The 44,686-nt window shown below is 69.3% G+C and carries 44 protein-coding genes; 21 read left to right on the forward strand and 23 right to left on the reverse strand.

Annotation, left to right across the window (positions count from 1 at the left end; genetic code table 11):
- Positions 1–323: 323 nt before the first annotated feature.
- Positions 324–554 (reverse strand): hypothetical protein, encoded by a 231-nt coding sequence (locus tag ACWGID_RS25050; protein WP_452200383.1) that lies wholly within the window; start codon positions 552–554, stop codon positions 324–326.
- A gap of 281 nt (positions 555–835) precedes the next feature.
- A complete protein-coding gene (locus ACWGID_RS25055; protein WP_452200385.1) occupies positions 836–1,141 on the reverse strand; it encodes a hypothetical protein in 306 nt (101 codons plus the stop codon).
- Positions 1,142–1,489: 348 nt separating this feature from the next.
- Here ACWGID_RS25055 and ACWGID_RS25060 point away from each other — a divergent pair, with 348 nt between their 5' ends.
- Together ACWGID_RS25060 and ACWGID_RS25065 are read left to right on the forward strand one after the other, a co-directional pair.
- Entirely contained in the window at positions 1,490–1,732 is a 243-nt protein-coding gene (locus ACWGID_RS25060) for a hypothetical protein (RefSeq protein WP_452200387.1), read from the forward strand.
- 149 nt (positions 1,733–1,881) lie between these two features.
- Positions 1,882–3,114, forward strand: coding sequence for an NAD(P)/FAD-dependent oxidoreductase (locus ACWGID_RS25065; RefSeq protein ID WP_452200389.1), 1,233 nt, complete (start codon positions 1,882–1,884; stop codon positions 3,112–3,114).
- Here ACWGID_RS25065 and ACWGID_RS25070 read toward each other — a convergent pair.
- Entirely contained in the window at positions 3,108–4,454 is a 1,347-nt protein-coding gene (locus ACWGID_RS25070) for a TIGR01777 family oxidoreductase (protein ID WP_452200391.1), read from the reverse strand. The genes ACWGID_RS25065 and ACWGID_RS25070 overlap by 7 nt on opposite strands.
- A gap of 142 nt (positions 4,455–4,596) precedes the next feature.
- On the opposite strand from ACWGID_RS25070, the gene ACWGID_RS25075 reads away from it, so the two are divergent.
- From ACWGID_RS25075 to ACWGID_RS25090, 4 genes are read left to right on the forward strand one after another with little or no spacing between them, the layout of a single operon-like run.
- Complete coding sequence (locus ACWGID_RS25075) at positions 4,597–5,436, forward strand: DUF4397 domain-containing protein (protein ID WP_452200393.1); 840 nt, start codon at positions 4,597–4,599, stop codon at positions 5,434–5,436.
- Positions 5,433–6,110 (forward strand): class F sortase, encoded by a 678-nt coding sequence (locus ACWGID_RS25080; protein WP_452200395.1) that lies wholly within the window; start codon positions 5,433–5,435, stop codon positions 6,108–6,110. The genes ACWGID_RS25075 and ACWGID_RS25080 overlap by 4 nt, the downstream gene beginning before the upstream one ends.
- Before the next feature lie 53 nt (positions 6,111–6,163).
- Complete coding sequence (locus tag ACWGID_RS25085; protein WP_452200397.1) at positions 6,164–6,742, forward strand: RNA polymerase sigma factor; 579 nt, start codon at positions 6,164–6,166, stop codon at positions 6,740–6,742.
- Entirely contained in the window at positions 6,723–7,466 is a 744-nt protein-coding gene (locus ACWGID_RS25090) for an anti-sigma factor (protein ID WP_452200399.1), read from the forward strand. Before ACWGID_RS25085 ends, ACWGID_RS25090 begins: the two co-directional genes overlap by 20 nt.
- On the opposite strand, the gene ACWGID_RS25095 is transcribed toward ACWGID_RS25090, so the two are convergent.
- A complete protein-coding gene (locus ACWGID_RS25095) occupies positions 7,428–8,321 on the reverse strand; it encodes a MerR family transcriptional regulator (RefSeq protein ID WP_452200401.1) in 894 nt (297 codons plus the stop codon). The two genes, ACWGID_RS25090 and ACWGID_RS25095, sit on opposite strands and share 39 nt — an antisense overlap.
- 142 nt (positions 8,322–8,463) lie before the next feature.
- Between ACWGID_RS25095 and ligA the strand changes: the two genes are divergently transcribed.
- The 3 genes from ligA (at position 8,464) to ACWGID_RS25110 (ending at position 14,353) form a co-directional block, all read left to right on the forward strand.
- Positions 8,464–10,461 carry an NAD-dependent DNA ligase LigA gene (ligA, locus tag ACWGID_RS25100; protein ID WP_452200403.1) on the forward strand — a complete coding sequence of 666 codons (1,998 nt, stop codon included), beginning with the start codon at positions 8,464–8,466 and terminating at the stop codon, positions 10,459–10,461.
- 70 nt (positions 10,462–10,531) lie between these two features.
- A complete protein-coding gene (locus tag ACWGID_RS25105; RefSeq protein ID WP_452200404.1) occupies positions 10,532–12,139 on the forward strand; it encodes a DHA2 family efflux MFS transporter permease subunit in 1,608 nt (535 codons plus the stop codon).
- Between the two features lie 93 nt (positions 12,140–12,232).
- Positions 12,233–14,353: a hypothetical protein gene (locus ACWGID_RS25110; protein ID WP_452200406.1), complete on the forward strand. Its 2,121-nt coding sequence runs from the start codon at positions 12,233–12,235 to the stop codon at positions 14,351–14,353.
- A gap of 19 nt (positions 14,354–14,372) precedes the next feature.
- Here the strand turns inward: ACWGID_RS25110 and ACWGID_RS25115 are convergent, their stop codons facing one another.
- Entirely contained in the window at positions 14,373–16,478 is a 2,106-nt protein-coding gene (locus ACWGID_RS25115; RefSeq protein ID WP_452200408.1) for a transglycosylase domain-containing protein, read from the reverse strand.
- Positions 16,479–16,568: 90 nt separating this feature from the next.
- Between ACWGID_RS25115 and ACWGID_RS25120 the strand changes: the two genes are divergently transcribed.
- Together ACWGID_RS25120 and ACWGID_RS25125 are read left to right on the forward strand one after the other, a co-directional pair.
- Positions 16,569–17,210, forward strand: a complete 642-nt coding sequence (locus ACWGID_RS25120; RefSeq protein WP_452200410.1) for a GntR family transcriptional regulator — start codon at positions 16,569–16,571, stop codon at positions 17,208–17,210.
- Complete coding sequence (locus ACWGID_RS25125; RefSeq protein ID WP_452200412.1) at positions 17,207–18,436, forward strand: MFS transporter; 1,230 nt, start codon at positions 17,207–17,209, stop codon at positions 18,434–18,436. Before ACWGID_RS25120 ends, ACWGID_RS25125 begins: the two co-directional genes overlap by 4 nt.
- Here the strand turns inward: ACWGID_RS25125 and ACWGID_RS25130 are convergent.
- The 4 genes from ACWGID_RS25130 to ACWGID_RS25145 form a co-directional block, all read right to left on the reverse strand.
- The gene (locus ACWGID_RS25130) at positions 18,423–20,153 is read right to left on the reverse strand and encodes a redoxin domain-containing protein (RefSeq protein WP_452200414.1); all 1,731 of its coding nucleotides are present in this window, start codon (positions 20,151–20,153) and stop codon (positions 18,423–18,425) included. The two genes, ACWGID_RS25125 and ACWGID_RS25130, sit on opposite strands and share 14 nt — an antisense overlap.
- Before the next feature lie 82 nt (positions 20,154–20,235).
- A complete protein-coding gene (locus tag ACWGID_RS25135) occupies positions 20,236–22,026 on the reverse strand; it encodes a hypothetical protein (protein WP_452200416.1) in 1,791 nt (596 codons plus the stop codon).
- Positions 22,027–22,091: 65 nt separating this feature from the next.
- Positions 22,092–24,101 (reverse strand): MMPL family transporter, encoded by a 2,010-nt coding sequence (locus ACWGID_RS25140; protein ID WP_452200418.1) that lies wholly within the window; start codon positions 24,099–24,101, stop codon positions 22,092–22,094.
- A gap of 97 nt (positions 24,102–24,198) precedes the next feature.
- The gene (locus ACWGID_RS25145; RefSeq protein WP_452200420.1) at positions 24,199–24,672 is read right to left on the reverse strand and encodes a MarR family winged helix-turn-helix transcriptional regulator; all 474 of its coding nucleotides are present in this window, start codon (positions 24,670–24,672) and stop codon (positions 24,199–24,201) included.
- A 127-nt stretch (positions 24,673–24,799) separates the two neighbouring features.
- On the opposite strand from ACWGID_RS25145, the gene ACWGID_RS25150 reads away from it, so the two are divergent.
- Complete coding sequence (locus ACWGID_RS25150; protein WP_452200422.1) at positions 24,800–25,624, forward strand: SCO6745 family protein; 825 nt, start codon at positions 24,800–24,802, stop codon at positions 25,622–25,624.
- Here the strand turns inward: ACWGID_RS25150 and ACWGID_RS25155 are convergent.
- A complete protein-coding gene (locus ACWGID_RS25155) occupies positions 25,615–26,544 on the reverse strand; it encodes an alpha/beta hydrolase (protein WP_452200424.1) in 930 nt (309 codons plus the stop codon). The genes ACWGID_RS25150 and ACWGID_RS25155 overlap by 10 nt on opposite strands.
- A 100-nt stretch (positions 26,545–26,644) precedes the next feature.
- Between ACWGID_RS25155 and ACWGID_RS25160 the strand changes: the two genes are divergently transcribed.
- Both ACWGID_RS25160 and ACWGID_RS25165 read left to right on the forward strand, forming a co-directional pair.
- On the forward strand, positions 26,645–27,472 hold the full coding sequence (locus ACWGID_RS25160; protein ID WP_452200425.1) for a helix-turn-helix transcriptional regulator: 828 nt from the start codon (positions 26,645–26,647) through the stop codon (positions 27,470–27,472).
- Positions 27,469–28,446: a helix-turn-helix transcriptional regulator gene (locus ACWGID_RS25165; protein WP_452200427.1), complete on the forward strand. Its 978-nt coding sequence runs from the start codon at positions 27,469–27,471 to the stop codon at positions 28,444–28,446. Before ACWGID_RS25160 ends, ACWGID_RS25165 begins: the two co-directional genes overlap by 4 nt.
- A gap of 1 nt (position 28,447) precedes the next feature.
- Here the strand turns inward: ACWGID_RS25165 and ACWGID_RS25170 are convergent, their stop codons facing one another.
- The gene (locus tag ACWGID_RS25170) at positions 28,448–28,978 is read right to left on the reverse strand and encodes a helix-turn-helix domain-containing protein (RefSeq protein WP_452200429.1); all 531 of its coding nucleotides are present in this window, start codon (positions 28,976–28,978) and stop codon (positions 28,448–28,450) included.
- A 173-nt stretch (positions 28,979–29,151) separates the two neighbouring features.
- Between ACWGID_RS25170 and ACWGID_RS25175 the strand changes: the two genes are divergently transcribed.
- Positions 29,152–30,732 (forward strand): DUF4139 domain-containing protein, encoded by a 1,581-nt coding sequence (locus ACWGID_RS25175; RefSeq protein ID WP_452200430.1) that lies wholly within the window; start codon positions 29,152–29,154, stop codon positions 30,730–30,732.
- A 3-nt stretch (positions 30,733–30,735) separates the two neighbouring features.
- Here ACWGID_RS25175 and ACWGID_RS25180 read toward each other — a convergent pair whose 3' ends face one another.
- Positions 30,736–32,331: a multicopper oxidase family protein gene (locus tag ACWGID_RS25180; RefSeq protein WP_452200432.1), complete on the reverse strand. Its 1,596-nt coding sequence runs from the start codon at positions 32,329–32,331 to the stop codon at positions 30,736–30,738.
- Positions 32,332–32,335: 4 nt separating this feature from the next.
- The gene (locus tag ACWGID_RS25185; RefSeq protein ID WP_452200434.1) at positions 32,336–32,731 is read right to left on the reverse strand and encodes a hypothetical protein; all 396 of its coding nucleotides are present in this window, start codon (positions 32,729–32,731) and stop codon (positions 32,336–32,338) included.
- Positions 32,732–32,852: 121 nt separating this feature from the next.
- On the opposite strand from ACWGID_RS25185, the gene ACWGID_RS25190 reads away from it, so the two are divergent.
- A complete protein-coding gene (locus ACWGID_RS25190; protein WP_452200436.1) occupies positions 32,853–33,737 on the forward strand; it encodes a LysR family transcriptional regulator in 885 nt (294 codons plus the stop codon).
- Here the strand turns inward: ACWGID_RS25190 and ACWGID_RS25195 are convergent.
- Both ACWGID_RS25195 and ACWGID_RS25200 read right to left on the reverse strand, forming a co-directional pair.
- Positions 33,729–34,226, reverse strand: coding sequence for a DUF2505 domain-containing protein (locus ACWGID_RS25195; RefSeq protein WP_452200437.1), 498 nt, complete (start codon positions 34,224–34,226; stop codon positions 33,729–33,731). The two genes, ACWGID_RS25190 and ACWGID_RS25195, sit on opposite strands and share 9 nt — an antisense overlap.
- Positions 34,227–34,287: 61 nt before the next feature.
- Positions 34,288–34,737 (reverse strand): N-acetyltransferase family protein, encoded by a 450-nt coding sequence (locus tag ACWGID_RS25200; RefSeq protein WP_452200439.1) that lies wholly within the window; start codon positions 34,735–34,737, stop codon positions 34,288–34,290.
- 227 nt (positions 34,738–34,964) lie between these two features.
- Here ACWGID_RS25200 and ACWGID_RS25205 point away from each other — a divergent pair, with 227 nt between their 5' ends.
- The 3 genes from ACWGID_RS25205 to ACWGID_RS25215 all read left to right on the forward strand — a co-directional run bounded on the left by ACWGID_RS25205 (position 34,965) and on the right by ACWGID_RS25215 (position 36,470).
- Positions 34,965–35,543 carry an RNA polymerase sigma factor gene (locus tag ACWGID_RS25205; protein WP_452200441.1) on the forward strand — a complete coding sequence of 193 codons (579 nt, stop codon included), beginning with the start codon at positions 34,965–34,967 and terminating at the stop codon, positions 35,541–35,543.
- Between the two features lie 151 nt (positions 35,544–35,694).
- Positions 35,695–36,219, forward strand: coding sequence for a hypothetical protein (locus ACWGID_RS25210; RefSeq protein ID WP_452200443.1), 525 nt, complete (start codon positions 35,695–35,697; stop codon positions 36,217–36,219).
- Positions 36,220–36,233: 14 nt separating this feature from the next.
- Complete coding sequence (locus tag ACWGID_RS25215; RefSeq protein ID WP_452200444.1) at positions 36,234–36,470, forward strand: antitoxin; 237 nt, start codon at positions 36,234–36,236, stop codon at positions 36,468–36,470.
- A 71-nt stretch (positions 36,471–36,541) separates the two neighbouring features.
- On the opposite strand, the gene ACWGID_RS25220 is transcribed toward ACWGID_RS25215, so the two are convergent.
- The 6 genes from ACWGID_RS25220 to ACWGID_RS25245 all read right to left on the reverse strand — a co-directional run bounded on the left by ACWGID_RS25220 (position 36,542) and on the right by ACWGID_RS25245 (position 41,850).
- The gene (locus ACWGID_RS25220; protein WP_452200446.1) at positions 36,542–37,003 is read right to left on the reverse strand and encodes a hypothetical protein; all 462 of its coding nucleotides are present in this window, start codon (positions 37,001–37,003) and stop codon (positions 36,542–36,544) included.
- A 156-nt stretch (positions 37,004–37,159) separates the two neighbouring features.
- Entirely contained in the window at positions 37,160–38,380 is a 1,221-nt protein-coding gene (locus tag ACWGID_RS25225; RefSeq protein WP_452200448.1) for a sensor histidine kinase, read from the reverse strand.
- The gene (locus ACWGID_RS25230; RefSeq protein ID WP_452200450.1) at positions 38,377–39,036 is read right to left on the reverse strand and encodes a response regulator transcription factor; all 660 of its coding nucleotides are present in this window, start codon (positions 39,034–39,036) and stop codon (positions 38,377–38,379) included. Before ACWGID_RS25230 ends, ACWGID_RS25225 begins: the two co-directional genes overlap by 4 nt.
- A complete protein-coding gene (locus tag ACWGID_RS25235) occupies positions 39,033–39,776 on the reverse strand; it encodes an FAD:protein FMN transferase (protein ID WP_452200451.1) in 744 nt (247 codons plus the stop codon). Before ACWGID_RS25235 ends, ACWGID_RS25230 begins: the two co-directional genes overlap by 4 nt.
- Positions 39,773–40,843: a glycosyltransferase family 4 protein gene (locus tag ACWGID_RS25240; RefSeq protein ID WP_452200453.1), complete on the reverse strand. Its 1,071-nt coding sequence runs from the start codon at positions 40,841–40,843 to the stop codon at positions 39,773–39,775. The genes ACWGID_RS25235 and ACWGID_RS25240 overlap by 4 nt, the downstream gene beginning before the upstream one ends.
- Positions 40,840–41,850: a lysylphosphatidylglycerol synthase transmembrane domain-containing protein gene (locus ACWGID_RS25245; protein WP_452200455.1), complete on the reverse strand. Its 1,011-nt coding sequence runs from the start codon at positions 41,848–41,850 to the stop codon at positions 40,840–40,842. Before ACWGID_RS25245 ends, ACWGID_RS25240 begins: the two co-directional genes overlap by 4 nt.
- A gap of 81 nt (positions 41,851–41,931) precedes the next feature.
- Here ACWGID_RS25245 and ACWGID_RS25250 point away from each other — a divergent pair, with 81 nt between their 5' ends.
- Positions 41,932–42,744, forward strand: a complete 813-nt coding sequence (locus ACWGID_RS25250; RefSeq protein ID WP_452200457.1) for a PIG-L deacetylase family protein — start codon at positions 41,932–41,934, stop codon at positions 42,742–42,744.
- On the opposite strand, the gene ACWGID_RS25255 is transcribed toward ACWGID_RS25250, so the two are convergent.
- Entirely contained in the window at positions 42,731–42,961 is a 231-nt protein-coding gene (locus ACWGID_RS25255) for a hypothetical protein (protein WP_452200459.1), read from the reverse strand. The two genes, ACWGID_RS25250 and ACWGID_RS25255, sit on opposite strands and share 14 nt — an antisense overlap.
- A 102-nt stretch (positions 42,962–43,063) precedes the next feature.
- Positions 43,064–43,489: a MarR family winged helix-turn-helix transcriptional regulator gene (locus ACWGID_RS25260; RefSeq protein ID WP_452200461.1), complete on the reverse strand. Its 426-nt coding sequence runs from the start codon at positions 43,487–43,489 to the stop codon at positions 43,064–43,066.
- Between the two features lie 154 nt (positions 43,490–43,643).
- On the opposite strand from ACWGID_RS25260, the gene ACWGID_RS25265 reads away from it, so the two are divergent.
- The gene (locus ACWGID_RS25265) at positions 43,644–44,582 is read left to right on the forward strand and encodes a hypothetical protein (RefSeq protein WP_452200463.1); all 939 of its coding nucleotides are present in this window, start codon (positions 43,644–43,646) and stop codon (positions 44,580–44,582) included.
- The last annotated feature ends 104 nt before the right edge of the window (positions 44,583–44,686 follow it).

Genomic DNA, 44,686 nt, shown 5'->3' on the forward strand with positions numbered 1-44,686 from the left:
CTCTTTGTACACGATCCGCCCCCCGCCCCCCCCCCACGCGTCCCCCGCGCCCACCCGGGCCGAGCACTTCTGCCGCACCCCCCCGCCCGCCGGCACCCGCCCAGGGCCCCGGCTGACGTACTGGACGCCGCCGGCCGGGCCGCGCTGAACCGGTCGATCCAGGCGGCCGATCTGCGGGCCGATGGCGAGGTCATCCGAAGTCCCAGCCCTGCGGCTGACCCGTCGGAGGTACTTGGTTGCCTGGAGCATCACCACTCGACGCCGGCCATGTTCGCCCCCCATCGTGTTCGCGTTCCTGGTTCGATCGGACCGTCAGCCACGCCCTAGCTCGGAGCTCGCCGTCGGTGCTTTCCCCGCTGGTCCAGTTCGCGTTGCACGCGGAACCGGTAGACCTGCAACCTGATGTTGAGTACCCGCGCCCGGCCCTCGCGCTGCTGCCACCGTTTGTCGACGATCTCCTCGATCGTCGCCAGGGCACCGACCAGATCCTCGGTCGCCCAGTTGTCCAGGCGTTGCGCGCGCGCCAGCCGATCCAGATACTGCGTCCCCACCACTGGTTCATCCCCGGCAGTCATGACAATCGCCGCCCTCGGACCCTCTGGACACCAGAGTGAGAACGGCGAGACGATCATGCATAGATGGCACCTGACCCCCCAGGGCGTAGTAGCTTCGCCGCCGGGGTCCAGGGCAGCCTCAATGGACACCAAACGCTACCGCTCGACCCCGGGATGTCAAGTAGACCTGAACTCCCGGGCCGGACGGGGTGCAGCCGATTCGGTCCGCGGGACCCCCTGATACCGGCGGACCGAATCACCCCTCCGAGCCGGTCAAGAGGTCAATGGCTGTCGAGCGTCCCCAGGGCCGGGGCCACACCGGCGCGACGGTCGAGTTCGTACTGCAGCCGGCGCCGGTAGATGGCCAGCCTGATGTCGACCGTGCGCACCCCACTGCGCAACCGTGGCCGCTCGGCATCGAGTACGTCCATCACTGCCAGTGCGGCACGCAACTCGCTCGACGGCCAGGACGACAACCGCTCCGAATGGGCGAGCCGATCCAGCAGATCCGCACGTTTCCGTTGCGCCACAGCGCTCAACTCCTCGGGAGTTTTCTCCGCACCGAGGTCCAGGGCACGTGCCGTCAACACCTCGACGATAGCCCTGCCCGCGGCCTGGGACCAGAACGTCCGTAATACCCTCCGATAATCGTTGGCCGCGCCTACAGATCCGCGGAATGCGACAAACGATTGAACCTCGGTGGACCGCCCGGCAGCTGCGCCGACTGCCTGGTGGCCGGGCGGCGCCGGCAGTAATCTGGGAGCACTAATCCAGGCACGCCCCAGACCCCGGCGCCGACAGATCAGCGCCTTGGGGAGGGCACGGTGCACCGATCGTCTGATGCCGCGCGGTCGCCTGCCGCGGGGATCGCGGCACGCGGTCGATCACTGCGGCTGTTACCCGCACAATCGCCCGAATGGGTGATCGTGCAGGTGATGCGGGACGCCCAGGGTCCGGAGTGGACTCCGGCGTCGGCGGCCGACCGCCTGATCGATCGGGTACCGGACCCGCGGGTACTCCGGCATGCCCGCGCGCATCTACGGACCATCGCCGGCAAACGGGTGACGATCCACCGATTGCGCGCGGTCGCCACCCTCAACCTGGCGATCCACCGCCTCGAGGACGGTACCCCTCCGGTCGCCGCCCGTAGTGCTACAGCGGCATCAGACGGGGGTTGACGGGTCGTGGTCGAGCCGACCCAGCTCGCGCTCGGGCAAGCGCTCGCCGACGCGGCCTGTTCCACAGCGTTGCCGCACGCTGCGCGAGTGCTGTCGCCGAGCTGCATCGATTGTGCACCAGTTTACCGCGACCGAGCCGGAGGTAGGACATGGACGACGCGGACGTCATTGTCGTCGGGGCAGGACTGGCCGGACTAGCGGCCGCGATCACACTGCAGTCCGCCGGACTTCAGGTCGCGCTGCTCGAGCAGGCCGACGAGGTCGGCGGCCGGGTTCGCACCGATGAGGTCGACGGCTTCCTCCTCGACCGCGGCTTCCAGGTGCTGCTCCCGGCGTACCCCGAGCTCCGGCGACTGCTCGACCCGGCGGCTCTGGATCTGAGGCCCTTCAGCCGCGGAGTCCTTGTTCAGGGCCGCGACGAGCGCTGGGACCTCGGTACGGCGTACCGGGACCGGAGCACTGTCGCGTCGCTGGCGCGGTTCGCCGGCAAGCGACCGCTCGACGCGCTCGCGGTCGGTGCGTTCAGCGTGCGCGACGCGGTCGTCGACGCGGCCCGGCTGCGCGGCGCGACCCCGAGGGAGACCGGACACGAGCTTCGTCGGTGGCATGTCTCGTCGCGCACGACCGAGGAGATCTTCCAGCCGTTCCTCGCCGGGGTGTTCCTCGATCCGGACCTGACGACGAGCTCCAAGATGTTCCACCTGCTCTGGCGATGCTTCGTCCGAGGCGGCGCCGCGGTTCCGGCCGGTGGCATGCGCGCCCTGCCGGAAGCCCTCGCGGACCTGCTCGTCGACGACGCGCTCCGACTCTCCACCGGTGTCGAGTCGATCGAGTCAGGCCTCGTCCGAACGGCGGGTTCCACCACCCCGCTCAGTGCCCGGGCCGTTCTGGTCGCGACGGACGGCACGGACGCCTCCGGACTGCTCCCGAGCGTCAGCGCACCCGAGTGGCGCGGCGTCACGACCTGGTACTTCGCGGCGCCGGACGCACCGCTCCACCGGCCGACCCTCCTGCTCGACGGCGCCGAGGGCTCACTGATGAACACCGTCGTGATGAGCGAGGTCGCCGCGACGTACGCACCGCCGGGCCGCGCCTTGATCGCCGCCTCGGTTCCGAACACGGCCTTCAGCACCGACGGAGCGCTCGCCCTGCTGGGCCGTCTGTATCAGACCTCCACGGCGGACTGGGAGCTCATCAAGGAGTACCGCATCCCGCGAGCACTCCCCCGGATGACGTCGAACCATCTCCTCACCCACCCCGCCAAGGTCGGCCCCGGCCTCTACGTCTGCGGAGACCATCGCGACACCAGCTCGATCCAGGGCGCTCTGTTCTCAGGCCGGCGCGTCGCAACCGCGGTCGCGCAGGACCTGACGCGTCACTGAGGAGAGTCTGCCGTTCGGCCGAGGACATGCCGGAGCGTGTCCTCGAGCTCGGGACGGCGGAACGTGTGCGCCAGATCGGTCAGGCGGCTCGGCAGCACTCGCTGGGATGCCAGCGCCAGTTCGTCGGCGCCTTCCTGGCCGAGGAGAACGCGCGGGCCGATCGAAGGAACGCGGAACAGCGCGGGCCGCCGGAGCACGCGCGCGAGCGTCGCGGAGTACTCGCTGTTCCGCACCGCGGTGGGCGCGACCGCGTTGACCGGGCCGGACAGCCGGTCGTCGTAGAGCGCGCGGTGGTAGATGTCGACGAGATCGTCGATGCCGATCCACGACTGCCACTGGCTGCCGTCTCCCAGCGGGCCGCCGAGACCGGTTTCGAAGAGCGGATACTGCAGCTTCAGGACGCCGCCTGCCGGCGTTTGCACCAAGCCGGTCCGGACCTTCACGACGCGCAGACCGCCGTCGATCGCAGGCTGGGTCGCCTGCTCCCAGTCGTCGACCAGGCCGGCCAGGAACCCGTCACCACGGTCGCTGGTCTCGGTCAGTTCCTCGTCACCACGGTCGGGACCGTAGTACCCGATGGCTGAGGCGCTGACGAAGACCTTGGGGCCGTTCTCGGTCGCGGCGGCGGCTTCGGCCAGGGCGCGCGTCGGTCCGATCCTCGACGCTCGGATCGTGTGCCGATGCGCGTCGGTGAAGCGGCCGCCGATCGAGGCGCCGGCGAGATGGACGACAGCATCAACGCCCTGCAACAGGGTCCGCGACGGCAGCTCCGGGTCCCAGAACCGCTCGTCCGGGTTGTCGGTCGGGCGCCGGACGAGACGGATGACGGTGTGCCCCGCCGTACTGAGCAATGCGGTCAGGGCCTGGCCGATGGTCCCGTTGCTTCCGGTGACGGCGACGGTGAGCGGATGCATGCCGCCGTCGACAGCGCGGTGCAGTGCGGACAGGTCGTCGGCGAGCTGCCGGTGCCGGTAGGCGAGCATGGACTTCAGCAGCAGGCCCGGCACGTTGCTGTCGATCCGGTCGGTGATCCGGGTACGATCCGGGCCGAGCGCCTCGAACTCGTGGGTATGGCGCCAGCGCACGACCCAGCGCAGCGGCGCCGAGTCGAGTTCGTCGACGAAGCGCTCGGGGGCCTCCGCGCCGCCGTGGCGGGCGACCCAGCGCAGCCCGAGCGGGAACCCGAGCACGGCCACACCGTCCGACAGGGAGTCGGCCTCCTGCTCGATCCGCACCGGCATCCACGGCGGGGTCAGCCGCACGATGGCGCCCGGCCGCCCGTGCCAGCCGTAGACCTCGTCCCGCGGAAAGTCCACCACACTGCTCTTGGTCAGGCCCACGACCACGATCCTTTCCTCGGCTGGGACGAGGCGCGTAGCTCCCGTCTGCACCACCTTTGCACAACTTTTCTGGTTGGTGCTGCATCCGGCCCGCCGACTCCCGCGGAAGAGGAGAGAAGAACCCGATCCCTAGGAGGGCTTCATGTCCGTGCGACGAGTCACTGCCCTGCTCGCCACCGGCCTCTTGGCCGCCATCGCCCCAGCCGTGGCTGCGACCGGCGCCGAGGCCAGACCGACGGCGACAGCGACCGTCTCCGTGCTGCACGCCGTGCCTGGTCCGACCGTCGACGTGTACGCCAACGGCAAGGCACTGCTCACCAACTTCAAGCCAGGTACCCTCACCGACCCGGTCAAACTCCCCGAAGGCACCTACGACCTGAAAGTGACCGCGGCCGGAGCCGGACCGAAGGGTGCGGCGGTCATCCAGGCGAACGACGTCAAGGTGCCCGGCGGCGCCAACATCACCGTCGTGGCGCACTTGTCAGCGGCCGGCAAGCCGGTTCTGACGCCGTACGTCAACGATGTCTCGAAACTCGCGGCCGGCCAGGCGAGGATCACCGTGCGGCACGATGCGGCGGCGCCCGCTGTCGACGTCCGCGCGGGCGGCAAGCCGGTGTTCAAGGGGCTGACCAACCCGAAGGAGGCGAAGGCCGATCTGCCGGCCGGCACGGTCAAGGCCGACGTCGTGCTCGCCGGTACGTCGACGGTCGCCATCGGCCCGGCCGACGTGAACCTCAAGGAGGGCACGAACACGATCGTGTACGCCTGGGGCAGCGCGTCCGGCAAGAACCTGAAGCTCGCCGTACAGACGATCTCCGGCCTGCACGGCAACCCGTCCGGTGTCCCGGGCGGTACCGGCGGTCAGGCCGCCGAGGTCGGCAACTCGAACAGCTCGCCGTGGCTGATCGGCGCTCTGGCGCTCGCCGGTCTCGCCGTGGTCGGTCTCGGTACGGCGGCGATCCGGGGGCGTGCCCGGTCGTGATCCGGCGTCGTGGTGCGGCCGTCCTCGTGATGGCCGCACTCCCCCTCCTCGGCCTGACCGGCTGCGCGGCATCGGACGGTGCCGTCGCCGGCGACCGAAGCGGGCGGGCGGAGCAGTCAGCTGCCACCCCTCCCCCGGCAGCGTCGCCAGCTCCGTCCGCTCGACGCCCTGAACCGGCGTACGGCGGAATTCGGACCCACTCCGCCGACCTGTCCACGACCGCGAGTACGGCGCAACCGCTGCGCCTGCGACTCGCGTCCGTGCGGATCGACGTACCGGTCGTCCCGGTAGGAGTCGCCGCGGACGGACAGATGCAACTCCCACCGAATCCGGCGACGATCGGCTGGTACCGGTTCGGTCCCAGCACCGCCGATACCCACGGCTCCGTGGTCCTGGGCGGTCACGTCGACAGCAAGCAGTACGGCGTCGGGCCGCTCGTTCGGCTCCGCACGCTCCGGGCCGGCGCGGCTGTGGTCATCGGACTGACCGACGGCACGGCGACGACGTACCGGGTCCAGAGTGTCCAGGACATTCCCAAGACGAGCATGGCGTTCGACCAGGTCTTCGACCGGGACGGCGCGCGGCTGCTGCGGATCGTCACCTGCGGCGGGCCGTACGACCCCGACCGCGGCGGCTATCAGGACAACCTCGTCGTCACGGCAGTCCCCGTATGACGCGGGACCTGTCGGCGACCGTCGGACCGTGGGGTTTCGCTAGAGTTCCGAACGTGACCAGTACCGGGGCCGGGGAACCGTCTCCCGCGGACATCGCGAAAGGCTTGGCCGCCGGCCGCGAGGACAGCCTCGCGGATGCGTACCGGCGCTGGGCCGGCCTGGTCTTCACGCTCGCCCTCAAGGCGCTCGGCGACCGGGACGACGCGGAGGACGTCACCCAACAGGTGTTCGTGTCCGCCTGGCGCGGGCGGCACAGCTTCGACCCCGATCACGGTCAGCTCGGCGCGTGGCTGACAGGCATCACCAAGCACCGGATCGCCGACCGGCTCGCCACCCGGCACCGCGACCACCGCAACGCGGCGGCCGCGGCCGACCTGCTGGACGCCGAGGCGGCACCCGAGCAGGTGGACCAGCACACCGTCGATCGAGTACTGCTCGCCGACGAGATCGCGAGGCTCGACGATCCACGGCGAACGATCCTTCGGCTCGCGTTCTACGAAGACCAGACGTACCCGGCGATCGCGGAGCAACTCGCGTTACCGCTCGGGACCGTGAAGAGTCATGTCCGGCGCGGCCTCCTGCACCTGCGGGACCGCTTGGAGGAGGTGAAAAGTGACGACACATCTCGATGAGGAGCTACTGGCCCAGTGGGTCATCGACGGCGACATCCCCGATGACGCCGCCACCGATCACCTCCGGCGGTGTGCCCCCTGCAGCGAACGCTTGGCCGAACTGCGCACGATCGCGGGCGACCTCGGCGAACTCCCCCGGCTGGAGAACCCACCGAGCCACGTCTGGGACCGCGTCGGCGCCGAGCTCGGCTTCCAGAACGGCCGCGGGCACGCCCCGGCGATCGACCGTTCGGCGCCCGCGCAAACCGCCGTACCTGCTGAAGATGGGCGGCGTGGGTGGCGGCCGACGCGTACGGCGTTCGCGATCGCGGCGAGCGTTGCGGCGATCCTCGGCGCCGGTGCGGGAATCGTCGGCACGCGGTTGGCGACCTCGGACAACGCGGCGCAACCGACCACCGAGGCGGCGATCAGGCTGGAACCACTCGCCGGCAAGTCCGGCGCCGGTAACGCCGACCTGGTCCGGGACGCCGGCGGCAGCCAGCTCCGGGTCACCGCCAGCGGCCTCAGCAAGACGCCGGGTTTCTACGAGGTCTGGCTGATCAACGAGGACGGCAAACGCATGGTCTCGCTGGGCGTCCTGGATCCCAGCACCGGCGGAACCTTCCAGGTGCCCACCGGCCTCACCAGCCAGGGCTACCGGATCGTCGACGTCTCACTGGAACCTGACGACGGCAATCCCGAGCACTCACACGACAGTGTGGTCCGGGGTTCGCTGCCTGGCTGAGGAGCGGTAGACGTCGATGACCTGGGCGACGGCCGCGTCGAGGTCATCGAGGTCGCGGTCGGGCCGCAGCCATCCGGGACCGGCCGTCAGCACCTGGTGCCCGTGGCCCTCGACGCGTCGTCTCAGCACGCTCTGGCCGGTCCGCCGGATGGTCGTCCACAACACCACCACGGCCGGCGCGGCACGGTCGGCCGCGGCCAGGATCGCCGCGTCGTTGCCACCCGCGGCGAGGGCGATCACCGGGATACCGCGTTCGAGCAGTACGGCGCGCAGTACCGTCAGCGGGACGGTATGACGCTCGTCCGGGCAGGGCACCAGCAGGCACGGCGTCCCGTGGTGCTGCAGTCCGCGACGCACGATGTAGCGCTCGATCGCTTCGTCGACGGTGCCGGCCAGCAGGACGGTCAGGTCGATGCAGTCGCCGGCATCCGCGAACCGCCGTTCGAGCTCATGGAACGCGGGCGCGACCACCTCGGTCCAGACGCGGGCTATACCGCGACTCTCGATCGACCGGTCGAGCATGTCGGCCATGGCGGCCACGTGGTACGTCTCCGCGGACGACAGCAAGGCGCTGGGTTCGGACACGGCCGGTCCGATCGGCGCGCTGAGGCGGGCGGCGTCGACGGGCGACGTACCGCCGGCGATCAGCGCGATCATCTGCCGCAGCCGGGCGACGTCCTCGGCGGAGTAGCGCCGATGCTGACCGGCGCTGCGTAGCGAGGGGCCGATCCCGTACCGGCGCTCCCAGCTCCGGATCGTCACGGTAGGGACGCCGAGCATCTCCGCGACGCGCCCCACCGGCCACACCACCTCCCCCGAGGCGGTGTACTGCGTGGTGCCCGAGCGACTTGCCATTTCACTACGATGTCACGAAACCCGCCCGCCGACACCGCTCTTCCCGGACTTCGTCAGGCGGTCCAACGGCACCTTTGGTCGCCCGAGGCAACCGCTCCGTGTCCGTACGGCCGTTGTCAGTGCCGACCGGTAGTGTCCGGACGTGGACGTTGGGGAGCGGATTCAGGACCTTGCCGATCGGATCGTCGTACTGCGGGACGCGTACTACCGCGGTTCGCCGGCGGTGGCCGATGCGGAGTACGACGCGATCGAGGACGAGCTGCGGGCGCTGATCGAGGCCAACCCGGAGTTGACGCCGGTTCCGAACCCGCTGGACCAGGTCGGTGCGCCGACGGTGCTGCACGCACCGGTGCGGCACTCGCGGCCGATGCTGTCGCTGGAGAAGGCGACGCGTCCGGAGCAGGTCGAGGCGTTCTTCGGCCGCTTCCCCGGCCAATCGGTCGTGGTGATGCCGAAGCTCGACGGTCTGTCGCTGGCGCTCGTCTACGAGAACGGTCAGCTCGCCCGCGCGATCACCCGCGGTGACGGTACGACGGGTGACGACGTGACGCCGCTCGTCCGCGCCCTCACCGACGGGGTCCCGCAGCGCCTCGACGTACCGGATCGGATCGAGGTCCGTGGTGAGGCGGTGATGTTGCGTTCCACGTTCGCGGCGTACAACGCAGCGCATCCCGACAAGCCGCTGATCAACCCGCGGAACGCGGCCGCGGGCACGCTGCGCGCCAAGGATCCGGCCACGGTCGCCGAGCGGCGCCTGCAGTTCCTGGCGTTCGATCTGCTGAGCGACCGCGACGCCACGGACGCCGACCTCGAGCGCGCGCTGAAGGAGATGGGCTTCACCGCCGCCGACATGCGGCACTGCTCCGACGCGGCCGCGGCTCAGGCGGTGATCACCTCGATCGAGCGGCAGCGCAACGAACTCGACTACGACCTGGACGGCGCCGTCCTGCGACTGGCCGATCGCGACGCCTTCGCGGCCGCCGGCACCCGGTCGAGCTCGCCGCGTGGCGCGCTGGCGTTCAAGTTCGCCGCCGAGGAGAAGACCACGGTGCTGGCCGACGTGGTCTGGGACGTCGGCAAGACCGGCAAGATCGCGCCGGTCGCCTGGCTCGAGCCCGTCTTCGTCGGCGGTACGACGGTCACGCGCGCGACGCTCGCCAACCAGGAGGTGATCCGGGCCCGGGACATCAAGATCGGTGACACGGTCCTGGTCCGCCGCGCGGGCGACGTGATCCCGTTCGTGGCCGGCGTACTGGACGCCTCGAAGCGCACGGGCGCGGAGCAGGACATCGTGCCGCCGAGTGTGTGCCCGTCCTGTCAGCAGCCGCTGACCGAGCAGGGCAACAGCCGCGAACTGTTCTGCACGAACGTCTCTTGCCCGGCGCAGACCGTCCGGCGGCTGATCCACTGGGCGTCCCGCGCGGCTGCCGACATCGACGCGATCGGCGGGGTCTGGATCGAGCGGCTCGCCGAGGCCGGGATCCTCGAGAATCCGTCGGACTTCTACCAACTGACGGCGGAGCGGCTGCTGGAGTTCGACCGGATCGGCGAGGTCTCGGCGGCCCGGATGATCGAGTCGATCGACACCAGCCGCCAGGTCGGGCTGCGCCGCGCGCTGATCGGCCTCGCCATTCCGATGGCCTCCGAAGGCACCGCGGCCCGGCTGTGCCGAGCCGGCTTCGGGTCCCTCGAAGCGGTCGCGGACGCGGGCGTCGACGGACTCGTTGCGGTCGAGGACATCGGCCCGAAGGTCGCCGCCTCACTGATCGAGCACCTCACCCGGCTACGCCCCGAACTCGAACGGCTCCGCTCGGCAGGCGTCTCGCTCGACGTCCGCGAGGAGGACCTCCCGCCGGTCGTCGCGGCGGGCGCGCCGCTGGCCGGCAAGACGGTGGTCGTCACCGGCGCGATCAGCGACCCACGCTCCGGCGAGAAGGTCGCCCGCCCGGCGTTCCAGCGGCTCTGCGAGAAGGCCGGCGCCACCATCGCGTCCTCGGTCTCGGCGAGCACCGACCTGTTGATCACCGGCGCGGATGTCGGCGCCGCCAAGATCGCCAAGGCCGAGAAGCTCGACGTCACCGTCCTCGACCAGTCCGAGATCTGGCGGCAGCTCGAGGAGGCCGATCTCCTCCAGAATTGACACCGCCTTTTGTCGGAATCCGCGAGTAGTCTCGGGTCAGACATGAATCGTGCCCGAGGGGGGAACGACCGTGACCCAGCCCGCTACTCATTCCGACCAGCCCGACTATCCGGACAACATCGACGCCGCGGTCCTGAAGATCGCCGGCGTCGTTGTGCTGGGCGCCGTGATGTCGATCCTGGACATCACGGTGGTGAACGTCGCGCTGCCGACCTTTCAGATCGAGTTCGGTTCCGCGGAGAACCCGGTCTCGTACGCGCATGTCGCCTGGACCGTCACGGCGTACACGCTCGCGCTCGCGACCGTGATCCCGCTGACCGGCTGGGCGGCCGACCGGTTCGGCACGAAGCGGCTGTACATGATGGCGATCTTCTTGTTCACCGCCGGCTCGGCGCTGTGTGCGACCGCGTCGACGATCAACATGCTGATCGCGTTCCGGGTCCTGCAGGGGCTCGGAGGCGGCATGCTGATGCCGCTCGGGATGACGATCATGACCCGGGCCGCGGGACCGCACCGGATGGGCCGGCTGATGGCCGTCCTCGGCGTCCCGATGCTGCTCGGCCCGATCCTCGGACCGATCCTCGGCGGCTGGCTGATCGAGGTGGCGAGCTGGCACTGGATCTTCCTGATCAACGTGCCGCTCGGTGCGATCGCGCTGGTCTACGCCTGGTTCGCGCTGGAAAGGGACCACGCGCGCCGGTCGGAGTCGCTGGACATCGTCGGCGTCGCACTGATGTCGCCCGGTCTCGCGTTGTTCCTCTTCGGCATCTCCTCGCTGCCTGCCGAGAACGGTGACTTCGGCGCGCCGCGCGTGTGGGTCTCCATGCTGGCCGGGGTACTGCTGATGGCGGCGTTCGTCTGGCACTCCTTCCGGCCGGAGCATCCGCTGCTGGATCTCAGGCTGTTCCGCGACCGCAACCTGACGATCTCGATCATCACCATGTTCCTGTTCGCCGCGGCGTTCTTCGGCGGGCTACTCCTGGTGCCGACCTACTTCCAGGAGATCCGCGGCGAGTCGACGCTGCACGCCGGTCTGCTGGTGGCGCCGCAGGGGCTCGGCGCGATGGTGACGATGCCGATCGCCGGCCGGCTGGTCGACAGGGTGCCGGTGGGCCGGATCGTACCCTTCGGGATCGGGCTGATCATCATCGGCATGTTCGGGCTCACCCAACTCACCGCTACCACGCCGTACCCGCTGATCATCGCGATGCTGGTCGTGATGGGCTTCGGGATGGGCGGCACGATGATGCCGTTGTTCACCACGGCGCTGCGGACGCTCGCCGGGCCGCAGGTCGCGCGCGGGTCGACGCTGCTCAACATCAGCCAGCAGATCGCCTCCTCCTGTGGCGTCGCGACGATGTCGGTCATCCTGACCAACCAGCTCAGCAACTCGCCGGTCATTCCCGGGACCGAGAACGTCCCCGGCCTCAACGGCGGGCTGCACGAGACCCAGGCAGCGATCCTGGCCAACACGCACCCGGAGAGCCTCGCCTCACTGCACATCGACCCGGCCGCCCTCGTCCGCGGTCTGGTCGATGCGGCCGCGGCCTTCGCGCACACCTACTGGGTCGCCTGGGTGCTGGTCGTTCTCACACTGATTCCCGCCCTGATGCTGCCGCGAAAACGTGCTCAGGCCGTCCCCGTCGACACCAAGGCGCCCGGAGCCGTCGTGGAGTGACGCGGGAAATCGCTGTCCAGAACCTGACGTCATGCTGGCGCCGGTGTGCCGGACCCGACAGGTTTGGCGGCAGTCGACGAACGGGAAGAGCGCATGACGACGAACAGCACCGACAAGCACGGCGAGGCAACCGGCTTCCAGGAGCAGGCGCCGTACGAGGCATCGATCGACCTCCGCACCGACTTCGTGATGGTGTACGGGCTCAACGAGAGCACACCGGAGCGCATCGCCCGCTGGCGCGAGGCCGGTTACCGGGTACACCTGATGACCGGCATCTCGTGGGGCACGTACCAGGACTACCTGGACGGCCGGTTCGACGGAGCCCGCCACTGGGCCGACGCCCAGACCGCCGGCGACGGCTCGCCGATCCTGCACGGGAAGAGTCCCGATATCCCGTACATGGTGCCGACCTTCGCCTTCACCGAGTACCTCGTGCAGAAGCTCCGACCGATCATCGAGCTCGGCGTCGAGGGCATCCACCTCGAGGAGCCGGAGTTCTGGGCCCGCGCCGGGTACTCGGAGTCGTTCAAACGCGAGTGGCAGGCGTTCTTCGGTGAGCCGTGGCAGGCCCCGCACAGCACCGCCGAGGCGCATTTCCGGTCCGGACAGCTCAAGCAGCACCTCCTGTCGCGCAGCCTGGATCGGGTCACCTCTGTCCTGCGCGACGATGCCCTCCAACAGGGTCGCGAGGTGCGTTTCTACGTCCCGACGCACAGCCTCCTGAACTACACGCAGTGGCAGATCATCAGCCCCGAGTCGCGGCTGCGGAGCCTGCCCTCGATCGACGGGGCCATCGCGCAGGTGTGGACCGGCACCTCCCGGACCCCCAACGTGTACGCCGGGAAGGTCGCCGAGCGCACGTTCGAAACGGCGTACCTGGAGTACGGCATCGCGCAGGACCTCACCCGCGGCACCGACCGCCGGATGTGGTTCCTGCACGACCCGATCGAGGACCACCCGGACCGCACCTGGGAGGACTACCTGGCCAACTACCAGCGCACTCTGATCGCGTCGCTGCTGCACCCGGGTGTCTCGCGGTACGAGGTAGCGCCGTGGCCGAACCGGATCTTCAACCGCCCGTACCTGCGCGAAGGGTCCACGGAACGGGAGCAGATTCCGCCGGACACCGCGACCAGCTATCTGATCGCCATGAACAGCCTCCGCGACCTCGACCAGCCCGATGTCCGCTGGGCGAACGAAGGCCCGCGGATCGGCATCGCGCTCTCGGACACCGCGATGTTCGAGCGCTGGGCGCCCGGTGGCGAGAGCGGGCATTACGACGGCTTGCAGGACGCACTGGCGCTGGAGGGCCGCGAGCAGCTGCACTTCTCGGACTTCTATGGTCTCGCGCTGCCACCGCTGTGCGACGGGCAGAAGGTCTGTCCGGTGCAGCTCGAGAACGTCATCGACACCCCCGACGCGCTGGACGATGTCGACGTACTCGTCCTGAGCTACGAATTCCAGAAACCGTTGGCGCCCGGCATCCACTACGCGCTGGCCGGGTGGGTCAGCCGCGGGGGCAGCCTGTTGTACGTCGGTGACGGCGCCGACCCGTACCACGAGATCCGCTCCTGGTGGACGGGTCGGTACGAGACCTGCGCCGACCACCTGGCCGAGGCACTCGGCGTGGACCGCAAACGGGACGGCGTGCAGCCGGTCGGTCAGGGCCGGGTGCGGTTCGTGCCGTCCAGGCCGGCCGAGTTCAGCGAATCACCGGAACGCGCCGCCGAGCTGGTCGCGGCGATCCGCGAACTGGCCGAGGCCGGTGGTCATACCTGGGAGACCACCAACTGGCTGTCGGTGCAGCGTGGCCCGTACCTCGTCGGCGCGGTGCTGGAGGAAGCAGGCGGCACGCATGTTGTCGAAGGCAACTACCTCGATCTCCTGGACCCGCAGCTCGGCATCGTCCGCCAGCGGGAACTCGGCCCGGGACAGCTGACCTGGCTGCGCGACCTGACCTATGACGACGAACCTTTGCTGGCCTGCGCCGGCCGGGTCGTCGACTGGCAGCACGACGAGACCACCATCCGCTTCACCTGTGAGGCGCCGAGCAGCGTACAGGTCACGACCGCACTCCGTGTCCCGTCCGAGCCGGCCGCCGTCACCGCCGACGGCACCGAACTCACCGACGTCCGCCACGACCCCGAGAGCGGCATCCTGTGGTTGCGCCATCCCGGCGTACCCGGTGGAACCGCCATCGAGATCAAGCTCTGACACCCCTGCCCCGGGCGGGTCAGCCGCCCGGGGTATTCGTCGGGGACGGGGAGGCGGAGCTGGAGTTGGAGCTGGCGAAGCTGCCGAGGACCTGGTCGGGTGGGGCGGTGAACCGCTCCACCGGCAGGCCGTGCAGGGCGCCGCGCATCGTGGTCTCCCAGATCGGGCCCGCGGTACCCGATCCGGTCGGGTCGATGATGTCCTGGCCGTCGAGCCGCTGGCCGATCAGGTTAGTGTACGGCGGTGTCGCGTCGGCGACCACCGCGGCAGCGGCGAGGTTCGGGGTGTAGCCGGAGAACCACACGGCCAGGTTCTGGTTGATCGTGCCGGTCTTGCCGGCCAGGTCCCAGCTGCCAAACTTCAGGTGCCCGCCGGTCCCACCGGGTTCCATGACCGCGCTGAGGACCCGGTTGACGCCGTCGGCCACCCACGGCTCGAGAACCTGCTTGCAGGACTGCGCGGGAGTGTCGATCGGCCGGCCGTTCAGGTCGGTGATCGAGGTGACGAGCAGCGGCTGGCAGTAGACACCGCGGGCGGCGAAGGTCGCGTACGCGTTCGACAGCATCAGCGGCGTCACGTACCCGACGCCCAGCGTCATCGACACCACCTGGTCGAGCGGCCCCATCGTCTGCGCGTTGTACATCCCGAGGTCGGCGGCGATCGTCGCGATCGGGCACAGTCCGGTCTTCCGGGACAGTTGCAGGAAGTAGGTGTTCACCGAGTAGCGGGCCGCGTCGACCATGGTGAAGTCGCCGCTCCGGGTGGAGTTCTTCGGCTGGTAGTTGAAGTCCCGGGTGTACCCGTGGCAGGTCCGGTACCGGACGCCGCTCAGGTCGATCTGGCCGGGCGAGTTGATCTTGTAGTCGATCGGGATGCGCTGCTGGATCGCGGCGGCGATCGTGAACGCCTTCATCGTCGACCCGTTCTGGAACCCGCCGTACCCACCGGCGTACGACTTCTCGACGTTGTAGTTGTACGCCGTCTCGTGCCGCCCGTTGCCGTACGGCTTGCTCTGCACCATCGCCTTCACCAGCCCGGTCCCCGGCTCGACCACCGTGACCGCGGCGATCGTGTTGTCCCTCGGCTTGCTGTGCTTGTCGATCGAGAACTGTGCGTTGGCCTGGATCCGCGGGTCCAGCGACGTCCACACCGTCAGGCCGCCGGCCTTCACGGCGTGGTCGCGTTCCTGCACGGTGGCGCCGAGCGCGGGATTCTGCAGCAGCTTGGAGACGACGTACTGGCAGTAGAAGGCGTACGCCGAGTTCGCGCAGCCGTTGAGTTCGGGGCGCACCTGCGACAGGTCGATCACCGGCGTCCGCAACGCCGAGTTCGCCTCGGCGACCGAGATGACGCCGAGCTGGAGCATCCGCTCCAGCACCGTGTCCCGGCGCTCGCGGGCCGGCCCGGGGTTGGTCACCGGGTCGTAGCCGCTCGGGTTCTTCACGATGCCGGCCAGCATCGCGGACTGCGCGAGGCTGAGGTCGGCGGCGCCCACACCGTAGTAGTGCTGGGCTGCCGCCTGGACGCCGTACGTGCCGTCACCGAAGTTGGCCAGGTTCAGGTATTTGTCCAGGATCTGGTCCTTGGAGTACGTCTGCTCGAGCGCGATCGCATAGCGCAGCTCGGTCAGCTTGCGCTGGTACGTCGGCGCGATCGCGGCCTGCTGCTCGGCCTTGGTGCGGGCGTTCTCCAACAGGGTCAGCTTCACGTACTGCTGGGTGATGTCCGAGCCGCCCTGCGTGGTCCCGTCGGTGTGGTTGCGGATCAGCGCCCGGAGTGTGCCTTTCAGGTCGAGCGCGCCGTGCTGGTAGAACCGGGAGTCCTCGATCGCGACGATCGCCTGCCGCATACTCGGCGCGATGTGCGCCAGCCCGACCGGGACCCGGTTCTCGTCGTACAGGTACGCGATCAGGCTGCCGTCGGCGGCCAGGATCCGGGTCCGGACCTCCGGTGGCTGCGATCCCAGCTGCTGCGGCACCCGCTGCAGCGAGCTCACCATCTGCTGACTGCCGACCCCGACCAGTCCGGCGAGCGGGATCACCAACCCGGCCGCCAACGCACCCGCCAACGCGCTGACGCCGAAAAACCGCGTCAGCAGTCGTACCCGCTGCCCCGCCCCACGCATCTGTCCAGGCTAGGTCGCTCCTCCGCCCGAGGCACGTGGCTCTCAGCGCCCTACAAGGTTCTTGCATGCAAGGTTGTATGCTTAGGGCTTGTGACCGAGATTCCTGCAGCCGAGCGCGCGTACCTGTCACTGAAGGACGGCATCCTCTCCGGCACTGTCCGCGGTGGGGATCTGCTGAGCGAGGTCGAGGTCGGCGCACCGCTCGGGATCAGCCGAACCCCGGTCCACGAGGCGTTCCTGAGACTGCAGGCCGAGGGGCTGTTGCGACTGGTGCCCCGACGGGGCGCGGTCGTGGTCCCGGTCGAGCCCGGCGAGGCAACCGACGTACTGGAGGTTCGGCGGGCCCTCGAGACCGCCGCCGTACGCCGGCTCGCGGCGACCGGCAACGGGGAGCTGCACGCCACGCTCATCCGGTTGCTCGCGACGCAGCAGGAGCTCGCGGACGCGGGCGACGTGCAGGGCTTCGTGGTGGCCGACGAGCAGTTCCACAGTGCGATCGTCGCGGCCAGCGGCAACGCGCTCTCGCTGCGGTTCTACTCGACCCTCACGGATCGGCAGCGCCGGATGGCCCTGAGCTCGATCGGCGCCCGCACCGAGCACCTCGCCACCCTGGTCGCCGAGCACCGCCGACTGGCCGAGTTCATCGAGCAGGGCGATCCGAACGGCTTCGACACGTCGTTGACGGCCCACCTCACCGCAACCCACGCGGCGTTTCTGGGTGGCGCCCAGTGACTGCTGACGTCCAGGTGCGGGCCGTTCCCGCGGTCCGCGTGGCGGAGCGCGCCTGGTGGCCGGTCGGCCTCGCGATGCTGGTGATCGGGTGGGGCGGCAACCAATTCACGCCGCTGTTGATGGTCTACCGCCAGCACGGCGGGTTCTCCCAACTCGATGTCGACGTCTTCCTCGGCGCGTACGTCGTGGGCCTCGTGCCCGGCCTGCTCATCGCCTCCGGACTGTCCGACCATTTCGGCCGCCGCCCACTGATGCTCGTCGGACTCGCGTCTTCCTTCACTGGCAGCGCTTTGCTCGCACTGGGCGACGTGGCCGGCTACCCCGCACTCTTCGCCGGCCGCGCACTGTCCGGCATCGCAGTCGGCATCGCCATGGCTGTCGGCACCGCCTGGGTGACCGAGCTGTCGGCGTACGCGACCCCCGGAGCGGGCGCGCGTCGATCCGCGATCCTGCTCACGACCGGCTTCGCCGCCGGTCCCGCGTCGGCAGGCCTGCTGGCCGAATGGACCTCTCCCGCTCTCGTCTGGCCGTACGTCGTGCACCTCGCGCTGTGCCTGCCCGCGCTCTGGCTCGTGCTGACCTCATCGGTCGAGACGCGACGCGAGTCCGGCAAGGACATCCGGCTGCTCGACAGGCTGCGGGTTCCTGGCGTCGCGCATCGCCGGTTCCTGCACGTCGTCCTGCCGATGGCGCCCTGGATCTTCGGCTCCGCCGGCGTCGCGTACGCGATCGTCCCGCAGGTCGTCGACGCGTCCCTGGGCAAGTGGGCGCTGTTGTTCACCTCCGGCCTGACCGTCGCCACACTCGTCACCGGAGTGCTCGTCCAGCCGATCGCCCGTCGGCTCGACGACCGTTCCACCGCCCGCGCGGTCGTGGTCTCGATGGCGGTGATGACCGTCGGTATGGCGTTGGCGGCCCTGACCGCTGTGGTGGCCCGTCCGTGGCTCGCCGTACCGGTCGCGCTGGTCCTCGGAGCGGCGTACGGGATCGCGGTCGTCTCCGGACTCCTCGAGGTACAGCGCATGGCCCGGCCCGAGGATCTCAGCCGACTGACCGGCGTCTACTACGCCCTCGCGTACGTCGGGTTCCTGCTGCCCGCCACGCTGGCCTTCCTCGGTCATTGGTTCGGCCTCCCGGCGATGCTGACCGCCGTCGCCCTGACCTGTCTGGCCTGCACACTGACCAGCTCGTCGGGCTGGTCGCGCCACCTGGTCAGCCGAAGCTGAAGGTGTAGGCGGAGACGCCCGGCGAGTACTTCAGCGTCATGGTGTCGCGGTGGACCACCTGGGTGTCGACGAGCGGGTAGGCGTTCGGCGTACCGTTCACGGTGATCGTTCGGTCCGGCTGCCCCGGAATCGAGACCGTGACGGTGCCGTGGCCGGACAGCACGTGGTAGACCTTCGCGGCGCGGTAGTTCAGACGCGCCTGGGCGCCGGTCGCTGCTGTGACGTTCTGCGTGCCGACAGTCCAGTTGCCACCCAGACTGTACGTGTCGTCGGGCTGGTAGGCGTTCAGCCCGAACGCACTCGCGGTCTTCCGCGGCGCCATCGAGCCGGTGCCTTTGAAGTTCTTCGACCGCGAGTACCCGAGATAGGTCTCCGGCGTCAGCCCCTTGCCCGCGACCTCGGCACGCACGCTCCCGTCCACGGGGTCGGGCAGCTTGATCCCCGGGTGTGCCTGGGTGAGCAACTCGCGGATCTGGTTCTCGGTCTGCGCGTAGGACCCCTCACCGAACTTGATCGACCGTACGACGCCGTTCGCATCGATCAGGTACTTCGCCGGCCAGTACTGGTTCCGGTACGCCGTCCACGTCGCCAAATTGTTGTCCTGAGCAACCGGATAGCGGATGCCCTCGGCACGGATCGCGGCGACGACGTTGCCCGCGTCCTTCTCGAACGCGAACTCCGGCGAGTGGATCCCGATGATCTCCAGCCCGAGGTCGCGGTACGCCTTGTCCCAGGCGAGCAGGTGCGGGGTGGCGCGCTGGCAGTTGATACACGAGTACGCCCAAAAGTCGATCAACACCACTTTACCCTTGAGGTCGGTGAGATTGACGGGCTTGCCGTTGAACCACTGCTGCGTGCCCTGGATCGCAGGCGCCGTACCGCACTCGGCGAGCTCGGCGGCGCCGGGCGTGCACTTGGACAGCTCGGTCGACGCGTTCCCGATCGCCGGCGCCAGCGCACCCTGCACGGTCTTGTTCTCCGCGACCTTCTGCTCCAGCCCACTCGTGTACGACGGCAGCGCGCGCTGGATCACGTCCGTGATGTTGAACGCCAACGCCACCGCAAGCGCCAGCATCACCACTCCCCCAGCGATCCGGAAACCCCGCGCACGATCCCGATACGCCTTCACCCGCTGCGAAATCCGCGAACCGGCCGACGCGAACACCAGCAGCGGCAACGCGGCACCGATCGCGAACGACACCGTCAGCACCACCGTGCGCCAGCCGATGTGTCCCGTCGCACCGGCGACCGTGATGGCGGCCAGCACCGGGCCGGCGCACGGCACGTACAGCGTGCCGAGACCCAGACCGAGCACGAACGCGCCGCCGTCCTGACGATTGACCTTCGGCAACCGGTAGAACGGCCGCTCGATCAGATGCCCGAGCGCCGGGAAGATCAACCCGAGGCCGACCAGAGCCAGCACGACCAAGCCGATCCAGCGCAGGAAGTCGTCCGGCAGCCCGAGCGCGGACAGGATCACCGAGCCGGTCAGCGTGAACAGGCTGAAACTGACCACGATCCCGGCGATGATCTTCAGCGGCCGCCCACCACGGCGGACCGGTGCCTCGTCGACCAGGACGCCGCCGCTCGCCGATTGCGCGGGCGCAGATCTTCCCGTCGTACCGGCGAAGAAGATGATCGGCAGCATCGGCAACACACAGGGCGAGACCCCGGTGATCAGACCACCGAGCAGACCGATGAGGGCGAGTGTGACCATGGTGCGACTCCAACGATCGACGACCGAAGCAACACCATCTCATCGGCCCCGACGTCACCTCGGATGGGCCGAAGGCCCGCGATCAGCGCGCGGCGCGAGTGAGAGCCGGGTTGATCAGACCGGGAATCGTCGTTCCGGTGGTTTCCTTGCCGGCGATGCTCGTGACCGCGGTGCCTGAGGTGAACGGGAGTGCGACCGGTGTGCCGTACGTCTGCGCGCCGCGGTTCTCGCGGACGGTGATATGCGAGATGCGGCGGCTGCCCGCGGCCAGCAAGTAGGAAGCGCGGTTCGGGGCGCGCCAGAGCGTCGCGGCGACCACGTTCTGGGAAAACCGGCTGCAGGCGCTGGTGTTCGTCGCCGCCGACACGGGCAGTGCCGCACCCGAGGGAGGCTCCAGCCGGATGCTGGCCTGGCCGCCGCCGGTCCAGGTATCCAGCCGCAAGCACGTCCAACGAGCCGTGCCACCCGTGGGGAGCGTCTGTTCGGCGAACGCCCAACTGTTGATGAGCCGCGCCGAATTGTTGCGCCAGGCATCCAAACTGCAAGCGTGCAAGGCCCACGAGTTGCGCGCGTCGGTGCTCAGCACCTCGCGCGGCGGGCGTGCCGCTCCCCCGTCCGGCGCCGGCATATAGGTGAGGTGCGTGGGCACGAAGGCATCCAGGTCCGCGAGCACGAACGCGTGCTTCTCCGCCACCGCGGGCGAACTGCGCAGTTCGAGAACGAACCGGCTCCGGCAACCGGCACCGCCCGCGGGAACCGCAGCGGTGAGCCCGTTCGTCACCGCGAGCGGACGCGACACCGCATCCCGTACGGCGAGATCGCGCACGCCGGCACCGGCGATCCACGGCGCGAGCAGATACCTGCGGCCCTGCGGACCACGGCTCACGACGAGCGCCGCCGACGTCATCAGATCGGCCGAGTCGACCCGGTCCAGCCGCAGACTGCCGCGGCCGGCGGCCTCGGTGTAGCGGCCGAGCCGCTGACCGTCGTACACCACCACGACCAGGGATCCGTCGACGTTGCCGGCGTACAGCACCGAGGGCGGGGTCGTCGGCGCCACGGTCGACGTACCCGGGGCCGCGTCGATCTGCGCTTGCTTCTCCCAGAAGCGCCACATGCGGTCCTGCAAACCCTTGTCCTGCAGGAGTTCGCCGCGCGCGGGCCACGCACTGAAGTCGAGCTTGGAGGTACGGCGCCACTCGTCATCCGAGGCCGCCGCGCTGAAGGAGGCCTGCCGCGCCGGGCCGCGCGAGTCCGCCACGCCCATGCTCGTCGCCTGCGGCTGCGTCGTGGAGTCGCCGTTCAGCCGCCAGATCAGGCCGGCCGCGACCAGACCGAGCACCACGAGCACGGCCGGGATCGCCAGCAGCGCGAACCGCGGTCGCGTCCGCCGATTCCACTCCGGCGCCAGCTTCACCGCGCACGGGTCGAAGATCTGATCGGCTGGAACCGAGATCTGCCGAGCCGCGGCGAGCACATTCTCCGGCGCGGTGATCCCGGCATCGCGCAGTACCCCGACCAGCGCATCGTCCTCGAGCCCGGACCGGTGCAGCAGCGCCCACGCCGCACGCACCTCCGGCGCGGACCGGTACAGCTCGACCTCGCTCTGCAGCGGCTGCAGCGAATCGGTCACCGGGAAGAACCGCAGTCCCCGAATCCCCATCCAGCGCGGAACAGAACGCGCGACCAGAGCTTCCCTGATCGCCACGCTGAACACCGTGTCCGGCGTACCGTCTTCGAGGCCTTGGACGATCGCGTGCGCGAGCAGCACTCGGCGGTGCCGGCCGAGTCTGACCGGGGTGGCCAGAAAGACGACGTTCACCAACGCGTCGTACGACTGGGGAACCACCGTGCCGGCTTGTCCGCGACGCATGAATCTACTTCCTGTCAGGCCCCGTACTGCTCAGACCGAACTACAACGAGTAGTCATCGATCGCGTTACGCCACTGATCGATCGGCGCGTCCCGGCCACCAGAAACGGTCTCCCAGCAGGAAAGCCAGCGCCGGTACGACGACAGTCCGCACCAGCAACGTGTCGAGGAGTACGCCGACGCACACGATCACACCCACCTGCGTCAACGTGATCAACGGCAGCACGCCGAGTACCGCGAACACGGCCGCGAGCAGCAACCCAGCGCTGGTGATGACGCCGCCGGTGACCCGCAACGCGGTGAGCATCCCGTCGCGCGTGCCGGACGTGGCCGCCTCCTCGCGGGCCCGTGTGGTCAGGAAGATGTTGTAGTCGACCCCGAGCGCGACCAGGAACAGGAACGAGAGCAAGAAGACCGAGCCATCCAACGCGGGGAACCCCAACAAGTGGTCGAACAACAGCCAACTCGCACCGAAGCTCGCGAAGAACGACGCGATCACCGTCAACAGCAACAGCACCGGCGCGAGCACCGACCTGAGTACGGCGACCAGCACCGCACCGACCAGCAACAGGATCAACGGGATGATCAGCAACCGGTCGCGCTGATCGGCCTTGTCCACGTCGAGCGTCTCGGCAGGGCCGCCGCCCACCAGCACCGACCCGCCGTCGACGACATCAAGCGCACTCCGCAACCCGCGGACAGCATCGACCGACTGGGAACTCCCCGGCTCGGACGACAGTACGACGTTGAAGGACACGACCTCGTCGCTCTTCCGGTCCGGCGTCACCTGGGCCACGCCGTCGACCGTTCGTGCGACCCGGGCGATCTCGTCGGCCGCCGAGGCCGGCCCGACGACAACCACCGGATCGGTGCTGCCAGCCGGGAACGCCTGCGCCAATACCTTGGCGCCCTTGACCGCCTCGGGCTCAACGCGGAACTGCTCGTTCTGTGCGAGTCCGGTGCGCGCGCCCAGTCCACCGATGGCGAGCCCGGCCAGGACGATCAGGGACGCGACCAGGATCAGGGCGGGTCGCTTGAGGACCGCCGTACCGAGGCGACCCCAGAGCTTTCCTTCGGACGCCTGGTCGCCGACGCGCGGGACGAAGGGCCAGAAGATCCGCCGCCCGAACAACGCCAGCGCGGACGGCAGCACGACCAGCCCGGCGAGCATCGCGAACGCGATGCCGATGATGCAGGACACCGCGATTCCCTGCAGGGTCTCGGTACTGGCGAGCAACAGCAGGGCCAGCGCGCCGATGACCGTTCCACCGCTGGCGAGAATCGGTTCCGCGACCCGGCGTACGGCGATCTGGAGTGCGACCAGCGCGTCGTCGTTCTGCCGGAGTTGCTCGCGGTACCGGGCGATCAGCAGCAATGCGTAGTCGGTCGCCGCGCCGAAGACGAGGACGCTCGCGATGCCGGAAACCTGTCCGCCGCCGGGGAGGCCGAGCCGCGCGAGCACCTGCTCGGACAGACCGGTGGTCGTCTGCTCGGTCAGGCCGACAACGAGCAGCGGCACGAGGACGAGGCCTGGGCTGCGATAAGTGATCAGCAGCAGGATCGCGACCACGATCGCCGTGACGAGGATGAGATTGGTATCCGCGCCGTCGAAGACCCGGACGAGGTCAGTGGTGAACGCGGCCGGGCCGGTCACCGCCGCCTGCACACCGGAGGGCAGGTCCTTCAGGTCGGCGCGGAGCTTGTCGACCTGCTTGCTGATCTGATCGTCGTCGCCTGATGGCAGCGTCAGGATCGCCAGCGCGACTGTTCGTTCCTCCGACACCTGAACGGGCACCCGTACGCCCAGTGCCGAGGCGCGCTTCTGGATCTCGCCCTGTTGTGCCGCGTCGAGTGCCGCGCCGTCCGGCCGGTTGAAGACGATCAGCGCCGAGGTCTCGTCGGTGGCGCCGGGCAACTGGTCGCGGAGCCGCTCGACCTCGGCGGACTCGACCGACGACGACAGTCCGGTCGCCGAACGAGCCGTCGCGGCCTCGGGCTTCGGACTCAGCAGGGCGACGGCCGCCACCGCCAGCCCGAGCAGGACGAAGACCACCGCGGCGCGTCGGGAGGACGGCAAAGCTTTAACTCGGAACACGAGAATCTCCAGAATCTAGTATCTCGATTATCAAGATATTAGACCGTGGCGTTCCGCAGCCTCTCACCGGGTCCGGGGCTCAGGCCTCGTCGGCGAGATCGGCGCGGTACTGCTGGAAGGCCTCCAGGGTCGCCGAGAGGTAGCGCGCGACGACCGCGAGCTCGGCCTCGCTGAACTGCCGCGTGACGCTGTCGTGCAACTCCCCCAGCGGGCCGAAGAACCGCCCGGCGAGCTCCAGACCGGAGTCGCCGTAGTGCAGGATCACGCGGCGTCGGTCGGCGGTGTCCCGCTCCCGCCGGACGTGACCGGCGCGCTCGAGCCGATCGATCAGGCTGGTCACCGTACCGGTCGAGAGCCCCAGGTCGGTGGCGAGTTCACCGGCCGTGAGCGGATGCCCGGAGCGGCCGGCAACCAGGATCCGGGTCAGCGCCTCGACATCGGTCGAGTGCACGCCGTTGCGCTGGCCGAAGACGTGACCGATCCGCTGACCCTCGGCCACCAGCGCCTGCGTCAGCCGGGTCAGCTCATCGCGACGACGGCCCGTTTCTCCCATCGCGACGACACCTCCGAGAAAACTCGACAACCGAGATAAATTACCATGTCGAAAGGCGTCGTCCCCGTTCGTAGCGAGGGTGAGAGACCGGCAACGGACCGGTCCGGTCATCGCTAGGAGCACTCGGATGGAATCCATCGCGCGCCGCCTCTGCCAGCAACTGCTGGAGCCGATCCACCTCGTCGCCTACATGGCCGAGGAGCCGACCGAGGAAATCAACGCGCTCGGCTTCGAGGGCTACTGGCCGGGGTACTTCGCAGCGCGGTCGGCGCCGCTCGGCAAGGTACCCGCCGAAGTCGTCGACGCCCTCTTCTACAACTTCGCCCCCGGCGAGGTCGCCGCCTACATCCCGAGCGTCTGGGAGGTCACCACTCCCGAAGCGGCGCTCGCCGCCCGCGAGCGGGGCGCGGTCAAGGCCCTCCGCCGCATCCTCGGTGACCTGGCCGACTCCCCCGAACTGGCCCGCGCCGCCGACCTCGCCACCAAGATCGCGTTCAACGCCCCGCCCGCGGGCCGCATCCTGTACGCCGGTCTGCGGTCGCTCCCGGTTCCGGACGAGCCGGTCGCCCGGATCTGGCACGCGGCCACGCTGCTCCGCGAACACCGCGGCGACGGCCACACGATCGCGCTGGTCGCCGCCGGCATCGACGGGCAGAAAGCCCACGTGTTCCAGGCGATCGACTGGGGCATGAAGCCGAGGGACTACGGACGGCTCAACCCCCTCACCGACGACCAGCTCGCCACCGTGGTCGACGGCCTCCGCGCCCGCGGCCTGGTCGACGAGTCCGACCAGTTCACCCCCGCCGGCCGCGACCTCAAGAACCACATCGAGTCCGTCACCGACACCCTGGCCGCACCGGCCTACGCGATCCTGAGCCCCCACGACGTCGACCAACTCACCGCCGACCTCACCCCAATCGCCGCCCACATCGCGGCCAACGGCTACAGGTAGGTGCTGAAGAAGGTCGTCAGCCTCGCCACGGCAGGTGTCACGTACTCCGGCTTGTCGTAGAGGTCGACGTGAGTTGCGCCGTCGATCCACGACAGTTCCTTGGGGCCTTGGGCTCGTTGATAGGCCTCGACGCTCATCCACGAGGTGACGGCTGCTGAGCCGGCGATGAGGAGCAGGGGGCGTGGGGCGATCAGGTCGACTGTGCGGAAGGCGTCGAAGGTGATGATGCGGTCGACGCTCGACCAGGTCAGTGTCTTCGCGGAGCGCGGGTGCATTCCGCGCGGCGTGCAGTAGTACTCCCAGCCTTCGAACACGTGCTGACCACCCTGCCGCGCAACCTCTTCGGTCGCCGGGAACAGGTCGAAGGACTGGACGCCGCCGTCCCGAGCTTCCGCCGTACGAGCAGCTGCGGCGGCGTCGAGCAGGGACTGCAGTACGGCGGGATCCTGCGTGCCGTCTGCGCCCAGCCGGAACTGGCGGGCGATGTCGGCGGCGCTCACGGTCGCCACCGCCTTGATCCGGTGGTCGGTGCCGGCCGCGGCGAGGCTGTAGCCGCCGGACGCGCAGATGCCGAGGACGCCGATCCGGTCCGCATCGACGTCCGGCCGGGTGGTCAGGAACGACACGGCGGCCTTCAGGTCCTCGATCCGCTGCGCGGGATCCTCCAGCCCGCGCGGCTCACCGTCGCTCGCTCCCTGGTACGCCGCGTCGAACGCGAGCGTGACGAAACCCTGCTCGGCGAGCAGGCGGGCATACAAACCAGCCACCTGTTCCTTCACGCCACTGCCAGGGTGGCCGACGACGACCGCCGGAGCGGGTCCGTCGATGCGAGGTGCGTAGAGGTGTCCGGCGAGCTTCAGGCCGGCGCTGACGAAGCTGACGTCGATGGGCTCGACTGCGTGCTGCTGTTGTTCGGTCATGGCTCCACAGTCGGCGCCGGCCGAACCTGGTTCCAGGGAGGGTTTTGCCTAGGCAAGCCAGTACCAGGCACGGATGCCATCCCTAGGAGACACTTGGATCATGAACGAACTCGGCGAGTTTCTCCGCTCGCGGCGCGCCGCCCTCGAACCGCATCAGGTGGGACTGCCGGACGACGGACGCCTTCGCCGAGTGCCCGGCCTCCGCCGCGAGGAGCTCGCCCAACTCGCGCACGTCAGCATCGACTACATCGTCCGCCTGGAACAGGGCCGCACCCGTCGCGTCTCGCGGCCCATTCTCGACGCCCTCGCCGACGCGTTGCAACTCGCAGACGACGAGCGCTCCTATCTCTTCACCGTCGCCGACGTCGCACCCACTCAACGCCCGACCCGACCGGCGGTGGCACCGCACCTCCGGCAACTGCTCGACACCATGCACGACGTCCCCGCGATGGTGCTCAGCCGCACCATGGACGTGCTGGCGTGGAACCGCGGCGCCGTCGCACTCCTCACCGATTTCGAGGCCTTGCCGTCCGCGCACCGGAACCTGATCCGCCTCACCTTCCTCGACCCGCAGTTCCGTTCGCTGTACGCCGACTGGACGCGATCGGCACGCGAGTGCGTCGCCGTACTGCGGATGGAGGCCGGCCGCACCCCTGGCGATCCGGCGCTGAACTCGTTGATCGGTGAGCTCAGCGTCCACGACGCCGACTTCCGGAACTGGTGGGCGACCCATCAAGTTCGTGGCCCGCGGCAACTGACCAAGACCTACGTGCACCCGGTCGCCGGCGAGCTCACGCTCGACGTGCAGCAGTTCACCGTCGACACCCACCCGGAGCAGTTCCTGGTCGCGTACACGGCCGCCCCCGACACCCCGTCGTACGACGGACTTCGCTTCCTGCTCCAGATGGCTGAGTACACACCGCGATGACGTCGACGGCCGGAGTGCGGCGCGAGAGTCTACGAGCATCTGGCCTGGACGCGGCCGTGCAGATGCTGAACCGCATGTACCCGGCCCGGCTGCACCTCGTCGGCCGGAACCGTGACGACGGCTTCCTCGCTCTCAGTACGGCGGACGGTGGCGGCGTCGGCGCCGATCGGTGCCGAATGCAGATGAGCTTCAACAGCCGCATCTACTCGTGGCGGGACCTCACCGCGGTCTGGCTGGTGAACGGCCGGCTCGGGGCCGACGACCGCGCCGGCGCGCACAACCTCACTGCCGGCGACTCCTTGATGTACTCGAGCAACGACATGATGAACTTCCGCGCCGAGCCGCTCGAGCTCGTCGTCGTGCGGGTCCCGCAGGCCGAGGTCGACCGAGTGGCGGCCCGGCGGTGCGACGTCGTACCGAAGCAGCTGTGGCCCGGCGCCGGCCGGCCGGTGTCGCGGGCGATGAACCTGCACTGGCAGGCACTCAGCGGTTTCGTCCGCCAGACACTCGGCACGGCACCGTCGATCGCCGACAACCCGCTGGTCGCCGCGCAGCTGTTCGAGTACGTCGCCACGTCGATGCTGACCGTCTTCCCGAACGCGACGATGCAACTCGACCACCTGCCGTCCCCCGGCTCGGTCGGTACGGCGAGTCTGCGCCGCGCGACGGCGTACGCCGACGCGAACGCGGCCGAGCCGATCACGGTCGAGGACATGGCGACGGCCGCCGGCACCAGCGCGCGGGCACTGCAGTACGCGTTCCGCCGGCACCTGTCGTGCACGCCACGTCAGTACCTCCGCCGCGTCCGGCTCGAAGGCGCGCACCGCGAACTCCAAGAGGCGGACCCCAACAGCGGCGACACCGTCGCCGACATCGCGCTCCGCTGGGGCTTCGCCTCAACTGGTTGGTTCAACCAACACTACCGAGCGACATACGGCCAGTCGCCCGGTACGACGTTGCGCGACGGTTGCTAGGTCAGGTCATCGCAGCGACGCGGGTGGCGAGTTCGTGCCGGTACACCGGCCGCGCCACGTCGGTGGTGTGGGTGAGCGTGCCGTCGCGCAGCATCTCGTGGATCTCGTCGACGCCGACACTGAGACTGCGCGCGGCGACCGACAACGGCAGCCAGCCCTGGCGCAGCCGCGCGAGCACCTCCACGTCCTGATGTCGCAGCGGGAATTCCTTGCCGTAGGCATGCAACAGCCCCGCGGCGATCAACCGCCGTACCCCGGTCTGGCCGAGGCCGAGCTCGGCGCCGGCCTCCGCGACGGACATCCATCGGTCCAGGCCGACCTGGACGACGTCCGAGAGCAGCAGCCGGCGATGCGCACGCGACCGGGCCGGCAGCCGTCCCGCGCGCACCAGCCCGACCACCCGCGGTGGCGACACGCCGAGCAACGCCGCCGCCTGAGCGGTTGTGATCAGCGGATCGTCGACCATGATCGGCTCCCCGAGCAACTCGGCCAACCGCTCCCGATACTCCTGACCCAATGCCTTTTCAGCCACTGCAGCCCCTCCCCAGTTCGCTGCCGCACGCGAGCGGTTGACGGACAACACGCTCTGTAGCCATTGACTCATGATCAGATCTACACGGGCGAGGATCGAAATTCGCTCTCCGGCCGACCCCTTCGGATTCCGGAGTCCAGCCGGCAGGTGGAGCGGCTGGCTACTGTCGTTGTATGAGTCGACTCGTGGTGGATGCGCCGATCGTTGGTGTGACTGTGTATCCGGATCGCGCGCGGGTGACCCGGCGCGGGCGGATCGCGGTGCCGGCCGGGGACCAGACGGTGTCCCTCGAACCGCTCCCGCTGTCCCTCGAACAGGACTCGGCCCGGGTCTCCGGCCGCGGGCCGGCCACCGTGCTGGGTGTGGACATCGCGACACAGCACCACCCACAGGCACCTGACGAGGCCGTCGCCGAGCTAGAACGCGAGCGCCTCGACGCCCAGAACCACGTCGCCGAGCTGACGGACGCCGACGACGTACAGGCGCAGGTGGACGCCTTTCTCACTCAGCTCGCTCGGCGCGCCGGGGGGAGCTTCGCGCGGACGCTGGCGTCGAGCGAACCAGGCGCCGAGCTGGGTGACTTCACCGAGTCGCTCGCCACCCGGCTCTCCGCCGTACGGGCCACGCGCCGGGAGCTCGCCGCACAGCGGCACGACGCGGACCAGCGTCTCGCGGCGGTCGAGCGTCGGCTGACCGCGATCACGAAGCAGCGCGTGCCGGACCGGCACGCCGCCGCCATCGCCTTGGCGGTGGAATCCCAGGCCGAGGTCGAGATCGAGCTCTCGTACGTCGTCCCCGCCGCCGGCTGGACCAGCTCGTACGACGTCCGTCTTACCGGCGACCGCCTCACGCTGAACTGGTACGGCCTCGTCACGCAGCAGACCGGCGAGGATTGGCCGGAGTGCGACCTGACACTCTCGACCGCGCGGCCGACCGTCACGGCGAAGATCCCCGAGCTCGACCCGTGGTACCTCGACCGCTTCCAGCCTCCGGTGCCCGTCGCCGCCCCGGCACCCGGCGCCTGGGACGGGACCGAGACATTGCAGTCCGCGCCCGCCGGACCACGTCTCGGGATGCAGATGGCGGCACGCCGAGACCGGGCGTTCGCCGATTCGGAAGCGATCGTCGAGCAGGGCGTCACCGCCGCGAGCTACACGCCGCCCCGGCCGATCGCCGTGCCCGCGGACGGCGCGACGCACCGCGCCACGATCGCCGCGATCGACCTCGAGGCCAAGCTCGACTACGTGACCGCCCCGGTCCGCTCGACCGACGTCCACCTGCGCGCGACCGTCCTGAACTCGTCCGCGCACACCCTGCCCGCCGGACGCGCCGCGGTCTTCCACGACGCGGACTTCGTCGGCTCGGCCGCGCTCCCGCTGTGGGCCCCCGGCGAGGACGTCGAGCTCGCCCTCGGCCTCGACGACCGGATCCGCGTCGAGCGAAAGCTGGTACGCCGGGAAGCCACCAAGGCGACCCTCGGCTCGACCCGGCGCCGTCAGGTCGAGTACGAGACCCGGATCGAGAACCACACCCCACGCAGCGCGCGGATCACGGTCCTCGACCAGCTGCCGGTGGCCCGCGACCACGAGATCACCATCAAGCCGATCAGCACCCATCCGGACCCGGCCGAGACCACCGAACTCGGCGTCATCACCTGGAAGCTCGACCTCGCCGCCGGCGCCGAAACCACCGTCCGGCTGGGTTTCCGCGTCGACACCGGCAAGTCCGTCGACCTCACGGGTTGGCGCGAATAGCCGCTAGGTGATCTCGAGGTTGGCCATCATCCCCATGTCCTCGTGTTCTGCGTTGTGGCAGTGGAACAGGTACCGCCCGCGGTAGCCGTCGAACCGGGTGATGATCTCGGCGGACTCCCCCGGGCGCAGCGACACCGTGTCCTTCAGGCCCGCGTCGTGCGGAAGCGGCGCGTGGCCGCCCCGGGACAGCACCTGGAACCCCACGAGGTGCAGATGCACCGGGTGGTGGACGTCGGCAATCAATCGCCAGATCTCCACATCTCCCAGCCGCGTGGTGACATCGGTGCGATCCGGCGCGAACGGCCGGCCACCGATCAGCCATCCGTGCCCGTCCCCGAGTTGCCCGGCGCGGAACGCGAAGTCACGGACCCGCACCGCCTCCGATCGCTGCCACTGCGGCAGATCCTCCGACAGCACAGGAGGAATCCGGCTCGCGTCGGCCGCCTTCTGTACGACGTCGAACGCCATCACGTCGCGCGTCCGCCCGGTCCCCGCGCGATTCACGATCCGCACCCGGCTTCGTACCGGGACCTCGGTGAAGTCGACAACGACGTCGTACCGCTCGGCGGGCGCGATCGGCAGGTTGCGATGCCTGACCGGTTCCCGAAGCAGGCCCTGGTCGGCGCCGATCTGGACGAGATCGAGTCGCCGTCCGTCGTCGAGTACCGCCTCGAGGTCGTAGTGCCGGGCGTTCGAGGCGTTCAGGATCCGTAGCCGGTACCGGGCCGCGTCCACCTCATGCACCGGCCACGGGGCACCGTTAACCAGGATCACATCACCCAGAACCCCTGCCATATAAGGCTCCTGGGCACCCGGCTTGGACCGCAGCGTCGGATCCAGGGCGGGATAGCTGAACGATCCGTCGGCGGCGAAGGCCCGGTCGGCGATCATCAACGGCAGCTCCCGCGCCCCCGCCGGCAGACCGAGCGAGTCCTCGGCGTCATCGCGGACGATGTGCATCCCGGCCAGCCCGCGCCAGATCGCCGGCGCGGTGAAGTCCATCCGGTGATCGTGGTACCAGAGCAAGGTCGGCCGCTGATCCAGCGGGAACGTGTACTCCCGTGTCACCTCGGTCGTCGTCGCCCGCGGATCGTGCATCCCTTGCATTCCTTGCATACCAGTCATTCCCGGCATCTCGTGGGACATGTGATCCGGGACCCAGCCCGTCGGCAGCACGAGGTCGGTCGGGTAGCCGTCGGACGCCGGTGGTGTCCGCCCGCCGTGCAGGTGGACGACCGTCGGCACCGGCAACTCGTTGCGGTGCGCAACAGTGATCGCCTGGCCCCGTCGCGACTCGATGGTCGGTCCGGGGAACGTCCCGCCGTACGTCCACAACCCGGTCCGCAGCCCCGGCAGGATCTCCGCGGTCACCTCCCGCTGCACGATCTCGTACCGCTTCACACCATCCACCACCTTCACCGGCGCCAGCACCGAAGGCACCGGCAACGGCACCTCGAACGCCGGCGGCAGCGGTACGTCGCTCCGCAGCAGCGCCCCCGTCTGCGCCGGACGCCGCGCCAGCGCCGCAGCACTCGACAACCCACCCGCCGCGACCACCCCGAGCGCGCCACCGATGCCGAACAGTTGCCGTCGGCTCATTCGCTCAGGCAATGTCAGCACCCACCTCAGGCTCGGTCCGACGCACAATCGGCTGACGCCAGACGGACACGAACAGCAGGACCACTGCGGCCACCGTGATCACCCCGAGCGGGATGTGCAGCCACAACGCACCGTCCATTCCGGCGAAGTACTGGACCGTCTCGGCGGCCACCACCGCCAGCGATGCGACGAACGGCCAGACCTGCCGCAGCCGCACCCAGACGACGACCGCGACGATCACTTGCAGATAGCCGATCGACGTCACCACGTCCGCGCCGGCCGCGTGCAACCGCAGACCGTCGAAGTCACCACTCAGATACACGCCGGCGAACACCGGCTGGGCGCAGATCGCCACCAGATGCGCGCTCACCACGCTCCGCAGTACCCACCCGCTGGTCATCGGGCAGCCTCCTCACTCAGGTTCTCGATGCGAAGCGACACTATGATTCGAGAGTTATGAGCGTCCAAGACCAATATCGCTATCCAGTTATGATCGAAACGGCATAATCGAGAGGACCGCGGTGGATCTCACCATGCTCCGGCAGTTCGCCGTCGTCGCGCGGCTCGAGCACCTCAGCCGGGCCGCCGACGAACTGCACGTCGCCCAGCCATCCCTCAGCCGCACCATCGCCCGCCTGGAGAGCGAGCTCGGTACGCCGCTGTTCGACCGCGCGAACCGACTACGGCTCAACCCGACAGGTGAACTGTTCCGCGGGTACGTCGAACGCGCGCTCGGTGAGCTCGACGCCGGACGACGGGCCGTCGCCGAGGCGACCGAACAAGGCTCGGGTGCCGTGCGGGTCGCCGCCGAGACCTTCCTGGCCCTGACCGAACCGCTGGCTGCCTTCAAGCGCGATCATCCGGGCATCGAGATCGAGCTCCGGCAGATGTCGCCCGCGGACATGCCCAGCCAGTTGCGCGCACAGGACGTCGACTTCTGCGTCGCCTCCCAACCGGTGCCCAGCGCCGGCTTGGAATCAGCCGTCCTGCTGGACGAAGCCGTGTACGTCGTGACGCCGCTCGACCATCCGCTCGCAGGCCGCACCACGGTGACCGTCGACGACCTCGCAGACGAGCCGTTCGTCACGGCCCGGAGGGGCCACTGGCAACGACGCTTGCTCGACCGACTGTTCACCGAGAGGGGTCTGACACCGCGGGTCGTCTGCGAAAGCGACGAGGCGGGGACGATCCAGGAGCTGATCCGGACCGGCCTCGGCATCGGCTTCAATCCGGAGATCGCCCGCCGATCGATGCCCGACTATCCAGTCGCGTGGCTCATCGTCGACCATCCCGAGTGCCGGCGTACGCTCTCGTTGCTTTGGAGTGCGGACAGCCGACTGTCGACGGCCGCGCAGTTGCTGCGGACCGCTATCACCGGGTGGGACTGGACGCCTCGATCAGAGTGAGCCGTCCAACCAGGATCTGGCGACCTCGAACTTCTTCTCCAGCCGAGCCCGGACGGCATCGGCGACGAGCTGCTCGAGCCGGCCGCCGACCACCGGGACGGACGCCGTCACCTGCAGGTCGAACGCCTGCGCGGTCCCCCGGCCGTCGGGCACGATGCGCGTCGTACCGATCAACTTCACCGGTACGCCGGTCAGCTCGCCGTCGACATCCGCCTCACGCGCACCGTTGACATCGGCGCGATGCCAAACCTTGCTCTGCGCAAGCTCCAGCGTGCTGCCGACGAACCGCCGCGCGACCACCGGGACGTCGGAGGCCTTCGTCTGCCAGTGGAACCGCACCGCCAGGTCGTCACCGTCGTCCCCCACCACGACGTCGTACGACTGCGCCCGCATCCGCTCGAACACCTGCTGCTGGAACGTGACATCGGTGATCATCGCGAACACTTCCTCCGGAGAGGCGTCGTACGACGTGGCGAGAGACAAATCCATGCGCCCATCTTGCCCGACCCCTACCGAGCGGTCACGAGTACTGCAGCTTCCGGCCTCCCGATCAGGACAGCACCAGCCGCAGCCGCAGCTTCGGCGGTTCCTCAGCGATCACCTGAAAACCAAGGCGTTCGTACAACTCCCGCGCACGATTCAGTTGCAGCACGTGCAACTCGACGGCCGCCGCACCTGACTCTCGCGCACGCTCCACGAGCCGCCGCAACAACGTCGTACCGACACCCCGCCCCTGCGCCTCGGGAGCGATCTCGATGCGGGAGATGTAGTACGTGCCGTCCGCGTCTGGAGCGGCCTGCAGCATGCCCGCGCGGCGGCCGTCGACGAGCACGATCTCGATCGTCTCCGGACGGAACCAGTTCCGGTGGAACTGCCGTTGCACGGCGTCGTCCCACGGGCCCCAGGTCGCCTCGATCACGTCGCCCAGCGTCCGGCGGTGCAGGTCGTACAGGAACTCGCCGTCGGCCGACGTGGCAGGTCGCAGCCGGACGTCTTCCACGCCCCCTCCTCACACCTGTTGCCCTACGCAACTACCAGTCGCCGTCGCGTCAGGGCCGGCACGACGACGTAAGCGATATCGAAGTGATTTTCGGTACGTAGTGAAAGGGGCGTGACACGATGCGCAACCTTGTGTAACCTTTTCGTGATGTTCACGGCGTAGCTGACTGAGAACGGGGCTTGGGAAGCGCATGGAGCATTTCGCACCGGGCGGTGCATGACCGAGACATGTCCACACATGTGTCTGTACACACGCATACCGCCACCGACACAGACGACGAGGACGCACTGATCCGGCTCGCGCAAGCGGGCGATGGACCGGCCTTCGGCCGGCTCTGCGATCGGTACCTGCCGTCGATCTACCGCTACACCTACAGCAAGACCTCGTCCCGCAGTGTGGCCGAGGACCTGACCAGCGAGACGTTCCTGCGAGCGTTCCGCGCGATCGGCAAACCACGGGCGCGGCTGAACTTCGCGGCGTGGCTCGTCACCATCGCCCGGAACGTGGTGATCGACCATCACCGGTCCGGCTGGAGCCGGCTCGCGGTCGTCACCGACGAGGTCGATCCACAGGTCGACGAGTCGGCCGGACCGGAGCAGGCGGCGCTCGCGTCGGTGAGCGAAGCCGCACTGCGCGGCGCCATGGCCGGGCTGCCCGACGACCAGCGTGAATGCCTGCTCCTGCGGTTCTTCACCGGCTTGTCGATCAGCGAGACCGCGGCCGCGATGGACCGCACCGACGGCGCGGTGAAGCAACTGCAGTTCCGCGCCACCAACCGCCTGCGCGGATTGATCAAGGATCGTTGAGGTCTGCGGGAGGCGCCGTGGATGAACGCGGGCGAAACACCGACGCGGAGTCCTTGCGCACCTATCTACCTTCCGGTAGGAAAGGGCGGGTGCCATCCGGCTCACGGCCGTGACACGGCCGATCCATCCATATCTCACGGGGAGATATCGCATGAGCAATCCTTACGACGACAACGGATCGTCGGACCGTTCCGGTGACCAGGGCAACGACTTCGGCGCGGATTCCAGCGGAGGGGAATCCCGCGGCGACAGCTCGTACGGCCAGGGCAACCAGGGCGACGACGGCAACGACAGCCAGGGCGGTTACGAGAGCCGGGGCAACGAGAACGACAGCGACAGCCAGGGCAATGACTACGGCCAGGGTGGCGGGTCGGAGCGCTCCGGCAACGAGTCCGGTGGTGACTACGGTCAGCGCGAGGAGTCGGGTAGCAGCAGCTACGGCTCCGGCGACGACTCGCGGGGCGGGAACGACTACGGCCAGAGCGGTGACTCCGGCGACGACTCGCGCGGTGGTAACGACTTCAGCCAGGGCGGCGAGTCTGGTGGTGACAGCGGCTACGGTCAGCGCGAGGAGTCCTCGCAGCAGGGCGGCTACGGCCAGGGTGGCACCGAGGGTTCGTCGGACGGCGGCTTCGGCTCGTCGAACGACGGCGACAACAACAGCTACGGCAACTGAGCGGAGATCTGACCATGGGTGTCTTCGACAACATCAAGAACGCCGCGGAAGGCCTGAAGGACAAGGCCACCGACCTGGTCGACGGCCACGGTGACAAGGTCGGCGAAGGCCTGGACAAGGCCGGCGACTTCGTCGACGAGAAGACCGGCGGCCAGTACGGCGACAAGATCGACGCCGGCGTCGACAAGGCCAAGGAAGGGTTGGACAACCTGGACGGCCAGAACGACGACATCCCGGACAACCAGGGCTGATCCGGCCCTGATCGAACTGCCGGAGGCGGTCGTGGACCTTGTCCGCGGCCGCCTCCGGCACGTCCGGCCTGCTAGAAGTCGTCGTCAGGCATGTCGACAGTGGCCAGCTTGATCAACCGTTCGGCGACCTGCGCGCAGCGTTCCTCGGCCCGGCCGCGCGCCGCACCGGCGTACCGCAGGCGGGCGGTCGCGGTCAGTGGGTCGGACCAGACTTCAATCAGCGCCCCGCCCGGTCGCGGCTGCACCTTGACCGCGATCCGCACCCAGCCACCCAGACCACTGCGCAGCCGTACGACGAGTTCGTGGTCCGGCCGCCAGCTCTCGACCACCGCGACGATCAGGTGCCGGTTGTGCGCGTGCCGCGCCCGCAGCTCCTTGCCGGTGTCGCGTTCCAGCGTGCTACCGGCCTCGGGCCAGTTGTGCGCGGGCCGGAGCTCGGACGGTACGGCGATCATCCAGTCGGCGAACGTCGCGGGATCCCGCAGCACCGCCGTCACGGCGTCAACGCCAACGGCGCCGAACCGCCATGCCATTACCATCCGAAGCCGCTTCCCTGTCCGCTGCCCGTACCTGGACCTGGACCTGTGTCTATCAGGTAGCGCCCTCGCCCGGCAGCACCGGCATCGGCGATTCCGATGCCGCAGGCAACATCGCACCACAGTCGGCCCGCAAGGTCTGCCGGACCGCGGTCACGGGTCCACCATAGCGGCGGGCAGGACCAGTTCGAAGGTCGCGCCGACCGTGCTCGGGGCGAGCCGCAGCTGGCCGCCGAACCGGTTCGCCACGTCGTGCGCGAGCGCCAGGCCGAGCCCGTAGTGGGCCCGACCACTGCGCGGTCCGCTCGAGTCGAACCGCCGCAGGACCCGTTGCGCCGCTTCGGGATCGAGTCCGGGCCCGGTGTCACTGACCGCGAGGATCACCTCCGCGCGCTGCCGCCGTACGGCGATCCGGACCTCTCCCCCGCGCGGCGTGTGATCGATCGCGTTGTCCACAAGGGAAATCGTGGCCCGGCGAATCGCGCTCGGCGAGCCGATCGTCACCGCGCTGCCGTCGTCAGCGACCCACCGCAGCCGTACGCCGGCCTGCTCCGCATGGGCCGTCGCCGAGTCGCTCACCTCGCGCGCGACCCGGGTCAGGTCGATGGGTTCCTGCTGCTCGGCGCCGCGCGGATCGGCCGCCGCCAGCAGGTCGTCGACGACCTCCGCCAACCGCCGTGTGTCACGGATCACTCCGTCCGCGTCGCCCAGGACCTCGTCGCCGGCACCTTCGCGCCGGAGCGTCCGGCCGAGCAGTTGTGCTCGCGTGCTCAACAACGTCAACGGCGTCCGCAACTCGTGTCCGGCATCGGCCACGAACGCCCGCTGCAACGTCAACGCTTGCGCCAACGGCCGCACGGCGCGACGTCCGATCACCACGCCCAGCAAGCCGGCGAGCAGCAACGCCGATGCCGCCGCGAACGCCATCGTCTGGACCAACCGGGCCTGGGCCTTGTGCGCGGTTGCGAGATCGAGGATCGCCTGCACCGGGCGGCCGTTCACCATCCCGGTCGCGACCCGGTACTCGCCGTCGCGCTCCGTGACCGTGCTCACGTCGATCTCCGGCGCGGCATCGGTCCGCAGCGCCACCAGCTCCGGGCTGAGATCGTCCGGCAGCCCGGGCGACGAGATCGTCCCTGACGGACCGGACAGAACCAGCCACGTGCCGGCCGGTGGATCACCGACGTCGTCGGCCGTCGCGACAGCGGATCGCAGCAGGTCGTCCGCCGCATCGGACTGTCCACGGACCACGACGACCGTGACGAGCGCGATCAGCAGCAGCATCGCCGCTGCCACCAACCCCGCGGCGCGGACGGCGACTCCACGGGCAGCTCGCCCTACGAGCACCTCGTCGCCGATCAGCTGTCCACTCATGTCGCACCCAGCCGGTACCCGAGCCCCCGTACCGTGCTGATCACGCCCCGTCCCAACTTGCGCCGGCAGTAGTGCACGTAGGTGTCCGCCACGCTCTCCGACTCCGCGTCGCCGAACACCAGGTCGAGCAGTTCCGACCGACTGAAAACCACCCCGGGCCGCGCCGCCAGCAGACCGAGCAGCGCGGCTTCCCGCTCCGACAACTCCACGGTGCCGCCCGAGTTCCTGCGGACTGTCCGGCCGGCCAGGTCCAGCGAACCACCTGGTACGGCGAGGTGGACGGCCTGATCGAGATGACGCCGGAGGAGGGCCCGCACCCGGGCCAGCAACTCGCTCAACTCGAACGGCTTCGTCAGGTAGTCCTCGGCGCCCGCGTCCAGACCGGCGACCCGGTCTTCGGTGCTGCTCCGCGCCGACAGCACCAGGATCGGGGTGCCGACGCCGCGACTCCGCAATCGGGCGATCAGATCCAGCCCCTCGACGGCGGGCAGGCCACGGTCGACGATCATCGCGTCGACCGGACGCGTCAGCGCCAGATGCAGTCCGGTGTGCCCGTCGCCCGCTCGCGTCACGGCGTACCCCTCGTCGGTGAGCACTCGGTCGAGCATGCCGATCAGGTCGGCGTCGTCCTCGACAAGCAGGATCCGTGCGGTCACGAGGTTCCCCAACCGGCCGTCGAGAACATGTTGCCATCAGCAAGAATACCGAGTCCCTCGAATCCCGGCAGCAGAATCGCGGGCCAGTCGTCACCGGCCACGAACGCGGCGGTGGCGAAGATGTCGGCGTACTCCAGGGACGGGCCGCTGACGGACACCGAGAGCCAGCGGCCCTGCACCGGACGCCCGGTCCGCGGGTCGTAGAGGTGCTCGCCGCGTGCCGCCGTACCGCTGGTGGCGACTGCCCCCCAGGTCCGCTGCAGGCTCGCGACGACCCGACCCGGGTCCCTCGGATCCTGGATGCCGATCGTGAACGCTTCGGCGCTAGGAGAGATGACGAGGACGTCGCCGCCCGCGTTCAGGCACCAGTCCACGTCGGCCACCGCGCGCAACCGCTCACCGGCGCGCTCGACGGCCCATCCCTTGACGAGCCCGGACGGATCCCAGCCACCGTCCGGCAGGTCGGCGTCGAACAGGCCGCCCGTCATCTCCCGGGCCGCGGCACACCGCTCGCAGACCTCGAGCACATCGAAGCCGGCATCGCTCCAATCGACCTCGCCGCGCATCAGCAGACTGACCACGCTGTCCGGCTTGTACGGCGAGAACAGCCGGTCGATGTCGCCAAGCTCGGCGTACAGGTCCTGGACGGCGGAATCCGCCGCGTCCGAGCCGGCCTGAGCTCCTCGGGCGAGCACACTGATGGGCATTCCCATCAAATGCTCGACCCAGCTCCGCCTCATGTAGCCGACGCTAGAGAACCTTCCCTGAGAGCCCGCTGAGCTGTGTACGCCGCGACGTGCTGCGCGACCACGCGCTCCCACGTCATCACCGGATCGGTGAACCGGTTGTGCTGCTGCATCCGGTTCAGTACGGCGGTGTCGGACAAGAGTGCCGCGACGGTCCTGGCCATCTCGGTGTCGGACTCGACCAGGAACCCCTCGACACCAGGACGGATGAACTCGCGCACGCCACCGGACGCCATCGCGACCACCGGAAGACCGGCACAGCGCGCCTCGAGCGCCGCGACCCCGAACGACTCCAGCTCCGCCGGCGCGAGGTAGACGTCCGCCGACGCGTACAGCTGCTGGATCTCGTACCGCGTCAGGCGACCCGGCAGCTCGACCCACGGCGTCAGCGAACGGCGTCGGCTCTCCAGCGCGCGCTCGCGCGGTCCGGCGCCGACGATGACGCCCCGGAGCGGGACCTCGGGCGGCACGAGCTCGCGGATCGCTGCCAGGGTCCGGAGCAGCGCGGTCGGACGCTTCCGCCGGGACAGCCGCATCGTGCTGACGATCGTCAGTGGATGACTCACCCGTCCGGCGAGCCGCCAAGCGGTCGGTTCGACGCCGTTGTGCAGTACGTCGACCGCGCGGCCGGGCAGCGCCCGCCGGACGACGTTCGCCACCGCCTCACTCACCGCGGTCCAGGCGACGCCACCGCAGTACTTGTCGATCTGCGCGATCGGCCACGGCATCGTTGGACCGGGCAACGAATGCACGGTGATGATCGCGGTATCGGCCAACCGCGCCGCACGCCAGGCCAGCGGGGACACCAAGGACGAGTGAGCGTGGACGAGGTCGAACGTCGCCAGCTCGACCCGCAGCCGTTCGACGCCCGCAGCCGTTGGTACGCCGGCCGCGGCGGGCAGTCTGACGACCGGGACACCGCCGGAGGACGGCCCCTCCGTGATGGTGAACACCGTCACGTCGTGTCCGGCCCGGATCAGCTGGACGGCGAGATCGTGAACCTGCAACTCGATGCCCCCGAGGCGTGGCAGATAGCAGTCGCTGACCAGCGCGATTCTCATCCGGCCACCGCCTGCAGACGCGACGCGCGGTGCTGCAGCGACGACCAGATCGCGAGCAGGATGCCACCCACCGGGATCTCCATCAGGAACGTGAACCCGCGGAACAGCAGCAGGCCTGCCGCGACACCGGCCGGATCGCCGCCGAGGGCGACCAGCGCCGCCGTCGTACCGATCTCGACGACTCCCGCGCTACCGGGGGTGATCGGAACCAGGGTCAGCAGCCGCTCCACGGCCAGTGCCGTGAACAGCACCGGGAGGCCGAGCGGCACGTGCAGGACGTGGAAGCACAACCACAGCAGAGCGAGCTGCAGCGCGAGGTACGCGATCATGCCGACCGTCATCGTCCGCCAGCCGGTCCGCATCACGTGCAGCGTCGTACGGCGGAACCTCGGAAGTCGCTCGGCCATTCGCGACCGGCGGAACACCTTGTCGATCCCGCGACCGATCAGTGTCGCGGCGCGCTCGTCGACGAGGATCCAGACGCTGACCAGCACCGCGATCGGCACCGGCAGGAACAGCAGACTGCCCTTCCCGAACGCGGACGCACTGTGCAGGATCGGTGCCAGCGCGAGCGCGACCGCGATCACCCCGAGCTTCGAGAGGACGTTCAGCAGGGTGGTCACGGCGAGGAACCCGCCGAACGCGCGCCGTGTGAAGCCCCAGCGGCGGACCATGCTGAAGTTCAGCGCGGTGCCGACGGCGCCACCCAGCGGGAGAACGTTTGCCACCGCGCTGCCGGTCAGGCTCAGGGTCAGCCCGCGGCGCTTCGTCAGCCCGGGCAGCGACGCCGCGAGGACGAACGAGTGCACCCAGAGGCCGGAGATCCACACCACTGCGAGCAGCAGCAGCGAGACCAGCGACACCCGGGCGAGGACGTCGCCGATCTGAGCCCAGGTGGCACCGACCGCTCGCGGTAGGAACACCACGAGCGCCGCCGTCACCAGCCCACTCAGGACGGAGGTCGTCAGGCGCCGCCGCCATCCTTTGCGCTGTTCGAGATCACTCATCGGTACCAGCGTGGAGCCCGGACGCTGAGAGGGTGCTGAGAGCAACTAGGCCGGATCGTGAGGGCGTGTCATCCTCGTAGGGTGGGCCAATCTTTCACCCTCGTGGCGTTTCACGCGCACCCTGACGACGAAGCGCTGCTGATGGGTGGCACCCTCGCGCGCCTCGCCGCGGAGGGGCATCGGGTCGTGCTGGCGATCGCTACCGACGGTGAGGCCGGCGCGGCGGCTTCGGCGTACCGGTCGGGTGGCGGGCTGGCGGCGTACCGGCGTAGTGAGCTGGATCGGTCGGCGGCGGCGCTGGGGTGTGCGCGGGTGGTGCGGTTCGGCTTCACGGACTCGGGGTCGTCGGGACCGGCCGCGGAGGGCGGTTTCAGTACGCTCCCGGTCGAGGAGGCGGCGGCGCCGTTGATCGCACTGCTGCGCGAGGAACAGGCCGACGCGCTGACCATCTACGACCCGTCGGGTGGCTACGGTCACCCCGATCACCGGCAGGTGCACGCCGCCGGGACGTACGCCGCGGCCGCGGCGGGTACGCCGTTGGTGCTCGAGGCGACGATCGATCGGCGATTGATCCGGCGGCTGATCCGGATCGTCGAGGCCATCCCGGGCGTACTGCCCGAGGTCTCGGCGGCGGACTATGACGACGCCTACTCCCCCGGCACCGCGATCACGCACCGGGTCGATGTCCGCGGGCACCTGCCGGCGAAGCGTCAGTCGTTCGAAGCACACGCGAGCCAGGCGAGTGCCGACCAGGGCGATCGGACGCTCGCACTCCTGCTCAAGCTGCCGCCGTGGCTCTTCCGCCTGCTACTCGGCCGCGAGTGGTACGTCGAACACGGCCGCACCCCAGGCGCCCGACTCGACGACCTCTTCGCAACCCTCAGATCTTCCTGACGAACTGGAACGCCGGTACGGCGACCGCGGTGACGACCACATGCATGACCATCAGACCCGCGACCGCGAGACCCGAGGTGCCCGGGATGAACTTGGTGGCCAGCAGGATCAGGTCAGGGATCAGTGAGAGCACCAGGACAGTCGGGACGAGCCACCGAAGGACCGCCTGCGGTCGCGCAGAGCGCCGTACGACGGCTGTCCAACCGACATGCTGCACCTCCGTGTCCCAATCGGTACGACTCTCGTACCAATGCGACGGTAGCCGACAGCGCAGCCGCGACACCAGAGGGAACGGCCAATTAGTCCGAAACTCGTACTGTTAGCTCGCGTCGCCGGCGAGCACCGCGGTCAGGAGTACGCCGAGCGTCTCCCGCTCCGCCGGGTCGAGCACCCGGAGCATCCGGCGTACCTCGGTCCGCAGGCGGCGCTCGAACTCCTCGGCGACGGCGACCCCGTGCTCGGTCGGCCGGACGACGAAATTACGCCGGTCGGTGTCGTCCGGTACGCGGACCACCAGGCCCGCCGATTCCATCCGGGCGACCACGCCGGTCATCGTCGACTTGGTCAGCCGCAGCTCCGCACCGAGGCCGAGCATGTTCGTCGGCTGCCGGTGCAGGATGAACAGCAACCGGGTCTGCTGCATGGTCAGCCCGAGGTCGGAACTGACGCGCTCGTAGTGCTCCGTGACGGCGGTGGCCACCCGGATCAAGGCCGGTCCGGCCGCCAGCACCTTCGGCTTCGACATACGTCCCTTCCCGGCCCCCGATCAGGCCTCACCTTAGTCCGATAACGAATGAGATCTTCCGCAACGCGGCTGTGAACTTTTCGGCGGCAGCCGGAATCCAATGCGGTACGACGGAGGCTGGGGTGCCTCCGCGGCATTGGGGAGGACGATCGAGATGTTTCGTAAGACCGTAGGTCTGGCCTCGGCCGGCATGCTCGCGCTGGGACTCGGAGCGGCGATGGTGCCGTCCGCGCAGGCCAAGTCGTCGGCAGCAGACAGCACGACGGCGACCACCGCGGCGTGCGCGCTGCGGCTCGGGTCGGTGACGTCCACCGGGGCGTTCACCAGCCGGATGATCAATGCCACCGCGCCGATCACCGTCGGCGGCGTCCGTGGCACGGCCGGGGTGTTCGGTGCGAACCAGGTCCAGCACATCACCACCGTCGTCGGTACGCCGCTGGCGGGCAGCCTGGAGGCGCGGTCCGGGCTGACCGTGATGGGCGGCGCCTTGTACTCGAGCTCGTTCGTGGTCGACGGCGAGAGCCAGCTCGACCCGCACTACCCGCACAACAACCTCCGGGTCGGGGGCGGTTGGGCGAACTACCGCTGGATCGAGCAGTCGGTCCTGCAGCCGGTAAACGCCGGTGACCCGGCCCGCACCCTGCTGTACGGCCAGAGCACCAACGGCAGCACCACGCGCTGGATCTCCGACGGCAGCGGCTGGCGTGTGACCGCCGGCGTCGGCGGACTCAGCACGGTCAAGGGGATCGCACTGATCAACCGCACGAACATGTCGGAGACCTTCCTGGCCACCACCCGGTCCGGTGCCCTGGTGACGGTCAACTGGCCGACGAAGTACCTCAGCCCCGCCTCCAGCAAGGTCGTCCGGGGGTCGACCTGGCAGGGCTTCGAGCAGCTGATCGCGACCAAGTGCGGCGCGAACGGCACGTTGCTGCTCGGCATCGACCGGGACACCAAGTCCGGTTACCTGTACGCCGTTGGGCACGCCAACGGCACGGCCACGGCGATCAAGAGTCTGGGCAAGGTCCCGCTGACCTTCTCCGACCCGCAGTACTTCCGGATCGCCCCGAAGTACGACGTACTGAACGGCTGAAACATCTGATCCGGGGCCGGCCGGGGGACTGGGGCCGGCCCCGGGGGGCGGGGTCTTTCGCCGGGGGGGTGGTGGGGACACGTGGCGAGTAAGCGACCCCGGGC

This window comes from Kribbella sp. NPDC054772 (assembly GCF_053611945.1).

What these genes read in the sequence shown, in the direction of transcription:
- ACWGID_RS25060 (WP_452200387.1), top strand. Translation starts at nt 1,490, where the DNA reads ATGCGGGACGCCCAGGGTCCGGAGTGGACTCCGGCGTCGGCGGCCGAC.
- ACWGID_RS25065 (WP_452200389.1), top strand. Translation starts at nt 1,882, where the DNA reads ATGGACGACGCGGACGTCATTGTCGTCGGGGCAGGACTGGCCGGACTA.
- ACWGID_RS25075 (WP_452200393.1), top strand. Translation starts at nt 4,597, where the DNA reads ATGTCCGTGCGACGAGTCACTGCCCTGCTCGCCACCGGCCTCTTGGCC.
- ACWGID_RS25095 (WP_452200401.1), bottom strand. Translation starts at nt 8,321, where the DNA reads ATGGCAAGTCGCTCGGGCACCACGCAGTACACCGCCTCGGGGGAGGTG.
- ACWGID_RS25110 (WP_452200406.1), top strand. Translation starts at nt 12,233, where the DNA reads ATGACGACGAACAGCACCGACAAGCACGGCGAGGCAACCGGCTTCCAG.
- ACWGID_RS25115 (WP_452200408.1), bottom strand. Translation starts at nt 16,478, where the DNA reads ATGCGTGGGGCGGGGCAGCGGGTACGACTGCTGACGCGGTTTTTCGGC.
- ACWGID_RS25130 (WP_452200414.1), bottom strand. Translation starts at nt 20,153, where the DNA reads ATGGTCACACTCGCCCTCATCGGTCTGCTCGGTGGTCTGATCACCGGG.
- ACWGID_RS25135 (WP_452200416.1), bottom strand. Translation starts at nt 22,026, where the DNA reads ATGCGTCGCGGACAAGCCGGCACGGTGGTTCCCCAGTCGTACGACGCG.
- ACWGID_RS25145 (WP_452200420.1), bottom strand. Translation starts at nt 24,672, where the DNA reads ATGGGAGAAACGGGCCGTCGTCGCGATGAGCTGACCCGGCTGACGCAG.
- ACWGID_RS25150 (WP_452200422.1), top strand. Translation starts at nt 24,800, where the DNA reads ATGGAATCCATCGCGCGCCGCCTCTGCCAGCAACTGCTGGAGCCGATC.
- ACWGID_RS25155 (WP_452200424.1), bottom strand. Translation starts at nt 26,544, where the DNA reads ATGACCGAACAACAGCAGCACGCAGTCGAGCCCATCGACGTCAGCTTC.
- ACWGID_RS25160 (WP_452200425.1), top strand. Translation starts at nt 26,645, where the DNA reads ATGAACGAACTCGGCGAGTTTCTCCGCTCGCGGCGCGCCGCCCTCGAA.
- ACWGID_RS25165 (WP_452200427.1), top strand. Translation starts at nt 27,469, where the DNA reads ATGACGTCGACGGCCGGAGTGCGGCGCGAGAGTCTACGAGCATCTGGC.
- ACWGID_RS25175 (WP_452200430.1), top strand. Translation starts at nt 29,152, where the DNA reads ATGAGTCGACTCGTGGTGGATGCGCCGATCGTTGGTGTGACTGTGTAT.
- ACWGID_RS25180 (WP_452200432.1), bottom strand. Translation starts at nt 32,331, where the DNA reads ATGAGCCGACGGCAACTGTTCGGCATCGGTGGCGCGCTCGGGGTGGTC.
- ACWGID_RS25185 (WP_452200434.1), bottom strand. Translation starts at nt 32,731, where the DNA reads ATGACCAGCGGGTGGGTACTGCGGAGCGTGGTGAGCGCGCATCTGGTG.
- ACWGID_RS25195 (WP_452200437.1), bottom strand. Translation starts at nt 34,226, where the DNA reads ATGGATTTGTCTCTCGCCACGTCGTACGACGCCTCTCCGGAGGAAGTG.
- ACWGID_RS25205 (WP_452200441.1), top strand. Translation starts at nt 34,965, where the DNA reads ATGTCCACACATGTGTCTGTACACACGCATACCGCCACCGACACAGAC.
- ACWGID_RS25210 (WP_452200443.1), top strand. Translation starts at nt 35,695, where the DNA reads ATGAGCAATCCTTACGACGACAACGGATCGTCGGACCGTTCCGGTGAC.
- ACWGID_RS25215 (WP_452200444.1), top strand. Translation starts at nt 36,234, where the DNA reads ATGGGTGTCTTCGACAACATCAAGAACGCCGCGGAAGGCCTGAAGGAC.
- ACWGID_RS25220 (WP_452200446.1), bottom strand. Translation starts at nt 37,003, where the DNA reads ATGGCATGGCGGTTCGGCGCCGTTGGCGTTGACGCCGTGACGGCGGTG.
- ACWGID_RS25225 (WP_452200448.1), bottom strand. Translation starts at nt 38,380, where the DNA reads ATGAGTGGACAGCTGATCGGCGACGAGGTGCTCGTAGGGCGAGCTGCC.
- ACWGID_RS25235 (WP_452200451.1), bottom strand. Translation starts at nt 39,776, where the DNA reads ATGAGGCGGAGCTGGGTCGAGCATTTGATGGGAATGCCCATCAGTGTG.
- ACWGID_RS25240 (WP_452200453.1), bottom strand. Translation starts at nt 40,843, where the DNA reads ATGAGAATCGCGCTGGTCAGCGACTGCTATCTGCCACGCCTCGGGGGC.
- ACWGID_RS25245 (WP_452200455.1), bottom strand. Translation starts at nt 41,850, where the DNA reads ATGAGTGATCTCGAACAGCGCAAAGGATGGCGGCGGCGCCTGACGACC.
- ACWGID_RS25260 (WP_452200461.1), bottom strand. Translation starts at nt 43,489, where the DNA reads ATGTCGAAGCCGAAGGTGCTGGCGGCCGGACCGGCCTTGATCCGGGTG.
- ACWGID_RS25265 (WP_452200463.1), top strand. Translation starts at nt 43,644, where the DNA reads ATGTTTCGTAAGACCGTAGGTCTGGCCTCGGCCGGCATGCTCGCGCTG.